Annotated in this window: 50 protein-coding genes (2 of these 50 only partly in view); 30 read left to right on the top strand and 20 right to left on the bottom strand. The window is 38.8% G+C overall.

What is annotated here, in order from left to right; genetic code table 11:
- Together FCR2A7T_RS05990 and FCR2A7T_RS05985 are read left to right on the top strand one after the other, a co-directional pair.
- Positions 1-934, top strand: the 3' portion of a protein-coding gene (locus FCR2A7T_RS05990) for a mannose-1-phosphate guanylyltransferase (protein WP_023570388.1). The gene continues 131 nt to the left of window position 1, outside the view; only the last 934 of its 1,065 coding nucleotides appear in the window; the start codon falls outside the window, past its left edge; the stop codon is at positions 932-934.
- A 5-nt stretch (positions 935-939) separates the two neighbouring features.
- Positions 940-4,440 carry a gliding motility-associated C-terminal domain-containing protein gene (locus tag FCR2A7T_RS05985; RefSeq protein ID WP_023570387.1) on the top strand — a complete coding sequence of 1,167 codons (3,501 nt, stop codon included), beginning with the start codon at positions 940-942 and terminating at the stop codon, positions 4,438-4,440.
- 39 nt (positions 4,441-4,479) lie between these two features.
- On the opposite strand, the gene FCR2A7T_RS05980 is transcribed toward FCR2A7T_RS05985, so the two are convergent.
- The 3 genes from FCR2A7T_RS05980 to FCR2A7T_RS05970 all read right to left on the bottom strand — a co-directional run bounded on the left by FCR2A7T_RS05980 (position 4,480) and on the right by FCR2A7T_RS05970 (position 7,062).
- Positions 4,480-5,250 (bottom strand): ABC transporter ATP-binding protein, encoded by a 771-nt coding sequence (locus tag FCR2A7T_RS05980; protein WP_023570386.1) that lies wholly within the window; start codon positions 5,248-5,250, stop codon positions 4,480-4,482.
- 1 nt (position 5,251) lies between these two features.
- Complete coding sequence (locus FCR2A7T_RS05975; protein ID WP_035117447.1) at positions 5,252-5,995, bottom strand: MlaE family ABC transporter permease; 744 nt, start codon at positions 5,993-5,995, stop codon at positions 5,252-5,254.
- A 215-nt stretch (positions 5,996-6,210) separates the two neighbouring features.
- Entirely contained in the window at positions 6,211-7,062 is an 852-nt protein-coding gene (locus FCR2A7T_RS05970) for a glycosyltransferase (RefSeq protein ID WP_023570384.1), read from the bottom strand.
- Positions 7,063-7,268: 206 nt separating this feature from the next.
- Here FCR2A7T_RS05970 and FCR2A7T_RS14745 point away from each other — a divergent pair, with 206 nt between their 5' ends.
- The 4 genes from FCR2A7T_RS14745 to FCR2A7T_RS05950 all read left to right on the top strand — a co-directional run bounded on the left by FCR2A7T_RS14745 (position 7,269) and on the right by FCR2A7T_RS05950 (position 11,816).
- Positions 7,269-8,792, top strand: coding sequence for a hypothetical protein (locus FCR2A7T_RS14745; RefSeq protein WP_023570383.1), 1,524 nt, complete (start codon positions 7,269-7,271; stop codon positions 8,790-8,792).
- Complete coding sequence (locus tag FCR2A7T_RS05960) at positions 8,782-9,384, top strand: gliding motility-associated C-terminal domain-containing protein (protein ID WP_035117445.1); 603 nt, start codon at positions 8,782-8,784, stop codon at positions 9,382-9,384. The genes FCR2A7T_RS14745 and FCR2A7T_RS05960 overlap by 11 nt, the downstream gene beginning before the upstream one ends.
- 90 nt (positions 9,385-9,474) lie before the next feature.
- On the top strand, positions 9,475-10,350 hold the full coding sequence (locus tag FCR2A7T_RS05955; protein WP_023570382.1) for a glycosyltransferase family 2 protein: 876 nt from the start codon (positions 9,475-9,477) through the stop codon (positions 10,348-10,350).
- Positions 10,350-11,816 carry a polysaccharide biosynthesis C-terminal domain-containing protein gene (locus FCR2A7T_RS05950; RefSeq protein WP_035117444.1) on the top strand — a complete coding sequence of 489 codons (1,467 nt, stop codon included), beginning with the start codon at positions 10,350-10,352 and terminating at the stop codon, positions 11,814-11,816. Before FCR2A7T_RS05955 ends, FCR2A7T_RS05950 begins: the two co-directional genes overlap by 1 nt.
- Here FCR2A7T_RS05950 and FCR2A7T_RS05945 read toward each other — a convergent pair.
- Positions 11,813-12,871, bottom strand: coding sequence for a 3-oxoacyl-ACP synthase III family protein (locus FCR2A7T_RS05945; protein WP_023570380.1), 1,059 nt, complete (start codon positions 12,869-12,871; stop codon positions 11,813-11,815). The genes FCR2A7T_RS05950 and FCR2A7T_RS05945 overlap by 4 nt on opposite strands.
- A 223-nt stretch (positions 12,872-13,094) precedes the next feature.
- On the bottom strand, positions 13,095-15,944 hold the full coding sequence (gene gcvP / locus FCR2A7T_RS05940) for an aminomethyl-transferring glycine dehydrogenase (protein WP_023570378.1): 2,850 nt from the start codon (positions 15,942-15,944) through the stop codon (positions 13,095-13,097).
- A gap of 188 nt (positions 15,945-16,132) precedes the next feature.
- On the opposite strand from gcvP, the gene FCR2A7T_RS05935 reads away from it, so the two are divergent.
- Positions 16,133-16,948: a hypothetical protein gene (locus FCR2A7T_RS05935; protein WP_023570377.1), complete on the top strand. Its 816-nt coding sequence runs from the start codon at positions 16,133-16,135 to the stop codon at positions 16,946-16,948.
- On the opposite strand, the gene FCR2A7T_RS05930 is transcribed toward FCR2A7T_RS05935, so the two are convergent.
- The 9 genes from FCR2A7T_RS05930 to FCR2A7T_RS05890 all read right to left on the bottom strand — a co-directional run bounded on the left by FCR2A7T_RS05930 (position 16,928) and on the right by FCR2A7T_RS05890 (position 25,095).
- Complete coding sequence (locus tag FCR2A7T_RS05930; protein WP_035117442.1) at positions 16,928-17,383, bottom strand: SRPBCC family protein; 456 nt, start codon at positions 17,381-17,383, stop codon at positions 16,928-16,930. The genes FCR2A7T_RS05935 and FCR2A7T_RS05930 overlap by 21 nt on opposite strands.
- The gene (locus FCR2A7T_RS05925) at positions 17,380-18,288 is read right to left on the bottom strand and encodes a TIGR01777 family oxidoreductase (RefSeq protein ID WP_023570375.1); all 909 of its coding nucleotides are present in this window, start codon (positions 18,286-18,288) and stop codon (positions 17,380-17,382) included. The genes FCR2A7T_RS05930 and FCR2A7T_RS05925 overlap by 4 nt, the downstream gene beginning before the upstream one ends.
- A gap of 3 nt (positions 18,289-18,291) precedes the next feature.
- A complete protein-coding gene (locus tag FCR2A7T_RS05920; RefSeq protein ID WP_035117440.1) occupies positions 18,292-19,113 on the bottom strand; it encodes a DCC1-like thiol-disulfide oxidoreductase family protein in 822 nt (273 codons plus the stop codon).
- On the bottom strand, positions 19,110-19,823 hold the full coding sequence (locus FCR2A7T_RS05915) for a YqjF family protein (RefSeq protein WP_023570374.1): 714 nt from the start codon (positions 19,821-19,823) through the stop codon (positions 19,110-19,112). The genes FCR2A7T_RS05920 and FCR2A7T_RS05915 overlap by 4 nt, the downstream gene beginning before the upstream one ends.
- Before the next feature lie 72 nt (positions 19,824-19,895).
- A complete protein-coding gene (locus tag FCR2A7T_RS05910) occupies positions 19,896-20,399 on the bottom strand; it encodes a GbsR/MarR family transcriptional regulator (RefSeq protein ID WP_023570373.1) in 504 nt (167 codons plus the stop codon).
- Between the two features lie 101 nt (positions 20,400-20,500).
- Positions 20,501-22,528, bottom strand: coding sequence for a M3 family metallopeptidase (locus tag FCR2A7T_RS05905; protein ID WP_023570372.1), 2,028 nt, complete (start codon positions 22,526-22,528; stop codon positions 20,501-20,503).
- A 202-nt stretch (positions 22,529-22,730) separates the two neighbouring features.
- A complete protein-coding gene (gene purE / locus FCR2A7T_RS05900; RefSeq protein ID WP_023570371.1) occupies positions 22,731-23,216 on the bottom strand; it encodes a 5-(carboxyamino)imidazole ribonucleotide mutase in 486 nt (161 codons plus the stop codon).
- A gap of 131 nt (positions 23,217-23,347) precedes the next feature.
- On the bottom strand, positions 23,348-24,505 hold the full coding sequence (locus FCR2A7T_RS05895) for a 5-(carboxyamino)imidazole ribonucleotide synthase (protein ID WP_023570370.1): 1,158 nt from the start codon (positions 24,503-24,505) through the stop codon (positions 23,348-23,350).
- Between the two features lie 56 nt (positions 24,506-24,561).
- The gene (locus FCR2A7T_RS05890) at positions 24,562-25,095 is read right to left on the bottom strand and encodes a hypothetical protein (RefSeq protein WP_023570369.1); all 534 of its coding nucleotides are present in this window, start codon (positions 25,093-25,095) and stop codon (positions 24,562-24,564) included.
- 119 nt (positions 25,096-25,214) lie between these two features.
- Between FCR2A7T_RS05890 and FCR2A7T_RS05885 the strand changes: the two genes are divergently transcribed.
- The 5 genes from FCR2A7T_RS05885 to FCR2A7T_RS05865 all read left to right on the top strand — a co-directional run bounded on the left by FCR2A7T_RS05885 (position 25,215) and on the right by FCR2A7T_RS05865 (position 31,046).
- Positions 25,215-25,748: a phosphoribosyltransferase gene (locus FCR2A7T_RS05885; protein ID WP_023570368.1), complete on the top strand. Its 534-nt coding sequence runs from the start codon at positions 25,215-25,217 to the stop codon at positions 25,746-25,748.
- A 34-nt stretch (positions 25,749-25,782) separates the two neighbouring features.
- Positions 25,783-26,355: an adenylate kinase gene (locus FCR2A7T_RS05880; protein ID WP_023570367.1), complete on the top strand. Its 573-nt coding sequence runs from the start codon at positions 25,783-25,785 to the stop codon at positions 26,353-26,355.
- Positions 26,356-26,420: 65 nt separating this feature from the next.
- A complete protein-coding gene (locus FCR2A7T_RS05875; protein WP_035117438.1) occupies positions 26,421-27,653 on the top strand; it encodes a hemolysin family protein in 1,233 nt (410 codons plus the stop codon).
- An 84-nt stretch (positions 27,654-27,737) separates the two neighbouring features.
- Entirely contained in the window at positions 27,738-28,748 is a 1,011-nt protein-coding gene (gene obgE, locus FCR2A7T_RS05870) for a GTPase ObgE (RefSeq protein WP_023570365.1), read from the top strand.
- A gap of 147 nt (positions 28,749-28,895) precedes the next feature.
- Positions 28,896-31,046 (top strand): S46 family peptidase, encoded by a 2,151-nt coding sequence (locus tag FCR2A7T_RS05865; protein WP_023570364.1) that lies wholly within the window; start codon positions 28,896-28,898, stop codon positions 31,044-31,046.
- A 234-nt stretch (positions 31,047-31,280) separates the two neighbouring features.
- Here the strand turns inward: FCR2A7T_RS05865 and FCR2A7T_RS05860 are convergent, their stop codons facing one another.
- The gene (locus FCR2A7T_RS05860; RefSeq protein WP_023570363.1) at positions 31,281-32,363 is read right to left on the bottom strand and encodes a carboxypeptidase-like regulatory domain-containing protein; all 1,083 of its coding nucleotides are present in this window, start codon (positions 32,361-32,363) and stop codon (positions 31,281-31,283) included.
- Positions 32,364-32,366: 3 nt separating this feature from the next.
- Complete coding sequence (locus FCR2A7T_RS14740) at positions 32,367-38,894, bottom strand: alpha-2-macroglobulin family protein (protein WP_131473110.1); 6,528 nt, start codon at positions 38,892-38,894, stop codon at positions 32,367-32,369.
- A 97-nt stretch (positions 38,895-38,991) separates the two neighbouring features.
- On the opposite strand from FCR2A7T_RS14740, the gene FCR2A7T_RS05850 reads away from it, so the two are divergent.
- Both FCR2A7T_RS05850 and FCR2A7T_RS05845 read left to right on the top strand, forming a co-directional pair.
- Complete coding sequence (locus FCR2A7T_RS05850; protein ID WP_023570361.1) at positions 38,992-39,681, top strand: tetratricopeptide repeat protein; 690 nt, start codon at positions 38,992-38,994, stop codon at positions 39,679-39,681.
- A gap of 62 nt (positions 39,682-39,743) precedes the next feature.
- The gene (locus tag FCR2A7T_RS05845) at positions 39,744-41,099 is read left to right on the top strand and encodes a UDP-N-acetylmuramate--L-alanine ligase (RefSeq protein ID WP_023570360.1); all 1,356 of its coding nucleotides are present in this window, start codon (positions 39,744-39,746) and stop codon (positions 41,097-41,099) included.
- Positions 41,100-41,221: 122 nt separating this feature from the next.
- Here FCR2A7T_RS05845 and FCR2A7T_RS05840 read toward each other — a convergent pair whose 3' ends face one another.
- Positions 41,222-41,809 (bottom strand): DUF1287 domain-containing protein, encoded by a 588-nt coding sequence (locus tag FCR2A7T_RS05840; RefSeq protein ID WP_023570359.1) that lies wholly within the window; start codon positions 41,807-41,809, stop codon positions 41,222-41,224.
- A 51-nt stretch (positions 41,810-41,860) separates the two neighbouring features.
- Here FCR2A7T_RS05840 and radC point away from each other — a divergent pair, with 51 nt between their 5' ends.
- The 8 genes from radC to FCR2A7T_RS15190 all read left to right on the top strand — a co-directional run bounded on the left by radC (position 41,861) and on the right by FCR2A7T_RS15190 (position 47,646).
- Positions 41,861-42,553: a RadC family protein gene (gene radC, locus FCR2A7T_RS05835; RefSeq protein WP_023570358.1), complete on the top strand. Its 693-nt coding sequence runs from the start codon at positions 41,861-41,863 to the stop codon at positions 42,551-42,553.
- A gap of 97 nt (positions 42,554-42,650) precedes the next feature.
- Positions 42,651-43,157: a hypothetical protein gene (locus FCR2A7T_RS05830; RefSeq protein WP_035117436.1), complete on the top strand. Its 507-nt coding sequence runs from the start codon at positions 42,651-42,653 to the stop codon at positions 43,155-43,157.
- Positions 43,158-43,180: 23 nt separating this feature from the next.
- Complete coding sequence (locus FCR2A7T_RS05825; RefSeq protein ID WP_131473111.1) at positions 43,181-43,711, top strand: hypothetical protein; 531 nt, start codon at positions 43,181-43,183, stop codon at positions 43,709-43,711.
- Positions 43,712-43,874: 163 nt separating this feature from the next.
- The gene (locus FCR2A7T_RS05820; RefSeq protein WP_035117434.1) at positions 43,875-44,504 is read left to right on the top strand and encodes an ABC transporter ATP-binding protein; all 630 of its coding nucleotides are present in this window, start codon (positions 43,875-43,877) and stop codon (positions 44,502-44,504) included.
- The gene (locus FCR2A7T_RS05815; protein WP_035117432.1) at positions 44,501-45,715 is read left to right on the top strand and encodes an ABC transporter permease; all 1,215 of its coding nucleotides are present in this window, start codon (positions 44,501-44,503) and stop codon (positions 45,713-45,715) included. The genes FCR2A7T_RS05820 and FCR2A7T_RS05815 overlap by 4 nt, the downstream gene beginning before the upstream one ends.
- Positions 45,708-46,253: a hypothetical protein gene (locus FCR2A7T_RS05810; protein ID WP_240471510.1), complete on the top strand. Its 546-nt coding sequence runs from the start codon at positions 45,708-45,710 to the stop codon at positions 46,251-46,253. The genes FCR2A7T_RS05815 and FCR2A7T_RS05810 overlap by 8 nt, the downstream gene beginning before the upstream one ends.
- A gap of 3 nt (positions 46,254-46,256) precedes the next feature.
- The gene (locus FCR2A7T_RS05805) at positions 46,257-46,946 is read left to right on the top strand and encodes a YjjG family noncanonical pyrimidine nucleotidase (protein WP_023570353.1); all 690 of its coding nucleotides are present in this window, start codon (positions 46,257-46,259) and stop codon (positions 46,944-46,946) included.
- Between the two features lies 1 nt (position 46,947).
- Entirely contained in the window at positions 46,948-47,646 is a 699-nt protein-coding gene (locus FCR2A7T_RS15190) for a hypothetical protein (protein WP_023570352.1), read from the top strand.
- A gap of 12 nt (positions 47,647-47,658) precedes the next feature.
- Here the strand turns inward: FCR2A7T_RS15190 and FCR2A7T_RS05795 are convergent, their stop codons facing one another.
- Entirely contained in the window at positions 47,659-48,936 is a 1,278-nt protein-coding gene (locus FCR2A7T_RS05795) for a replication-associated recombination protein A (protein WP_023570351.1), read from the bottom strand.
- Between the two features lie 220 nt (positions 48,937-49,156).
- On the opposite strand from FCR2A7T_RS05795, the gene FCR2A7T_RS05790 reads away from it, so the two are divergent.
- Complete coding sequence (locus tag FCR2A7T_RS05790; RefSeq protein ID WP_023570350.1) at positions 49,157-49,954, top strand: rhomboid family intramembrane serine protease; 798 nt, start codon at positions 49,157-49,159, stop codon at positions 49,952-49,954.
- A gap of 91 nt (positions 49,955-50,045) precedes the next feature.
- Here the strand turns inward: FCR2A7T_RS05790 and rlmB are convergent, their stop codons facing one another.
- Together rlmB and FCR2A7T_RS05780 are read right to left on the bottom strand one after the other, a co-directional pair.
- Positions 50,046-50,780, bottom strand: coding sequence for a 23S rRNA (guanosine(2251)-2'-O)-methyltransferase RlmB (gene rlmB, locus FCR2A7T_RS05785; protein WP_023570349.1), 735 nt, complete (start codon positions 50,778-50,780; stop codon positions 50,046-50,048).
- Between the two features lie 110 nt (positions 50,781-50,890).
- Positions 50,891-52,555 carry an outer membrane protein gene (locus FCR2A7T_RS05780; RefSeq protein WP_023570348.1) on the bottom strand — a complete coding sequence of 555 codons (1,665 nt, stop codon included), beginning with the start codon at positions 52,553-52,555 and terminating at the stop codon, positions 50,891-50,893.
- Positions 52,556-52,736: 181 nt separating this feature from the next.
- On the opposite strand from FCR2A7T_RS05780, the gene rpsL reads away from it, so the two are divergent.
- The 7 genes from rpsL to rplW form a co-directional block, all read left to right on the top strand.
- Positions 52,737-53,120, top strand: a complete 384-nt coding sequence (gene rpsL, locus FCR2A7T_RS05775) for a 30S ribosomal protein S12 (protein WP_007136570.1) — start codon at positions 52,737-52,739, stop codon at positions 53,118-53,120.
- A 24-nt stretch (positions 53,121-53,144) separates the two neighbouring features.
- The gene (gene rpsG / locus FCR2A7T_RS05770) at positions 53,145-53,621 is read left to right on the top strand and encodes a 30S ribosomal protein S7 (RefSeq protein WP_023570347.1); all 477 of its coding nucleotides are present in this window, start codon (positions 53,145-53,147) and stop codon (positions 53,619-53,621) included.
- Positions 53,622-53,631: 10 nt separating this feature from the next.
- Positions 53,632-55,788 carry an elongation factor G gene (fusA, locus tag FCR2A7T_RS05765; RefSeq protein ID WP_023570346.1) on the top strand — a complete coding sequence of 719 codons (2,157 nt, stop codon included), beginning with the start codon at positions 53,632-53,634 and terminating at the stop codon, positions 55,786-55,788.
- 11 nt (positions 55,789-55,799) lie between these two features.
- The gene (gene rpsJ, locus FCR2A7T_RS05760) at positions 55,800-56,105 is read left to right on the top strand and encodes a 30S ribosomal protein S10 (RefSeq protein WP_023579610.1); all 306 of its coding nucleotides are present in this window, start codon (positions 55,800-55,802) and stop codon (positions 56,103-56,105) included.
- Between the two features lie 110 nt (positions 56,106-56,215).
- Complete coding sequence (gene rplC, locus FCR2A7T_RS05755; protein ID WP_035117428.1) at positions 56,216-56,833, top strand: 50S ribosomal protein L3; 618 nt, start codon at positions 56,216-56,218, stop codon at positions 56,831-56,833.
- Complete coding sequence (gene rplD / locus FCR2A7T_RS05750) at positions 56,833-57,462, top strand: 50S ribosomal protein L4 (RefSeq protein ID WP_035117565.1); 630 nt, start codon at positions 56,833-56,835, stop codon at positions 57,460-57,462. The genes rplC and rplD overlap by 1 nt, the downstream gene beginning before the upstream one ends.
- 6 nt (positions 57,463-57,468) lie before the next feature.
- On the top strand, positions 57,469-57,671 hold the 5' portion of the coding sequence (gene rplW, locus FCR2A7T_RS05745; protein WP_023570342.1) for a 50S ribosomal protein L23. The gene runs 88 nt beyond the window's last position; only the first 203 of its 291 coding nucleotides appear in the window; its start codon is at positions 57,469-57,471; the stop codon falls past the right edge of the window.

Raw genomic sequence — 57,671 nt, 5'->3', positions numbered from 1 at the left:
CTTCAGTCGTTTGTCGCAATTGATTCCGAAAGAAAATATTCTGATTCTGACGCATGAAAGTTATAACGACTTAATATTGCAACAGCTTCCTCAGGTAAAACAGGAACAGATTGTTTTAGAACCCGCTATGCGAAACACTGCTCCGTGTATTTTGTATGCTTCTCTGAAGATCAAAAAGCAAAACCCCGACGCCGTTATGGTGGTGGCGCCAAGCGACCACTGGATTGAAGATGAGGTACAGTTTGTAGCAAACCTTCAGCGCGCTTTTGATATGTGTGAACGTGAAGAAACGCTCATGACTTTGGGAATTTTGCCGACATTTCCCAATACAGGTTACGGTTATATTGAATACGATAAATTGGATACCCGTCCGATAAAAAAAGTAGTTCAGTTTCGTGAAAAACCCGATTATGCTACGGCTAGAAAATTTATTCAAAGCCGTAACTACCTTTGGAATGCCGGGATTTTTATTTGGAGCGTAAAATCGATATTAAAATCGTTTGAACATTTTCAGCCGGCCATGTTTGCCCACTTTATGGATGGTTATGAAGCCTACAATACTGATAAGGAAGCGCTTTTTATAAAAGAGAATTATCCGAAAGCTGAAAACATATCCATCGATTATGCCGTAATGGAAAAAGCACAGAATGTTTTTGTGTTGCCTGCCACTTTTGACTGGAACGATTTAGGGACTTGGGGATCGTTATACGATAAATTACCAAAAGACGAACAAGATAATGCAGTGGTAAACGCAACCGTTATACTGGAAAACGCATCTAATAATATAATTCGTACAGAAGGTAAGAAATTGGTTGTGATTGACGGCCTTCAGGATTTTATTATAGTTGATAAAAATGATGTTCTGCTGATTTACCCGAAAGGGAAGGAACAGGATATTAAACGAATCACCACCATGGCCAATGAAATAAAATAAATTGTATGCACAAAGCCCTTATATCGTTTTTGTTTCTCTTGTTTTCAACTGTTTCGTTTGGACAATTGGCAAATTTTTCACTACAGGTTGTTGCAACAAACGAAACCTGTAGCGGTAATGGGACGCTTACTTTTACAGTTTCCAATAGCACACCGGGCGCAACCATTGTTTATACGATATACCGGCTACCGGATGTAATTACTCCAATTAGCATAACCAGTGCCAATAGTTTTACGGGTCTTGTTGCCGGGAATTACAGGGTGGTAGCAACACAATCTTTAGGAGCTTTGTCAAACTCCCAACAACAAGATGCATTAATTTTAAATCAGATTTCTCCGATTCAATACAGTCTTACCCGACAAGATGTATTGTGCGGAAACGATGGTAAGATTTTTGTAAATCTAACCCAGGGAACACCTGTTGGATATGAAATTATTTCTGGTCCTATGATTAGGCCTTTGCAAACTTCAACTGTTTTTACCGGATTGACCATTGGAACGTATCAGGTGCGTGTTTTTGATTCATGTGGGGATGGAATTGTAAAAGATATTACTATATCACAGCCCTCGCGGCCAAATGTTATAATTGGCAGGCTTTCTGAAGATGGTTTTACCTGTAGTACCATTCAAGTCGGAATTGAAATTCTTAGCGGTACTACTGATTTTCAAAATATAATTGCATATCCGCTTACTGTTGAATGTACAGTTCACCCGCCGACAGGTCCTTCAGTTGTTGTAACACAAAATTATTCCATCGGAAATTTACTTTCGGAATCATTACTGATGCAGATTCCTTTTTTTTATGATCAGCTGTATACGTACGATTTGAAAATTACAGATGCATGCGGGAACGTTTACCAACAAAATAATAATGAAATCGAGATTCATTTGGCATTAGCGGTGTCGGAAACGATGGAGTCTTGCGTAAAAAAAATTGTGGTAAGTCCTGCAAATTTTGTTGCTCCGTTCACAGTAAACTTTTTATCGGCTCCGGCCGGATTTAATCCAACAGCCTATAACAGTGCCCATCCCGGACCGTTTAATGAAGGCCAGGAATATTTTAACTTGACCACACCTTATCCGGATGGTACTTATTCGATTCAGGTTACGGATGCCTGCGGTAGATCAATAATTAATAATTATACAACTCAGGAGATTCCTCTGGATTTTGCAGTTTTTGAAATTGATGATGCCTGCGTTCGAAAGATACTTGTACAAACCGGAGTAAATGTAGCTTTTACAGTTGAGTTTTTATCGGCCCCCGTTGGTTTTAATCCTTTGGTTTTTAATCCTTTACATCCAGGTCCTTTTTCAGGCCGTGCAGAATATTATAACTTGTCGGTACCTTACCCACAAGGAACCTATGTGGTTAAAATTACGGATGAATGCGGAAGAACAGCAACCAGGACTTTAATTACAAATCCGTTTACGGGTTCTGCCTTAAATAAATTTTTTCTTCCAGGTTGTGAAATAGGGGAAGGGTCAGTACTGATGAGCACTAATGAAATGTATCAAAGTGTCAGGATAACTGCCGCACCATCCGGATTTTCTCATGCGTTGCCTTATGATGTGAGCCAGAATATTAAATTCGATACACATTTTTTTTCAATGAACTCACTGCCAGCAGGAACCTATACTTTCAGTTCAACAGACACCTGTAATCATTCACGTACGGATACTGTTACCATTACAGGATATCAGGTTTATTCCAATGTGGTTACAGTTACGCAGCATTGCAGTTCTTTTGATGTTTTTTTAAATTTTGATTCAAATTCATTTTCAAGTAATCTTTGGCTTCAGAGGTATGATCCGGTAAATAACACTTGGGGGCATCCGCAAACTGGATATTCGAGCGGAACAATGTTCTCTCCTTTAAATGCCATGTTGTTAAGCAATCATACAAATAATGTTAATTTGAATTTCATGGGTAGATTCCGAGTAGTAAATACCTTTTCTGTCTTTGGTAATGGAGAAAACCCAAATGTGGAATGTCAAAATGTTCTTCGTGAATTTGAGTATTCCTCGGGGCCTAAAATAAGGAATTTATACAGTTACTCGTGTTCCAATAATCTGTTTGACGTTATTGTTGATGCTATTGGTGCCGAGCCGTTGCAATATAGGATTACCACTCGAAACGGGCAGCCTTTTATAGTGAATAATGCTAATTCGTCTGTCTTTATGGGCTTGCAGCCTGGAGTTTACAATTTTCAGATTGAAGATGCCTGCGGAAATATTTTAAATCGGATTTATGATATCAGTTCACCGGTTAGTTTTTCAATTAGGACAGACAATCTGTGCGAAGGTCAGACCGGAAATTTAATTGTTCCGTATTTTTCCTTTTTAAATTATGAATGGTGGAAAGATAATATTACCACAGCAATTCTTAGTACAACCAATGTTTTGTCATTGCCCAATTTTAATATGGCATCAGATGCTGGAGTGTATCATGTACGAATAACAAATCCGGGAAACCCCAATTCGTGTTTGAATACGGTGTTGGATTTTACAGTTTCAAACCAGCTCAATACGCCAAGAGCAGGTACTGGAAACAACGTGAATCTTTGTGGGGCTCAGGGAACAATTAACCTCTTCGGTTTTTTAAGCGGAACCTACGATACTATCGGGACATGGGAAGAAACCTCTTCGAGTGGTATGCTGATCAATCATTTGTGGAATGCTTCAGGAATTGTTTCGGGAGTTTATACGTTTAAATACAGTGTTAACGGTTTGTGTGGTAATACTGCTGAAGCGATTGTACAGATTGGAGTCAATCCTATTCCTCAAACTCCTATTGCTACTGGTGATAATGCGCTTTGTGAGGGGGATTCCCTTCATCTTTCTGCTTCCGATATTCCGGGAGTTACTTATCAATGGACCGGACCAAACGGATTCAGTTCAGACAATCAAAATCCGGTATTGGATAATGTCACAGTTTCTGCTCAAGGTACCTATACCGTTGCAGTAACTCAAAATGGATGTGTGTCCGAAACTGATAGTGTTGAGGTTGTGGTAGATAAATTGCCTTATTTTTCCGTGAAAGATAACTGTCAGAACAATTTGACTTATCTGACTGCCACTGTGTTGGATTTGAATTCAAATTCGTTGACTTATACATGGACTTATCCGGACGGAACCGTTCAGAATGCAAACCCTATTAATGTAACCGGAACCGTAACCGGATTGTACACGTTAACCGTAACTACTGCCAACGGTTGTTCCGTTACCAATATTTTTCCTCTTGCCTGTACCAATTGTGGTATTCCGAAAGGCGTTTCTCCAAATAATGACGGCCTGAACGATACTTTTGATTTGTCTTGTTTAAGCGGAATCACCAATGTGAAAATTTTCAACAGGTATGGCGTAAATGTTTTTGAAAAAGAGAATTATGTAGACGATTGGACCGGTAAAGATTATAATGGGAATCTGCTTCCCGCTGCCACTTATTATTATGTCGTGAAATTCGACTCTGGCGATGTGAAAACCGGTTGGGTGTATCTGAATTATTAGACTATAAAAAAAACGGAGTCACTTTGGACTCCGTTTTTTTTATAATTTATCCGCTCTGTTCTGCGCTTTTCGTACTTTTTTGAATAATTCTGAAGAATATACAAAGTCCACAATCGCTTCGTTATCGGTTTTGAAGATTTCTTTTTTAGTGCCTTCCCACGCCAATACTCCTTCTTTCAGGAAAATGATTTTCTCTCCAATTTCCATTACCGAGTTCATGTCGTGGGTGTTAACTACGGTTGTAATGTTGTATTCCTGTGTGATTTCCTGAATCAGATTGTCGATTACCACGGCCGTTTTCGGATCCAGACCGGAATTGGGTTCATCACAAAATAAATATTTCGGATTGTTTACAATCGCGCGCGCAATGGCCACGCGTTTCTGCATTCCTCCGGAAATTTCAGAGGGTTTTTTGGTGTGCGCATTAATCAGTTTCACTCGGTCGATTACAAAATCAACACGCTCCTTAATTTCTCTGGTCGATTTATCACTGAACATTTTTAATGGAAAGCCAATGTTTTCTTCCACCGTCATCGAATCAAACAGCGCACTTCCCTGGAATACCATTCCGATTTCCGTACGAAGGGTGCGTTTGTCATCGGCACTCATTTCAGAGTAAACACGGCCGTCGAAAGAAATAGTTCCTGCGTCAACACTGTGTATTCCGAGTAAACTTTTAAGCAAAACCGTCTTTCCGGAGCCACTCTGACCGATAATCAGGTTGGTTTTTCCGGTTTCAAAAGTGGTCGTAATTCCTTTTAAAACTTTCTGTTCTCCAAAGGATTTTTCTACATTTTTTACCTCAATCATCTTATTTGCTTAACAGTAATTGTGTTAAAATATAATTCACCAAAATAATCGCTACCGATGTCCAAACGAACGAAGTTGTACTTGCTTTTCCTACTTCCAACGCACCGCCTTTCATAAAATAGCCGTGAAAAGAAGGAATCGTGGCCAATAAAAAGGCAAAACACACGGTTTTGATAAAAGCATACGTAATATGAAACGGAATGAATTCCACTTGTAATCCGGTTTGAAATTCGGTACTGGTGGCAAATCCTCCGTAAACTCCGGCAATCCATCCGCCTAAAATCCCTAAAAACATGCTAAGACCAATTACGAAAGGATACAACATCATCGCCACAATTTTTGGAAACACCAAATAGTTCAACGAGTTTACCCCCATTACCTCCAATGCGTCGATTTGCTCCGTAACCCGCATGGTTCCAATACTTGAAGTGATAAATGATCCCACTTTTCCGGCCATGATAATGGAAATAAAAGTAGGGGCAAACTCAAGAATCACCGATTGACGGGTAGCAAAACCAATCAAATATTTAGGAATTAACGGGTTGGTTAGGTTTAACGCCGTCTGAATCGCCACAACCCCGCCCACGAAGAAGGAAATGAAAGCCACAATTCCTAAGGAACCAATGACCAAATCGTCGATTTCCTTCATGATGAGCTGTTTCATCATCGACCATTTGGTGGGTTTGTTGAAGACTTCTTTCAACATCAAAAAGTATTTTCCTATCTGGGATAAATATCGAATCATAGTATACTGAAAATAATGGCTAAAATAGTAAGAAGTTACGAGTTTTGGGGTATCAGGTTAGAGTTTTTGTTCTCTTGAGTGTGTCGAAAGAAGGGCGTGTCCTTTCAGGTCGGGCTATCCGCTGTATCTTTTTCGGTAGCTTCGAGAGCCTCAGCCACCGAAAAAGGATGCCGCTCCTATCCCTCACGCAACTTTTCGTGTAATAACAAATGTTGTTATTTAAACAATTTTTCTTTCATCTTTTTCCAACGGTAGTTTCGGATAAACTTCGCCTGTTCTTGGGTAACCAAAAGCGGTTGATGCTCCGATTTCGCTTTCCAGAATCCTTTCAGGTAATCCAAAAACAAAAGCGGTTTTCCTTTGCGCATCGCCAGTTTTAAGGAAGCGATTGCCGTGATGATAAAACCATAACCCAACCTGTAAAACGCTTCCCCCTGTTTGTAACGGGACGCTTTGTTGTAATTCGCTCCGGTAGGTTTTAAGTGTTTTACTTGCAAATGTGCATCGGTTACGACTTTCCAATCGTAGAATTTGCACAACAATTCGTCCACCGTGTCCCAACCCATAGCGGGTTGAAGTCCGCCAATTTGTTCAAAGCAAGCTTTTCGGTAGGCTTTGAAAGCACCTCGGATGTGATCTTTATCGGTTAGATTTTCTAAAATCCACTCGCTGTTTTTCTCAATGTAAGCAAAACCACCAGCCATTCCGATTCGTTCATCACTTTTAAAATGTTTGACAATCGTTTCAAAGTAATTCTTCGGAAAAATCAAATCAGCATCGGCTTTTACAAGGATATCGTAGTTTTCATCTATCGTTTCCAATCCTTTCTGAAAGGCCTGAATCACTTTGCTTCCCGGCAAATGAATCGCCTCCGAGTTTTTGTTTACCAAGGAAATCCATGGGTGTTTTTCGGCGAAATCAGTAACAATGGTGGCTGTTTGATCCGTAGAATTGTCATTCACCACTACCACTTTGGCGGGTAAAACCGTTTGGGAAATCAACGATTGTAACGTTACGCCAATAAAAGCAGCTTCGTTGTGGGCGGGAATTATAATGTAATAACGCATTTCAATTGAAGGATTGTCTGCAAATTTAAGGATTTAATCATGACTTTTAACAATTGTATTAATGTTGGGGTGCAGATGATAACTTCCTTGTTTTTAGGAGTAAAGTGATCTGAAAGTACTTTTTGAAATGGATTTTACAATCGTTGTAAAGCATGAAAAAGCGGTCTTTTGAGTTTAATGTCGTATTATTGCAAAAAAAAAATATAATGCGATATTTCTTCTTAATTACGCTGTTTTCCGTGTCTGCTTATTCCCAGGTTCCTTTTCCTTTCAATGCCAGTTCCGCCGGTGCGGGTAGGGCTGAAAGGTTAGCCAGTTTTACGGTTTCGGGTGCTGGAAATGATAGGGTTGAAATAACCAACGATACTGATTTTGACGGACAGTTTGCACCAACGCTATGGTCGTACCGGGATACCGATAACAGACAGGTTTTCAGTATCAAATCTTCCATTCCGGGAACGCTAGATAATGGTACTGCGCCGATAATGTTGTTTGCGACATCCATCAATAATTCGCCGCAATTTAACGCGCCGGGAACAGGCGATTTTCCTTGGGGTAATGCCGGAACGGCTTTGAATATAGTAAACCGCCCTTTGTTTCAATGGCGCAACAATTCCTTGAGAATCATGACCATGATTCCGAACGGAAATGTGGGTATCGGAACGATAGCGCCGACCGCACGTTTGCACAACAATGGTTCCGTAAGGTTTGAAAATCTTGGCACTCCCGCCAGTCCGAATCCGAGTTTTATTCTGGGAACCGATGCGATAGGAAATGTGTTTCAATACAATACTTCGCTGTTTTCAGGCACGGCTGATGCTGATTGGTTAAAACCGAATGGCACGGTTGCGATGTCCATAAACGATGATATTTATACCAACGGAAGGGTGGGTATCAACGCTCAAAACCCAACGGCAAATTTCCACCTGAACGGAACGGCCCGATTCGAAAATCTTGCCAATGCAACGAATCCGAATTTTCTTTTGGGAACGGATGCTAACGGGAATATGTTTGAATACGATCCGACTTCCTTAACCGGAACTTCTGATGCCGACTGGTTAAAACCCGACGGATCCATTCCGAATTCGATAAACGACAATATTTACACCAACGGAATGGTCGGGATTAACGTTCAGAATCCAACTGCAAATCTGCATTCCAATGGGTCTTTGCGTTTCGAAAATCTTGTAAATGCCACCAATCCAAATTATATTTTAGGAACGGATGCCAATGGAAATGTTTCGGAATACGATCCGACTTCCTTAGCCGGAGCTTCAGATGCCGATTGGTTAAAACCGGACGGAACTTTGGCAATGTCCATAAATGACAATATTTATACCAATGGTAAAGTCGGAATCGGAGTGAGTACTTTTCCAACTCTTGTGGGAACGGAAGACGTGAGTTTTTACAACCTGTATGTTAAAGGCGGTTTGCTGACCGAAGAAGTTCGGGTGGCTTTAACGTCGGATTGGGCGGATTATGTATTTAAAAAAGATTACAAGTTGCCTACATTGAAAGACGTTGAAAAACACATCAACGACAAAGGACATTTGAAAGATATTCCAAGTGCCAAAGAAGTGAAAGACAACGGTATAGAGCTTGGTGAAATGAACAAACTCCTTTTGCAGAAAGTGGAAGAACTGACTTTGTACATTATCGATTTGAATAAAAAAGTGGACGCGCAGCAAAAACAAATTGAAACATTGGTAAAATCAAAAAATGAAGAATAGTTTCCTTTTTTTGCTGTTTCTTTTACTCTGTAACAGTGTTGCTGCTTCTGTGTCGTTTCCTCGCGAAACCAGACTTGTTTCCGAATCCGATACGATTCCGTTGAGCTATAAATTCAATAATTGTTTGGCATACATCCAGTTGGACCAACCAGAGGTGAATCCTGTTTACCTGTATTGGGCTTCCAATCGCATAATGGTACAGAATAATTATAGAGTTCCCGTAAATTACAATATTACAATGAAAGCGGGAAATGTTATCGTTTTAAAACCCAATACTAAAGTCGTAACCGGTTCAAATTATTTGGCAAGAATTGAGCCTTGCGACAGACAATGCGAGATAGAGATTCCAAAAGGGATTTCGCCAAACGGAGACGGTTTAAATGATGATTTCGATCTGTCATTAATTTGTCCGGTTAAATCGGTCAAAATTTTCAACCGTTACGGAGTGATGCTTTTTGAAGGCGAGTCGTATAAAAAAGAATGGCACGGACAGGATGCCAATAATAACATCTTGCCCAGTGCAACTTATTTTTACCGGGTAGATTTCGAAGACGGTCAGATAAAAACAGGCTGGATTTATCTGAACAGGTAGTAGAAGTCCGGAGAATACAAAAGTTAGCCGTTTTTTTAAATTGAAGCTAATGGAATTGTACTATTTTTACAGCTTCTAATGTAGTTTGTTTTGAAGAAAGTCAGTGTTGTCATAGTTACTTATAATGGGGTGAAATGGATTGAAAAGTGTATCAAGTCGCTTTTACAGTCCAATTATCCGGTTGATATTGTAGTAGTGGATAACGATTCAAACGATGCTACGCTTGCCGTGTTGGAACAATTTCCGCAACTTCATCTGATTACATCCGATTCGAATTTAGGTTTTGGGAAAGCCAATAATATAGGAATCGAATATGCGCTGAAGAACGAGGCCGATTATGTTTTCCTGCTCAATCAGGATACATGGGTTTTTGATAATTCAATAGAAGAACTGGTTAAAACCGCCGAAAGGAATCCCGAGTTCGGAATTGTGAGTCCGATGCACTTTTCGGGTGATGAAGTAACCTTGGATGAGAATTTCAAAACCTATTTCGGAAAAAAAACAGCGGAGTTAAAAGAACAAAACGTTGTTGTGGTTCCTTTTGTAAATGCTGCGGCTTGGTTGGTTTCCAGAGGTTGTTTGGAGAAAGTGGGAGGGTTCGAACCGCTTTTCGGACATTATGGCGAAGACCGTAATTATTGCAATCGGGTTTTATTTCATAACTTTAAAATTGCCATAACCGAAAAATCAAAAATCTGTCACGACCGGCAAATTGTAAGGGGTTTTAAAAAAGACCTTGTCCAGTCGAAATACAAACTGCTTTCGGAAGTTCTGGATGTTAACGATTCACTTTTAACGAGTTATTGTAAAGGATTGAAATCGGTGTTTGGTTTGCCGAAATATTTTGGTAAATTTTATCCGGCGATGAAGGTTTTCGAATTGTTTTTCGGTTTAATGATGTATTATTGGGAGCTTGTTTTTTCGATTGGTAAAATTTCAAAAGCAAGAGCCAAAGCCAGACAATAATGGAAAAAAAGGCCCGTTTTAAACAAGTTTTTCTCTTTACCATAATTAATTATGTGGGTATTCTCATTGGGATTTTCTCCACACTTTTTATATATCCTGAGAATAAAGAATTTCTGGGAATCATCCGTTACATCGAATCCATTTCGCAGATTTTATTTCCGATTATGGTTTTGGGCGCCTCGCATGCACTGATCAATTTTTATCCGGCACTGAATGAGGAAAACAAAAACCGACTCTTCAATTACAGTGTTTTTTCCGTAGGACTGCTCAGTGTGGCGACTTTCGTGGTGCTTTTGCTGGCGTCTCCTTTTTTCAATTGGGGCAATTTACAGTATTTCTATTTCGCATTCCCTATCGCTGTGGCTTTGGCTTTTGTCGAACTTTTTAAACGTCAGGCCACCAATCTTGAGAAACTGGCCGTGCCAACCCTCTTTGAAAAGATAATTCCGAAAATAGCCCTACCGGTTGTTTTTGTACTGTTGCTTCATAAAAGCTCGTCGGTTAATGTGTCTATCGGGTACTATATTATTTCGTATGTTCTGATGTTTGTCCTGATTGCGGCATATCTTTTCAGAAATTATAAGTTCAGATTCAACTTTGATTTCAAGCCGCTTTATGCCGAACTTTCCCGAAAAGAATATTTTCGTTATAGCTTGTATTCCTTTGCCGGAAGTTTCGGTTCGTTTTTTGCGTTTCGAATCGATTCGTTAATGATTCCCGAATTCCTTTCTTTCGATGCCAACGGAACATTTAACATCGGGGTTACTCTGGCATCTGCTTTGGCTATTCCGGCAACAGGTGTTTTTGCGTTGTATGCGCCAATAATTTCCAATTATCTGAAAACGGATAATTTGAAGGAGCTGAATGTGAAATACATTGAAGTGGCGAAAATGCTTTTTTGTATCGGAGCTTTGCTTTACAGCTGTATTTTTCTGGGGATTCACTTTTTGTTCGAACTGTTACCTACCTATGAAAGTTTGGCGCCTTCCATCCCGATTATCCTCATTTTAGGTTTCAATGTGTTGATTAATATGGCTACCGGGTTCAATTCGGAAATTATTTCCTATTCGAAATATTACCGGTTCAACCTCATTTCCATTTTCGTACTCATCATTTTGAATGTGGGACTGAACCTGTTTTTCCTGAAGTGTACCGATTTGGGAATTGTGGGTGTAGCCTATTCCTCTTTAATTTCCATGAGTATTTTTAATGCGGCAAAACTGTTGTTTATTTACCGGACGTTTAAGTTGTTTCCGTTCGATTACGGTTTTCTTAAACTTGCGCTGTTATTTTTATTCACAGGCGTGGTGGTTTACTTTTTACCCGATGCCCCAAACAAACTGCTGACGCTTTTCTATAAAGTAAGTCTAAATGCAGCAGTAAATGTTTTCCTGATCTACAAACTCAAACTCGTGTATCAGGTTACTTTTTGGGTGAATAAAGCACTGACTTGGTTTAAGCGTTAACAGCGGTAAACAAACGCATTGATATTCATTCCCGCACCCACCGAAGCGAATAGTATCACGTCGCCTTCATGCAATTCCTGATTTTCAATTTTACCTTTCAGAATCAAATCGTAAAGCGTAGGGATGGTAGCCACACTACTGTTTCCGAGTTTTTTAATGTTCATCGGCATCACGTTTTCGGGAGCTGTTTGCTTGTATAGTTTGTAAAAACGCTGTACAATAGCTTCGTCCATCTTTTCATTCGCCTGATGAATCAGTATTTTTTTAAGATCCGAAATCGGAATGCCACTATTTTCCAAACAGGCTTTCATGGCAAGCGGAACATTTGTTAATGCAAATTCGTAGATTTTTCTGCCATACATTTTCAGGTATCTGACATCGGGATTATGGTCGACGTTATAGGATTTCCCGAAGAACAGGAATTTGCTTTCCTCATACGTAAAGGAAGCGGTTTCATGGGCTAAAAATCCACCTTCGCCATCGGTCAGTTCAAGAACCGTAGCACCGGCTCCATCCGAATAAATCATACTGTCCCTGTCGTGCACGTCTACCACTCTGGAGAGGGTTTCGGCGCCAATCACCAAGCATTTTTTTGCCATTCCAGCTTTAATAAACGCCTGTGCCTGAATCATGCCTTCAATCCAGCCCGGGCAGCCGAACATCACATCATAACCCACGCATTTTGGGTTTTTTATTCTCAGTTTGTGTTTTACTCTTGCCGCAATACTCGGTACTGTGTCGGATTGGATGGCACCGTGTTTTACATCGCCAAAATTGTGTGCGACTATAATATAATCTAATGTTTCGGGATCAATTTTCGAGTCTTCAATGGCCTTTTCACCGGCAAAAAAAGCAATGTCGGAAGTGGTTAAGTTGTCTTCAACATAACGACGCTCTTCAATTCCGGTAATATCCTTGAATTTTTCAGCTATAACCTCATTTGGAACGGCATAGGTAGAGCCGTCTTCATTTAGGAACTGATGTCTTGCAAAATCGGTATTTGTAACAATTTGGGGTGGGATATAACATCCTGAACCCGTTATTTTTATAGCCATGACGTAGGTTTCAATACTACTAAGTTAGTCATTCTAAATCGTGATAAATTCAAAAAAGATAAATTCAGCTGTATTTTTATGAAAACGTTACGGGAATGTCAATAAAATTATAAAATGTATTTTTATTTTCTAATTTGATGCGAATAATGTATTTGTATTTTGCGAAAAAAATAACCCTTCCGTTTCCGAAAGGGTTGTTTGTTTTTACGTAGTGCATCTGAATTTAACTTTCAATATACGCTTCAATCGGTGCACAAGAACAAACTAAGTTTCTGTCACCGTAAGCATCATCAATACGTCTAACGCTTGGCCAGAATTTATTGTCGGCAATATATTCCAACGGATACGCTGCTTTCTCTCTTGAATAAGGGAAATCCCAACGCTCGGCAGTTAGCATTGCTAAAGTGTGTGGTGCATTGTGAAGTACCGTATTGTGGTCGTCAGCTGTAGAATCTTCAATTTCTTTTCTGATCGAAATTAAGGCGTCACAGAAGCGGTCAATTTCCGCTAAATCTTCTGATTCTGTCGGTTCTATCATTAAAGTTCCGGCTACCGGGAAAGAAACCGTTGGCGCATGGAAACCGTAATCCATTAAACGTTTTGCGATATCACCTACTTCTACTCCTTTTTGTTTGAATTCACGACAATCCAAAATCATTTCATGCGCGGCACGGCCCATTTCACCTGAATATAAAATAGGGTAATGTCCTTCAAAACGCGCTTTCATGTAGTTGGCATTTAAAATAGCATGCTCGGTGGAAGAACGTAAGCCTTCAGCACCTAACATACAGATGTAACCATAAGAAATTAAACATACCAAAGCCGAACCATAAGGCGCTGCGGAAATAGCAGTAATTGCCTGATCGCCACCAGTTGCTACAACCGGGTTTGAAGGTAAGAACGGTACTAATTTTTCGTTTACACAAATTGGTCCAACACCTGGTCCACCACCACCGTGGGGGATCGCGAACGTTTTGTGTAAGTTCAGGTGACAAACGTCTGCACCAATAGTCGCCGGATTGGTCAATCCAACCTGTGCATTCATGTTCGCACCATCCATGTATACTAATCCGCCATTATCGTGGATTAATTGCGTAATTTCAATAATAGAGGATTCGTAAACGCCGTGCGTAGAAGGGTAGGTTACCATCAAACACGATAAATTATCTTTGTTTTCGATCGCTCTTGCTCTTAAATCTTCTACGTCGATGTTTCCTTCCGGAGTGGTTTTGGTCACGATGATTTTCATACCCGCCATCGCTGCCGAAGCCGGATTTGTTCCGTGTGCCGAAGAAGGAATCAAACACACATTTCTGTGGTGATCGCCTCTCGATTGGTGATACGCACGAATGGCCATTAAACCGGCGTATTCTCCTTGTGCTCCCGAATTCGGTTGTAAGGATGTGCCTTGGAAACCGGTTACCACATTCAGCTGCTCTTCTAGTTTTTTAAGCATTGTTAAATAACCAGCTGCCTGATCTGCCGGAGCAAACGGGTGAATGCTGTTCCAGTTTGGCATGGATAACGGTAGCATTTCTGCTGCTGCGTTCAGTTTCATCGTACAAGAACCCAATGAAATCATCGAGTGGTTTAAGGATAAATCTTTACGCTCTAATCTTTTGATATAACGCATCAATTGGCTTTCCGAATGATGGTTGTTGAATACTTCGTGTTGTAAGAACGATGAGGTACGGATTGATTTTTCTGAAAGTTGTACTTCTGAAGCCAATTCCGAAACATGTACTGCAGATTTTCCGGCAGCTTCCGCGAAAATGGCAACGATAGTATTGATGTCGGAAAGCGAAGTTGTTTCGTTGAAAGAGATCGATACGCTTTCGTTGTTAGGATAGAAGAAGTTTACTTCGTTTTTCTCCGCGATTGCTCTTACTTTAGCAGCATCGGCTTTCACTAAAATAGTGTCAAAGAAAGAAGAATTCACTTGATTTACACCGATGATGGATAAGGCTTTCGCAGCCGTAACTGCCGAAGCATGTACTTTATCCGCAATATACTGTAGCCCTTTTGGTCCGTGGTACACTGCATACATACCAGCCATAACCGCTAACAATACCTGAGCAGTACAGATGTTAGAAGTTGCTTTTTCGCGTTTGATGTGTTGTTCACGAGTACCTAATGCCATACGTAGCGCGCGGTTTCCGTTTGCGTCGATGGAAACACCAATGATACGACCCGGCATCGAACGTTTGTATTCTTCTTTAGTAGCAAAGTAAGCGGCGTGAGGTCCACCAAATCCCATCGGAATTCCGAATCGTTGCGTAGTACCCACCACCACAGCAGCACCCATTTCTCCCGGAGACGTTAATTTCACTAAGGATAAAATGTCGGCAGCCACCGCTACTTTAATTTCTTTTGATTTTGCCGTGTGGATGAAACCTGCGTAATCATAAACTTGTCCGTATTTGCCCGGATATTGTAAAATCGCTCCGAAGAAATCTTCTGAAAAATCAAAAGTTTCGTGATTGCCAACCACTAATTCGATACCCAGTGGCGTGGAACGCGTTTGTAGTACCGAAAGTGTTTGTGGTAAAATTTCTTCCGAAACGAAGAATTTATTGGTATTGTTTTTCTTTTGGTCGCGGGTTCTTACATCGAATAATAACGCAATAGCTTCTGCAGCTGCGGTTCCTTCATCAAGAAGGGATGCGTTGGCAATTTCCATTCCGGTTAATTCGATAACAGTAGTCTGGAAGTTCAGTAAAGCCTCTAAACGACCTTGTGCAATTTCCGCCTGATACGGAGTATACGCTGTGTACCATCCAGGGTTTTCGAAAATATTTCTCTGGATTACCGGAGGAACAATCGCCGGGTGATACCCTAAACCGATATACGATTTGAATACTTTATTTTTTGCGCCCAACTGACTTACGTGAGTTAAATACTCATATTCGGTCATGGCAGGGTCTAATTGTAAGTCTTGTTTTAAACGGATTCCATCGGGAAAAGTTTCATAAAGAAGTTGCGTCATGTCCTTTACACCAATGGTTTTGAACATGTGTTGCAGGTCGGATTCTCTCGGCCCGATGTGTCTTAAAGCAAATGCATCTGTTTTCATCAGTTATCTATACTGTTTGTTTAAGCGTTTGGGGGATTGTAAGTACCTCAAACAAAGTTTTGAGTTGTGTTTTAACGAGAACAAAAATAATTATTAATATCCTAATATTCTTGTTTTTTAACGTCAATTTTATGCAGAATTGTTAACCGAAAATCAGACTTATTAACAGATTGCTTACTTTTGTAAGTATGCAATTACTCAAGCGAATAATCGGCTTTTATATCAACGGAAGTATTCATGTAGCTTTGGCGGTTTATGCCTTGGTGCGCATGACGTTTCATTTCTTTCATATTGCGTACGATGAGCCAATGGCTTTGTTTGCTTTTTTTGGTACGATTGTGGGCTATAATTTCGTAAAATACGATGAGTTGGCGCGTGCCAAAAAGGTAACGTGGAGCAATCAATTACGTGCGATTGTGGGGTTGAGTGTGGTTTCTTTTCTGGCCACCGCTTATTATTTTTTTCATCTTGAGCGAAACACTCAATTGGTAGCGGTCGGTTTTCTGGCGTTAACAATGTTGTATACGTTGCCGGTTTTTCCGAAGATTGGCAATGCCCGCAATTGGGCCGGTGTAAAAATCTATATTGTAGCGTTTTGCTGGGCCGGAATAACGCTGTTTTTGCCGATAATCAATGCCGATTTACCGCTTTCGCACGATGTATGGCTGAAGTTTTGTCAACGGTTTTTACTGGTGATTATCCTGATTCTGATTTTTGAAATCATCGATCTCAAAAATGATGATTTGTCACTTCAAACGGTACCGCAAAAGCTGGGTGTGCGGAAAACAAAAATCCTCAATTTGTTTTTACTCATTCCGTTTTACGGTCTGGAATTTTTGAAATCCGATTTTCAGCTTGTGCAGCTTTGGATAAATTTGGTTTTAGTGCTAACCATTGCACTTTTTACGATTTTCGCCAGTCCGAAGCGTTCCGACTATTACACGTCTTTTTGGGTGGAAAGTATTCCGGTTTTCTGGTGGATTTTAGTGGTGTTTTTCGGCTGAAACTTTAATGAAAGCATTTCGTTTTTGAAGCAATCGGGTCAAGTAATTTTTTAGTATCCATCGGTTGAAAAGCCTGCCTAAAATCCCAAACGAAATTTCGTAATGAACTTCGTCTGTCATAATCGTCCGTCCGTTTTCTTCACGGAAAAAATGGCTGTGTTGAAACGATTTAAAGTGTCCCTGAAGCATTTCATCCGTAAAAGAATTGTAAAACGACATTTCAGTGATTTTACTTTGATGCGTGAGAGGAAAGCCAAAATGTTTTCCCTTGAACGTTACGGTTTCGTCCAGTTCAATTAATCCGGAGGTCTTCCCTGCGATAGCTTTTTCACCAGAATCTTTCATGGATTCCTGATGGAGATTGATATTCCGACTCAAATCGAAAACTGTTCTTTTATCGGCATTTATTTCGGTAACGAGTTTAATAGTAATCATTTTTGCAATAGATTTTGGAACGTTTTGTTGAGGTCGGCATAGTTAAATTCAAATCCGTTTTCCTGCAATCGTTTCGGAATTACATTTCTGCTTTTTAAGACCAATTCGGTTTCCGTACCGATCACATTGGCGCCAAATTCGAGCATTTTTTTACTGATGGGTGTGCCAAACGGAATTTTCATTTCTTTTCGGAGCGCTTTCATAAAATCTTTGTTCTGAATGGGTGAAGGCGAAACGATGTTGATGCAACCCGTGATTTCCTTTTCAATGATAAAATCTAATGCCCGTGCAAAATCGTGTTCATGAATCCAACTGATGAACTGGTTGCCTTTTCCCTGTTTACCGCCGAAACCGAGTTTGGTCAGGTTTTTTATCGGCAGAAAAGCGCCGCCTTTTTTTCCTAAAACAATTGAAGTTCGTAACGCAGTTTTTAATGTTTTCGGGGTTTCGGTTTCAAAAAATGCCTGCTCCCAATTTTTGGCAATGTTCATGGAAAAATCGTCGCCAATTTCACCGTGGTATTCGTCCATTTGAAGGTCTTCGGAATGGCGGTAAATTGTGGATGTAGATGCGTTCAGCCAATGTTTCGGCGGATTTTTACATTGTAAAACGGCCTGATTTAAAATTCGAGTACTGTCAATTCGGGAAGCGAGAATTTCGGCTTTGTTTTCCTCGTTGTAACGGCAATCGACTGATTTTCCGGCAAGGTTGATCAGTACATCGGTATTTTCGAGTTCGCTTTCCCAACCGGTCATCGTTTTGGCATCCCAATGAATGAATTTGATGTTGTTTTTCAGTTTTGATTTTCCTCTGGTCAGAATGATTATGTTTTCGTGTTTAGCTTCGAAATAGCGGGTTAGGACTTGGCCTAAAAAACCGGTTCCCGCGGCGATGATGATTTTCATTACTTAAAGATTTAAAATTAATAAGAGTGCGATAATGCGGTATACAATCCAAGTCGTGGTTAGCCATTTTGGCAATTCCAATAAGGTAACTCTTCTGAAATGTTCCCGAAACATTACTAAAACAGTTGTTCCGAACCAAAGTAGCACAACAGTTTCGCTTATTTTAAAAAATGAATTGGCAATGATTATCGGCAATAATAATAAGGAGCCGAAAAGCGAAACGGTCATCAGGTTTCCAATATAATTGAGAATGGTTTTGCAATCGAATCGTATTAAAAATGCACTTTGAAAAATGATTTGCCCTGTAGCTAACAAAAGTTCGCGCGTAAGACTTCCGTTTGGCAGTTGCGGAATCATTTTAGAACACGCATTAAGAATCAGTGTCGTTACTACAATTGAAAACAAGAGGTATAAAAAGCGGTATTTGTAATTGAATGAGGGTTCGCATTTTAAGGTGGTGTTCTTGTGTAACGGACCGGGAATAATGACTTTTCGGTTGTAAGAAATGAACGCGTAGAGTTTTCTCAAAAAGAAATGAACCGGTTTTATTTTTCCGATAGTTGCAATAAGAGGGAAGGAGTTGCCCAATACTTTCAGCAGACTGTCGATGCCGTAAATAACCGTTTTGTTTTGGGTGTCGATTAAAGCGATTTCGTTCGCAGCTCTTTCTGTGTCGATAAAATGGGCTTCCTCTGTTGTGATTTTCGTAAAAGGTTTTTTCCCATTTTCATCTAAAATTCCTGTTTTTACAAAAGCTGAGGTATAGGCCTGACAAAGCGGACAGTCTTCATCGTACAGCAAAGTTTGATTTTCAAGCGTTTTCATAATGCAATTTTTCGTTTGTTTTCCACTGAAATTTCAGAACCTTCCGCCAAATACACTGAGGTTGGCTCTAGCAGATTTAAGAAAGCGAAATCACTTCCGTATACTTTTTCAAAATCAATGGTAATTTCATGGTTTTTGATGAGGTACTGGTTCCATTTCGGATGTTTTACTTCATATTCATACGTAGTAGTTTCGTTGTATTTGGTGTAACCGAAATAATGTTCGGTGATGAATTCGGCTTCCGTTCCCGTTTCGATTGGCGTTGAAAAATCATAGGCTTTTACTTCGATGGTGTTGGTCGTGTTTTGATGGCGCCACTGATAACCAATCGTACGTATTTCAGCCTGTAATTCATTCTTATGATTCATCGCTAAAGTTTCATAGTTTTCTTTGTAAAAAGTATTGGCTACAAAAGTAATGGCGTATTTCGGAACAATTTCCTTGATGAAAACCACGCCGCGTTTCCATTGCCCGTTTTCAAAACGTTTGACGTAAAAACGAAGGTTCACTTCTTCAAAATCAGTGTGTTTCGGAATTCGGAATCCTAATACTTTGGTGTCTTTGAATAGAAAGCCTACCAGACTCACGTAGCAGTTACCGTTCCAGTAATCCAATTCGGTTCCTGTCGGAAGGTATTTTTCCAGCTGTTTCGGATTGATGACATAATTTGCCAGAATCAGATTTTTCCATTGTGCGGTTAAGAAACTCATGATTTTATAATTTATTGTTAATTTTAAACTTTCAGAAAAAAATGAAAGTTTGTGTTAAATTTTTTTATGCTGTTATTTCATAATCTTGATTACCAATTTGGTCAGCCAGTTGTCTTTGTATTCGGTGATTTTGTCCAGCACATTGTCGGCTTTCAAAACGAAATCGTAGAGTTTTGTGGTTTGTTCCACGAAGTGTTTTTCTTCCGCCGTGGCGTTGGCTTCAATAGATGAAACTTCTTTTAGTACTTTGAGTGCCGGCTTGATTTCGCGTTTACTGCGTTCTCTTGAAATTTTCACGGCCAATTCGTCCAAATCTTTTTCTGCGGTAAAAAACTCGCGGCGTTCACCGGCTTTGTATTCTTTGTACACAATGCCCCAATCCATTAAAGCTCTTAGGTTCATGCTGGCATTTCCTCTGGAAATCTGTAGTTCTTCCATTATATCTTCCATAGAAACCGGTTCGCTGGAAACCATCAGTAAGGCATGAATCTGCGCCATGGTTTTGTTGATGCCCCATTGGGAACCTAACGCACCCCAGGTTTGAACGAACTTGTTTTTTGCTTCTTTGAATTCCATACCTCAAAGATATGTATAAGTTTTTAAACTTTCAAAAAAAAATGAAAGTTTATTTTAAAAGAAAACCGAAGCGACAAACTCCGGTTTCTATATTCTAAATTTTAAATTAACCCCGCACGTTTCAATAACGCTTCCGGTTTTGGTTCCTGACCTCTGAATTTTTTATACAACGTCATCGGTTGATCGGTGCCGCCCTGAGACAGTACGAAATTTTTAAATTTATCGGCCACTTCTTTATTGAAGATCCCTTTTTCCTGAAAATAGGCGAAGGCATCGGCATCCAAGACTTCTGCCCATTTGTAACTGTAGTAGCCTGATGAATAGCCGCCCTGGAAAATATGGGAGAACGAAACACTCATGCAATTTTCGGCGACGTCGGGATATAAAGCCGTATCGTCCATCGTTGTTTTTTCGAAGACTTTTACATCGGTGATTCCGCTCGGATTGTTGCTGTGGAACGCCATGTCCAATAAGCCGAAACTCAATTGGCGTAACGTAGCCATGCCTTCTAAAAAGTTAGCACTTTCTTTGATTTTATCGACATATTCCTGCGGAATGATTTCGCCGGTTTCGTAATGGTGTGCAAACAACGCCAATGCTTCCGGTTCGTAGCACCAGTTTTCCATTACCTGACTCGGTAATTCCACAAAATCCCAATATACGGATGTTCCGGATAAACTCGGATAAGTGGTATTGGCTAACATGCCGTGCAATGCGTGTCCGAATTCATGGAAAAGTGTTGTCACTTCATTAAAGGTCAGCAAAGACGGTTTAGTTTCAGTTGGTTTGGTGAAATTACAAACGATGGATACGTGCGGTCTTTCGTTTACACCTTCTTTTACATATTGTGGTTTGAAGGACGTCATCCAGGCGCCGTTACGTTTTCCTTTTCTCGGGAAGAAATCGGAATAGAAAATGGCAACCAGATTTCCATCGGCATCCGAAACTTCAAACGTATGCACGTCTTCGTGGTATTTGTCGATGTCGAAAACTTCGGTAAAGGTCAATCCGAAAAGTTTGTTGGCAATCGTAAAAGCACCGTTTTGAACATTTTGCAATTTGAAATACGGCTTCAGTTTTTCATCGTCCAGATTAAATAATTCCTGTTTCAGTTTTTCCGAATAATAGGAACCGTCCCATTTTTGCAGTTGGTCAATACCGTCCAGTTTTTTAGCGAATAGCGTCAGTTGTTGAAATTCTCTTTCGGCTGCCGGTTTCGCTTTTATCAGTAAATCATTCAAAAATGATTTTACTTTCTCCGGATTTTGCGCCATACGTTCTTCCAAAACAAAATGAGCATGGGTGGCATAGCCTAGTAAATTAGCACGTTCATGACGCAGATTGGCAATTTTTAAAACATTCTGCTGGTTGTCGAATTCGTTGTTCTGAAACGCTTTTTTACCATAAGCAATGGAAAGTGTTTTTCGGAGTTCACGATTTTCGGCGTAGGTAACAAACGGCAGGTAACTCGGAACATCCAAAGTAAAAATCCAGCCTTCTTTATTGTGACTTTTCGCTAATGAACGCGCGCCTTCGATAACACCTTCCGGTAAACCTTTTAGGTCGTCTTCGTTGGTAAGGTGTAATTCGTAAGCATTGGTTTCGGCCAGCACGTTTTCACCGAAAGTTAGTTTTAGTTTGGCTAATTCGGTGTCGATTTCACGCAAACGAGTTTTTTTGTCGTCGGTTAAAAGCGCTCCGTTTCGAGAGAAGTTTTTGAATTTTTTATCCAAAAGCATTGCCTGTTCCGTAGAAAGATTCAGGCTGTCTTTTTGTTCGTAAACCGTTTTTATTTTTTCGAATAAAGCGGTGTTTAGCGTAATATCGTTGCTTAATTCAGTTAGCATCGGAGAAACTTCCTGCGCGATTTTCTGCATTTCGTCACTGGTTTCTGCCGAATTTAAATTGAAAAAAATACTGGTAATTCTGTCCAATATTTGTCCGCTGAACTCCAAGGCTTCGATTGTATTTTCGAAAGTGGGTTTTTCCGGATTGGCCACAATAGCATCGATTTCAGTACGGGCCAATTGAATGCCTTCCGTGATTGCCGGAACAAAATCCTCGATTTTTATCTTTGAAAAAGGAGCGGTATTGTGCTTGGTTGAAAAATATTTAGTAAGAATATTCATTTTAGTATGTGTTTTGTCGATTTTATTTGCTGTATATCGAAAGGAATTATATATTTGACGAGTAAAATTCTGATAACGAATTTAATACCGCCTTTTTTGACCCAAAAAAGATTGAAAATAAACACCGGCTAATTTTAACCCATTAGTCTGTGGACCCCTGAAAAAGCGCTAGCCACAAGCGCTTTTTCTATTTTTGTGAAGGTTACTTCTTTAGGTTTTCCGCCGCAGTAAGTACCGCTTGTTTCAGTCCTTCTTTATAGGCAATCATTTTATCCAAAACGACTTTATCGCTACTTCCAATGATTTGAGCGGCTAAAATTCCGGCATTTTTCGCGCCGTTAAGAGCAACGGTCGCTACAGGAACCCCACCCGGCATCTGCAGGATGGATAAAACGCTGTCCCAGCCGTCAATGGAGTTGCTCGATTTAACAGGAACACCGATTACGGGAAGCGGACTCATAGACGCTACCATCCCCGGAAGATGCGCTGCGCCACCGGCACCGGCAATAATTACTGAAATTCCTCTTTTGTGGGCATTCTGACTGAAATCAAACAGTTTTTCCGGCGTTCGATGCGCTGAAACGATGTCTACTTCGGTTTCGATGCCGAAATTTTTTAAGATGTCGATGGCTTCCTGCATTACCGGCATATCGGAAACGCTGCCCATTACAATAGCTACTTTACTCATAGGTGTATGTTTGGTTGTTCGTCCTTCAAAAAGCTCAGGATGACAATTGTTATTTGCTTATTTGGTTTTACAATTTCTGTACTCTGAATTCGGCATCCGACATTATCTTACGCCTTCTATCTGAATACTAATTATTGAACACTGATCACTCGAATACTGTTCTTAACTTCTTCGGCAATTTTTCGGGCTTCAGTCATGTTTTCGTTTACGATGGTCACGTGCCCCATTTTTCTGAACGGACGGGTTTCTCTTTTTCCGTAGATGTGCGGCGTTACACCTTCAATGGCCATAATTTTTTCGATGTTTTCATACACAACAGGTCCTGAAAAACCTTCGGCGCCTACCAAATTTACCATAATTCCGGCAACTTTACTGTTTGTATTTCCTAAAGGTAAATCTAATATCGCCCGGATGTGTTGTTCGAATTGAGAAGTGTAACTCGCTTCAATCGAATAATGTCCGGAATTGTGAGGACGCGGTGCCACTTCATTTACCAAGATTTCATCGTTTTCGGTTTGAAACATTTCAACGGCCAGTAAGCCCACATGATTGAACGCTTCCGATACTTGTAAAGCTACTTTTTGCGCTTTTTCTGCAACAACTTCACTGATACGCGCCGGGCAAATCACGTATTCCACCTGATTGGCTTCCGGATGAAATTCCATTTCCACCACAGGATAGGTTTTGATTTCGCCGGAAACGCTTCGGGAAACAATAACTGCCAATTCGTTTTTGAAAGGCACCATTTGTTCGGCGATGCATTCTACTTCGGGTAGATCGATTAAATCTAAAGTGGAGCGAACGATTTTTACGCCATTTCCGTCGTAACCGAATTGTGCACATTTCCAAACGAAGGGAAATTCTAATTCGTCTTTTTCCAACGATTGTTTCAAATCATTCAGTCCTGTAAAACGCTGGTGCGCTGATGTTGGAATGCCATTTTCCACATAAAAATCTTTCTGACGGCCTTTGTTCTGAATCATTCGAAGGGTTTTTGGCGACGGATAGACTTTCAATCCTTCTGTTTCCAAAGCGTCCAAAGCATTCAGATTTACGTTTTCGATTTCGATGGTTAAAACATCCACCATTTTTCCGAATTGGTAAACAGTGTCATAATCCATAAGGCTTCCCAGAAAAAATTTTGTGGCACCAAACTGGCAAGGTGCTTCTTTGCTGGAGTCTAAAACGTAAGTTTGAATGTCGAATTTGCGGGTTTCGGTAAGGAGCATTTTCCCTAATTGGCCTCCGCCAAGAATTCCTAATTTAAAATCGGAAGAAAAATAATTCATCGTGTTGTTGTTTGCGCAAAGATAGGTAACAATTTGAGGATATGAAAATTTCGAAATTATTTGATTTTTCTTAAAATTTCTCTTGCTGCTGCTTTGTATCCTGCCGATTGATTGGCGTAATCCCGACTAACAATTTCCTTGACTTCATCTGCAATCCAAGGTTCTTTTTTGCCAAAATGATACAGGGTTTTCATGGCATATACTTTGCAGGCCACCCGTTCGTCCCGAATCAACCAGTCCAGGCAAATTTCTGTTAGTTTTTCCTGTTGCGATTCCGAAAGTTTTATTTTATCGGAAGTGCCCAGAAAATAAGCCACACGCGATATGCCTCGAATTGCCGAATCGTTTTTGTATTCTGAAATTGTCTGACAGATTGTATCAATGAAAGGAAAAAGCATTTCGGTTTGATGTTCGGCCAGCATTTCGATAATCCAAACGTCTTTATGGTGGTGTTTATTGTTAAGATCAGTGCCGAAAGCAATCAGTTCTTCCAGGAGTTCCGGTTGTTGGAGGACAAGATCCCGCATTCGGTTTCGATTTTCGGTACTGGCGTTGATTTTGCTGAGTTGATCGGTGAACGTTGAATTCATTGCTGATTTTATTAATGCAACTAAAGTAGGTTAAAAAGCCGGATTAGCAATTCATAACTTTTAATTCATAACTCATATCTAAAAATAATTATCTTTGCCAATTATTCTATAAGTTAACGATGGAAATTCAACTTCACGACAAAAAATTTGTTCCTTTTATCTCTGCAGAAGAACTGGACTTTGCTATTTCAAGTATGGCACAACAGGTTGCCAAGGATATGGGGAATGAAATCCCTGTATTTATAGGTGTTTTAAACGGCTCTTTTATGGTGGTTTCGGATTTTATGAAACATTACAAGAAACCTTGCGAAGTAAGCTTTATCAAGATGGCTTCCTATGAAGGTATGGAAACGACTCATGAAGTGAAACAACTTATCGGACTGAACCAGGATTTAACCGGAAGAACCGTAATTGTGATAGAAGATATTGTGGATACCGGAAATACAATTGTAGAATTGCACCAATTGTTTGCTGATAAAAACCTAAAAGCGCTAAAATACGCCACCTTGTTTTTAAAACCTGAGGCTTACAAAAAAGACATCAAAATTGATTATATTGGTATCGAAATTGAAAACAAATTCATCGTTGGTTTCGGATTGGATTACGATGGTTTGGGACGAAATTTATCGGAAGTATATCAGTTAAAAGGATAATTTACAACATAACTACAAACAACAATTTTTTAAAATGATCAACATTGTTTTGTTCGGGAAACCGGGCGCAGGTAAAGGAACACAAGCAGAATTTTTAAAAGAAAAATACAACTTAACACACCTTTCTACCGGTGATATTTTTCGTTACAACATGAAAAATGATACCGCATTAGGAAGGGAAGCAAAAGGTTATATCGATAACGGGGATTTAGTGCCGGATAGTGTAACTATTAAAATGTTGCAGGATGAGGTAGATAAAAATTTGGATTCAAAAGGATTTTTATTCGACGGTTTTCCAAGAACATTGGCTCAGGCAGATGCTTTGGATGCTTTCCTGAAAACCAAAAACTGGGAAGTCACGGCAACGATTGCTTTAGAGGCGGATGATAATATTCTGGTACAGCGTATTTTGGAAAGAGGAAAAACTTCCGGAAGAATTGACGATCAGGATGAAGAAAAAATCCGTAACCGTTATGAAGAATATAATGAAAAAACAGCTCCTTTAATGAATTATTATAAGGACCAGAATAAGTTTTATGCCGTAAACGGTATTGGGTCTATTGCTGAAATAACAGAGCGTTTAAGCGCTGTAATAGACAAGTTGTAACGTAAAACACAAACATGGAAATACTCATAATTTTCTTTTTGATAGTACTGAACGGAGTTTTCTCCATGTCGGAAATCGCATTGATTTCGGCCAGAAAGAATCGTTTGGAATCCGCAGCAAAAAAAGGAAATACCAGTGCGAAAGCGGCCTTGGATTTAGCCAATTCGCCTAATAAATTTTTGTCCACAGTACAAATCGGGATTACCTTAATCGGAATCTTAACCGGTATTTACAGTGGTGAAAAAGTTACTGACAACGTACAGCTTTTTTTAGAAGGTTTTGAAACCTTAAAGCCCTATTCTCAAAGTTTGGCTGTTGGAATTGTTGTAGTGGTTTTGACTTATTTTTCTTTGGTAATCGGAGAATTATTGCCAAAACGAATCGGTCTAAATTACCCGGAATCCATTGCGAAAGCGGTGGCGGTACCCATGAAAGCGGTTTCAATCATTACCATGCCGTTTATCTGGTTGTTAACCACCTCGACGGATTTTGTGCTGGATGTTTTCAAAATTAAACCTACAGCCGACGGAAAAGTAACGGAAGAGGAAATCAAAGCCATCATTAAAGAAGGAACCGAAGGCGGAGAAGTACAGGAAATCGAGCAGGACATCGTGGAACGCGTATTCCATATCGGTGACCGAAAAGTAAATTCCTTAATGACACATCGAAAATCGGTGATGTACTTATCTTTAGAAGATAATGTTGAGGAACTAAAAGAGAAGGTGTTGGAAGAATTGCATTCGGTTTACCCGGTTTGCGACGACAACCTCGATAATGTAGTAGGAGTAGTATTGCTCAAAGATTTGTTTTTGAGTTTCGAGAAAAAAGGAAATTTCGATTTAAGAACAATTGCTAAAGAGCCGGTATATTTTATTGAACACACTTCGGCGTACAAAGCCTTGGAAAATTTTAAGAAAACCAAGGTGCATTATGCTTTGGTAACCGACGAATACGGTGTGGTTCAGGGTATTATTACCTTAAATGATATTCTGGAAGCCTTGGTAGGCGATGCGGCCGATTTTTATGAAGAAGAATTCCAGTTAATCGCCCGCGAAGACGGCACTTGGTTGGTAGACGGACATTATTCGCTACACGACTTCCTGACGTTCTTCGATATGGATGATCTGATTAATGATTATGATGTTACCACAGTTAGTGGTTTGATAATGACCGAGTTGTCGTATATTCCAAAGGTGGGCGAAATCCTCGTTTGGAACAAAATGGAATTGGAAGTTATCGATATGGACGGCGTAAAAATCGATAAGGTTTTAGTGCGCCAATTGAAAGATATAAATTAAATAGTATTCAGTGTTCAGTGAGCAGTTGGCAGTTTTTAACGCTGAACACTGAACACCGAACGCTGAATACTGAATACTGAAACAATGACAGAGGGGAATTTTGTAGACTACGTAAAAATATATGTAGCTTCCGGAAAAGGAGGTAAAGGGTCTACGCATTTGCATAGGGAAAAATTTATTGAAAAAGGTGGTCCGGACGGTGGTGACGGTGGTCGCGGCGGACACGTATATCTGGTTGGAAACAAAGGATTGTGGACGTTGTTCCACTTAAAATTCGCACGTCACATTAAAGCCGGTCACGGGGGAGATGGAGGAAGTGCCAGAAGTACGGGTGCCGATGGAGAAGATAAATACATTGAGGTGCCTCTTGGAACAGTAGTTCGCGATAAGGAAACTGATGAAGTGCTTTTTGAAATTACGGAACATGGCGAAAAACGCATCCTTGTAAAAGGAGGAAAAGGTGGATTGGGAAACTGGCATTTCAGGAGTTCCACCAATCAAACGCCACGCTATTCACAACCGGGATTGCCATCCGAAGAGATGGATGTTATCTTAGAGTTGAAAGTATTGGCTGATGTTGGTTTGGTAGGATTTCCAAATGCGGGAAAATCGACGTTATTGTCGGTATTGACTTCCGCAAAACCAAAAATTGCCGATTATCCGTTTACAACACTAAAACCGAATTTGGGAATTGTCGCTTACCGTGATTTCCAATCGTTTGTAATTGCGGATATTCCCGGAATTATCGAAGGTGCGGCTGAAGGTAAAGGATTAGGACATTACTTTTTGCGTCACATCGAACGAAATTCGACTTTATTGTTTTTGGTACCAGCCGATGCGCCGGACATTAAAAAAGAATACGATATTCTTTTGGATGAACTTCGTCGTTACAATCCGGAAATGTTGGATAAAGACCGTTTGGTGGTAATTTCAAAATCCGACATGCTTGACGACGAACTGAAAGCCGAAATGAAAAAACAGTTGGATAAAGATTTCAAAGGAATCCCATATATGTTTATTTCCTCAGTGGCTCAACAAGGGCTGACCGAATTAAAAGATAAACTTTGGCAGATGCTGAATGTGGAAACAGAATAAAACTAAAGGTGTTCGAATGAGCACCTTTTTTATTTCTAGGAAAGAATCAATTGTTAAAATTTTCTTAACAATAAATATTTATAAACCATTATTTTCAGCCAATTACCAAAAAAAAGTATCTTCGCATCACTAAAAATATTAACTATTATGAAAAAATTACTTTTATCCTTAATCGCTCTGATTACGCTTGTACCTGCAAGTGTGAAAGCCGATGAAGGAATGTGGTTTTTAATGTTCATCGAGCGTTTGAACCACAGAGATATGCAGAAAATGGGATTGCAGCTTACAGCTGAAGAAATTTACAGCATCAACCATCACAGTTTAAAAGACGCTATCGTTCAGTTTAACGGAGGGTGTACTGCTGAGATGATTTCAAAAGACGGATTGGTATTAACAAACCACCACTGTGGATACGATGCCATCGCTGAATTGTCATCAGCAGAGAAAAACTACTTAAAAGACGGTTATTGGGCGGCTTCTAAAAAAGACGAAATGAAACCTTCAAGTTTGTATGTTCGTTTCTTCGTACGTATGGATGATGTTTCAAAACGTATTTTAGCGGTAGTAAACGATAAAATGACTGAGGCTGAGCGTGAAAAAGCGATCAATGCTGAAATCGCAAAAATCGAAAAAGAAAACAACGAAGGCGGAAAATATACCGTTTCTGTTCGTTCGTTCTTCCAAGGAAACGAATACTACTATTTCGTTTACCAGGATTATAAAGATGTACGTTTAGTAGGAACACCTCCTGAAAGTTTAGGAAAATTTGGTGGTGACACTGATAACTGGGAATGGCCACGTCATACCGCAGATTTCTCAATGTTCCGTGTGTACGCTGATGCGAACGGAAATCCTGCAGACTATTCGCCAAACAACGTTCCCTTACAACCAAAACACTACTTACCGGTAAACATCGGTGGTGTTAAAGAAAACGATTTCGCTATGATTTTAGGATATCCGGGTAGAACAAACCGTTGGATGCCGGCTTCAGGAATCGATCAGAACGTCAAATTTGCTTACCCTGCTTGGGTTGAAGGTTCTAAAACCGGAATGGATGCCATGAAAAAATACATGGACCAAAGCGAAGCTTTAAATTTAGTATACGCTTCTAAATATGCAGGAGTAGCTAATTACTGGAAAAACCGTCAGGGAATGATTGACGCATTAACCAAATTTGGTACTGCTAAAACAAAAGCGGCTCAGGAAGCTAAATTTAACAAATGGGCTAACAAAGCTGAAAACAAAGCAAAATACGGAAACGTAGTGGCTACCATCAATAACTACTACAAGTTAACGAATGAAAAATCACGTCACGATAACTACCTGACAACATTATTCAGAACCAGTGCTTACGGAACCATTTCAAGAAGTTTAGGAAAACAATTGGAAACTTATGCTAAGTCGGATGCTGCAAAACGCACGCAAATGGCTCCTGCAATTCTTGAAATGACAGAAGAATTCTTCAAAGAAGTACACATTCCTGCTGAAAAAGACATCTTAGCGGCTGAATTGAAATTATACGCTACTAAATCTACAGGATACGCAATTGCACCAGCGGTGGCTGAATTGGCAAAAGCAAACAACAACGATTTCTCCAAATATGTAAATGCGGCTTTCGATTTGAGTATCTTATCGTCAAAAGAAAGAATCAAAGCGTTCTTGGAAGTGCCAAACGAAGCGTTAATCGCAAACGATCCATTGGTGAAATTGTCTGCTGATTTGGTAGCACATTTCGGTTCAAAATCAGATGAAATCGCAAAAGCACAAAACGACTTCGGAGCTGCTTACCGCAAATTGGTAGAAGGTTTACGTGAGTCTAAAATCGGAACTATCAAATATCCGGATGCGAACTCAACCTTGCGTTTGACTTACGGAAAAGTACGTTCATTGCCTGCCGACAAGCGTAATGATGCTGTAGTTAACAACTATACTACTTTAGCAGGTCAGGTGAAAAAATACAAAAAAGGCGATCAGGAATTTGATTTACCGGCACGTGTTTTAGAAATGAACAAAAACAAAGATTTCGGTCGTTATGCCGACAAAGACGGTTCATTACACGTGAATTTCTTAACGGATAACGATATTACAGGAGGTAACTCAGGTTCTCCGGTATTAAACGGAAAAGGGGAGTTAATCGGTTTGGCTTTCGACGGAAACATCGAAGCGATGGCTGGTGACGTAATCTTCGACAACAAATTACAAAGAACTATCAACTGTGATATTCGTTACGTATTGTGGGTAATTGAGAACTTCTCAAATGCGAAACACATTGTAGACGAAATGACTATTGTGAAATAATTCAGGTTTTCCTGAAAATTATAATCCGGATGCAGCAATGTGTCCGGATTTTTTTTATGGTTTTATTTTAGTTTAGGAGCGGAATGGCTCGGGCATTTTTTGATTTCCCTGTTCCTGCTTTCCATTGCAATCTGTCATTGCGAGCTTGCGAGGCAATCTCACAACAACAGGATTTACACTGCAATCAGGGCTAGTGAAGAAATGTTTTTTGTATTTGGGTGTTTTTCGGAAAGGTTATTCAGTAATAATCGGATCTGGTTGATAATCAAACGGTAGCATTTCTCCCATTTTCTGCCAACCCATATAGCCATAATTTGCTAATGTATCTGGATCCGCATAATTACCGTTAGTGTAGATTTCGATTGGTTTGTCAACCAGTAATTTCAATTGTGAGCATTGTAGCTTTTTATGCTCTTCCGAAGGATGGTGCACTGAAAGAAAATCAGTGAAATACAAATATTTTTTATTGTCTCTTTCAAAAACCAATTGATGCACCATACAGTCGTTCGTCTCATAAATATCCTTGTATTCCACCGGTATATGAGGAGTTTTTTCCCTTTTAAATTTTCGCACAGTAAACCCTTCTTTTTCCATTGTACCGTCGTATAGACTACGTATGAAATGCATGGTAGAACCCTTGTAGCATTTTAATCGCGTTTGAGCTGTTTTTTTGGGGTCAAGTTTTTTTTCTGCGACAATATCTTTAAAGAAGGGATATCCGAAGTACGTTGTGAGCTGTTCATTTTTCTCTTGCGAAGTGACTTTGTTTTCAAAGTAGACCAATTCATAGGAAATCTGATAACCGGTTTTTTTGTTAATCATTTGAATGGGTTCATCAGCCGAAACGATAAGTAAGGTATTGTCAGAATTCATATCAAACTGAAGCACTTCCGGATTCAGGATTTTTGTGTTTTCGGCAATTGTTCCAAAACCGATGAACCCCCGATTGAAAATTGCCATGTATTTGGCGCGATCTTTTGCAGAGATTTTCCGGATAACCACCTCTTTTAGAGTATTGATTATCGGAGTAAGTAAGATAATATTGGATTTGGTAGCGTCGGAAAGGGAAGCGGCCGGAACGAGTACGGTTTCATAACCTACATAACTGATGATAACCTCATTTTGGTTTTCAGACAGCGTAAAAGAAAAAGAGCCTTTATCGTCCGTGGAACCGCCGTTCGTGGTATTAGGCGCAAAAATGGAAGCGCCCTGAAGTGGTTCTTTCGTTTCTTTGTCTCTTACAATTCCGGAAATCTTGATTTGAGAAAAGGCTAAAGTTGCAAAAAGCAAAGCAGTAATCAGAATCGTTTTTTTCATTCGCTATTCTTTTACAGAAACTCTTATTCCTTTACTGTGACTTGTGAATTCCGGTGCATACATACTCTGTATCGTTGTAATTCCATTGGAAAAATCGCCTTTGTTGTTTACACGTACATCGTATTCTAAAACATAGGATCCTTTGTTAATGCTGTCGAAGAAGAAATGCGTAGCCATGTCTTTGGTACTCATATAATAGCCTAAACCGCTTTTCCATTGGTATTCAGAAAGGACATTTACCGGTTCAAAAGCTGCTGCCCGCATGTCTTTCAAATGAACAAATTCCATCGATTCTTTTGCCGTTATGATAAGGCGAACTGTGACCAAATCACCTATTTTAAGCGGTTTTTTATTGGTAATTCGTTGTAATTGCTCCCCATTGGCCCTGTTTTTCTTTAGGTATAATTCTTTCGACGTCGATAAAGTAGTTTCCGAATTGGCTTTAATTTTATCCAAATCTTCAAAATATTGCCAATACAGTCCGCCATATCCCGGAACGCCCGATTTGTTTTGGATTGAAAGTTCTGCCATTTCTTTTTTGATTTCATCTGCTTTCCAGTTCATTTTGAAGTATCCGGTTTCAGCTTCTTTTTCGGTTTCCGACAATTTTTTGGTGATAATTTTTTCATCGCCTATTTTTATGACGGTGTTGTCCTTTATGGAGAGCCAATCATTGCCTTGCATTAATAAAGCGTAAATGGCTTCGGTTGTAGCTTTTGTGGTTGGCCAGTTTTTATTTTGTTTGTTTTTTAATAACCAGACTTTCATAGCATCTACCGATTGAGTGTCATTGTTAATTTCAGCGAAAGCTTCAATCAGCAACGCTTGGGTTTCAATCGGTGCCTGGTACCAATACCAGCCGGATTTGTTTTCAATCCAATACATACCCCAATCGTCATTGTTGGAAGCGGTTTCTTTAAGGCTTTCTATGATTTTTTTTGCGGTAGCGTTTTCGCCAAATCGGTCTAAAGTCAAAGCTGCCATGCCTTTTTCGTATAAAGAGTAATTTAGCCAGTTTTCGGTTATATTGTCAAGGTATGCTTTTGTTGTTTTCTTGAGTTCATCAGTAAGCGGATTGCTGTCCAGATAAAAACTTCGTGTATACAAATAATGTAAATCAGAATACGGATTGGCCAAATGTAGTTTTTCTTTTTCTTTCAAAACGGCTGTTCTGCGTTTGTGTGCTTCTATGAATTTTTTGTCCATAAAAGCAACGCCTTTTTCTGTTATTCCTTTGAAATTATCCTTGTGTTCGGTATTGATTTTCATCTTAGACAAATGACCAAAACCAGCCAAAATATGTCGGGTAATATATTCACTTTCATCGGAACCGTCAAACCAGGCAAAACCTCCGGAGCTCTTTTGTTTTTGCTTTAATTTGGTTAAGGTATTTTCCAATGACTGTTTCATTTTGTTCATATCAAATAGCAAAGCCCAGTTCTTCTTTCTTTCTTCTTCCGATTGTGCATCGCGAATCCAAGGGGTTTCCGCTAGAATGGTCGATTTTAATTCGTCATTTTGTTCCAGTTTGGAAATGGATTTTCCATCTTTGCTCCAAGTATTGAAAACAGCGGCTATTTTCGGGTTGCTGTTGATGATTTCTGAGGCAAGTACATTGGCATAGTACCGGGCAAAAGTTTGTTCGCTGCACTCGTGTTCATATTCCATAAGATACGGTAATGACTGTAAGGCCAGCCATGTCGGATTGGAAGTGTATTCCAGAGTAATAAGATGATTTCGAAGAGTGGTTGAGGCGTTGTTTTTCAGATTCTCCAATACATATTCTTTTTTAGTGCCTCCGCGAACCCATAGCGGTATACTTTCCGTAACCAGCATGTTATTAGTTAATACCGGTAAGATGTTTTCTTCACCATCGCTAAAAGCACCGGATTTTGCCAAAACTTTATATTGAATGCCCTGTAAGCCTTCTGGAATGACAATTCTCCAGGTTACAACGGTATTTCCTCTGGCCGGAATAGTGAAGTTTTTAATGTTGTCAGTATTCAGGACTTTCGCATCAATCGTTTCCATTGAGGCTGCATCAAAAAGTTGTAAGACAGTAATTCCGGGTTTTGCTTCATAAGTCATATTAGCTATTTTTGCCGAAACGAAAACGGTATCTTTTTCACGAAAAAAACGAGGAAAGTTTGGAGTAACCATCAAATCTTTTTGAGTAACCACCGTGTTTTCAAAATATCCGGAAGCGGCTCTTTTATCATGCGCCAAAAGTCTTACTTTCCATTGTGTAAGCGCTTCGGGAGACGTAAATGAAAACTTGACCTTTCCGTCTTTATCCGTTTTTAGGTGCGGGAAGAAGAAAGCGGTTTCGTTTAGGTTTTTTCTTGCTTGAACGTGTGTTACTTCCTGAAGGGATTTTTTGGTGGTAATAATCAGTACGCCATTCGCACCTTGTTCACCATAAAGGGCAGCTCCTTGTGCTCCTTTTAGAACCGTTGTTGAAAGTAACTCGGATGCACCGATTTTGGTTAAAGCTTCCGCATCGCTTATCACGCCATCAATGACCACTAATGCCTGATTGTTTCCGGTTATGGATCTATTGCCTCTGAGGACTATTCTGGTATTTCCATTTACACCGTTAGCAGGGGTTATCTGTAAACCTTCTACTTTGCCTGCCAACGATTGTATAATATTAGTATTTCCTGCCTGTGTAAGTTCTTTTGATGCATAAACAGTATTTGAAGCAGTTACTTCATCCTGTCGTTTTTTAATACCGACAGCAGTCACAACAACATTTTCAAGCGTCATGCTTTCGGCGGACATTGCTACATTATGAACTTTTGAATTAATTTTTAAATGAACCTCCTTCATCCCGATAAAGGAAAACACAAGTTCTTCTCCTTGTATCGCGTTAATAGAATAGAAACCATCAATGTCGGTTTGGGTTCCTCTCATTGTTCCTTTCACAACAACTGCTACACCAGGTAGCGGCAGGCCACCTTCCGTTACGATTCCTGAAATTGATTTTGAGTTAGCAGGAACTTTAACTTTGCCGGTTTGCATTAGTTTTTCATATTGCCTTTTCGAATAATAATCGTTAGCATTTGAAAAGTTAAAACCAAACCAAATAAGATTGGTTTCGTTTTCTTCAATTTCGCGATAATAATAGGCGTTAGGGAATCTCAAAGTGTTGTAAATCATTCCGAAACCAAGTGGTGTTTTAAAATTTCCCTGACTGATATAATCATTTTGGAAGTCTAAATTTTTCCAATTTTTTTTGGTGAACTGGTCTAGAGAACTGTCGTACATTGATGCTAAGACTTCTACTTCATTTAACTTACCTCCGTGTATTTTGAAAGACCAGTTTTCGTTGCTTCCGGGTTCGATTTTATTTCGAAGACTTTCGGTTTCAAATGAGAGTTTTGATTTTTCGTCTAAAAAAAATATTGTTAGTTGTTTTTTTTCGGCTACGTTTTCAAAAATGGTCTGGAATTGCAGGTTTATACCGTTTTTAAATTCTTTTTTTATTGGAATTTGAAGGAAAGCTGTGCGGTCCTTTAATTGAATTTCACTGGAATGGTATTCAATCCCTTTGTAAAAAGCATTGGAGGAGAGGTATAAATCAGCGGAAGCAGAAGTAATTTCCAGTTTAACAAAACCATCTTTTTTAGGATTCAAGTTTACTTGTTTTACGGTAAATAGTTCGTCTGATTGTTTGTTTTTATCTCTTTTTTGAAACAATTTAAAGGAAGCCGTGCTCTGTATCGGATTGCCAAGAGAATCTTTCGCCGAAAAAATAACTTTATAATTGCCCGTTTTCCAGTAGGTGAGGAAGTCTAAAGCAATGCTTTTGTCTTTTTCGGTATCTACAGCTTTGGTAAAGAGGAGTTTCTCTTTTGGAGAAGTATCCGTTTCGTTTTTTTCATGTGGAAATAATTGCTCGAATTCACTGTCGGAAATCGTTTTGATTTCTGGTTTTGGCCATGTTCTTTTTTTCCATTTATTATTGATTGGAGAAAGGGCGTAAAACTGGATTTGCCCTTTAACCGGGACAAATTCGTGATTTAAATTTTTACTGCCGATTTCCAAATTTGATTTTTTGTCTGTTTCAATTAAGTATGGAATATTGGTCTGTAAACTCAGCGAATGATAGCCCACTTTAACGGCTGTTTGATTGTTTCGGGTTTCACCATTGATATCCGTTATGGATACATCAACATTGTAATTAAAAACAGGTAAGGATTCTTTGTTAGATTCATAACTCGGTTCGGCAATAAATTCGATACTGAAATTCCCTTCGGCATCTGTTTTTGTCTCTCCTTCTTTAAGCATTTCAGCTTCGTTGTTGTATGAATATCTGTAATTTGAATAAGTGTTTCGGGTAATCTTATATGTTACTTTTGAGTCGGAAACAGGGCTTCCGGCAAAAGCTTTTGCCTTTCCTTTAACCGTAACGTTTTGGTCAACGGTGTAGGTCTTTTTAATAGGGTTGAAGGTAATCTCAAACTTCGGACGTTTGTATTCTTCCACCTTAAAACTGATTTCCGAGTCATCGTATTGATTGTCCCAAAATGGATGTTCTTCCTCTTTTTTATCATAGATTACATCTTTTTCAGGGGCGTCTGGTTCTTCAGCAGTAATTGAGTACTCTCCGGTAAGACCTGTTTTTGGTAATAAAAATTCACCGGAAAAGGAGCCGAATTCGTTTGTTCTGACTTCAATTTCTTTGATTTCACTATTGTTGGCGTCTTCAAGCAATAGGTTTATGGTTAAATTGGGGACAACTTCTGTTTGGCCGTCTTTTTGCCAAAATGCAATTCCTTTATAGTATACCGTTTGTCCCGGCCTGTAAATGGCTCGGTCAAGATAAAATGCTATTTTCGGATCTCTTATTTTTTTGTCACCATTATCACTGTTATAAGCAAATTGACCGATGTATTCTCTGTTAATGTACAAAGAATCATTGTCTTTGCTGATGGTAATCGGATTTCTGAAGTAGTAGTCTTTTTTTGAAAATTTCACATCCGCTTTCCCCATTTCGTCGGTGTGTAAAATATAATCATCAAATGCTATTTTTACATGTTCTATGGGAATTCCTGTTTTTCTGTCCAATGCCTGGAAATAAATACGATTTTGTTTGGTGTGGCTTAATAATGTTAAATTGCTTACAGTAAGTGTTTCATAATCAAAAACTTTTGTTTTTAGGGAGTCGTTTTTTTGTTCACTTTCCATGTAAATCAAGTAATGCCCGATTTCCAACTGTGGCACAACCACTTCCGTCGAATATTGGAAATGATTTTTTTTGTCTTCTAACTTATAGGTAACTTTTTTTACCGGCAAACGGTTTTTTATAAGGAGATTGACGATGCTGTCTTTTTTTTGATTGGGGTAGTCTTCATCAATTAAAAGATGTTGTTTTATTTTGTAAAACGACAGGGTTACATTATCAACATTTTTATAAGAAATATATGCTCTGGTGTTTTCCTTGTTGTAACTGTTTTTTAGCAGTTGCAGGTTGATTTCTTTTTTAAGGATATTATTTTTGGCATTTGCAGCTTTTTTATAGATTTCCGATCGACTTAAATTTAAAATGCTGTCGTAAGTTGTAACAGCGAGTACGTTATAATCCGGGAATTTATCCTTGGAAGCTTCACTTTGGTATATTCTTGCTTTCTCATACAGTACTTTCTGCAGAACTTCATTGTATAAATGCTTGTTTTGGAAGTCAGACAATACTTTTAGAAAGTAATCCTTATCCTGAAATAATGAATTTCTACAAAATAACAGCCTGTTAAGCTGATGTTCCTGTTTGTTTTTGGAGGTTGCTTCAAGTTTTTGATGTAAATTGAAAACACGTCTTAAATTAAGGTCTTTTATGAAGTCAAATGACGATGTTGTAAAATCGGCCGAAGTATCGAAAAATATATTTTTTTTGCTTTCATAGTCATGTGCATTAATGAGGTCATGATTAATTTGCGTTTTGTAATAAGCGATTGCCTCGAAAGTGAGAAATTCGTATAAAGACACATCTTTAAAGTCTTCATATTTTATGAAACTGAAAATCAATTCGTAGTTTAGCAGCGGAGTCTGCTCCAATATTTTTTGGTTGGCAATTGATTTTTCATAAGCATTTTTTATTTCAGTCTCTAAAATGGTAAGGGGCCATGTTCTGAAATCGGAATCGTAGGTGCTGTCAATCGCTGTACGCCTACTGATTTCAAAACTGTTTTTGTTTCTATGACTTTCAAGACATTTGGCATATATATAGTGCAGAAGTGCTTGTGAAGGAATGCTTGTTTCTTTGATTTCTTTTCTCAGATTGGTTATGATTTTTGTCTGAGCCTCTTCTTCTAAAACCTGAATAAATTTAGAAGTGTAGAAAAAAGTTTTTATTATTTCAGCTTCATTACCTTTTCGTTTTGCTTTACTGTAGATTTTCTGAACCTCTTCGTTAGCGGATTTTGTTTTTCCTTCTTTTTCGAGTTCAACAACTTTTTCCCATTTTCCATCGAAATTTTGCGCAAATTGATTTAACGAGAAAAGCAAACAGATAATTAAAACGACTTTTTTCATTTTTTTTAATTTGTCAGCAATATACTGCAATATTTAATTTCTCTGAATATTGTTTAAAAGTTAAAAGGATTTTATTTCATTTCCTTATTTTTGAAGCATGAAGCAACTTCTTCTTTTTTTATTATTTCCGATACTGCTCTGGTCGCAATCCGATTTTGAGAAAGCACAAAAGCTATTCGAACAGAAAAAGTATGCCTCAGCCAAACCGTTGTTTGAAAGTCTGCTTCGGCAAAAACCAAACGATTTCAAAATAACGGAATACCTTGGGGATATCGCCGGTCATCAAAAACAGTGGGATGTTGCCATCGACTATTATAAAAAATTAAAAACAAGGTTTCCAAAGCATGCAGATTACTATTACAAGTACGGAGGCGCTATGGGAATGAAAGCCAAGGAAGTCAGTAAATTACAGGCAATCGGAATGATTGATGATATTGAAACGGCTTTTGAAACGGCAGCAAAACTCGATACCAAACATGTGGAAACCCGCTGGGCACTCGTTATATTGTACGTTGAATTACCCGGAATTGTGGGAGGCAGTGAAGCCAAGGCTCAGCAATATGCGGATGAACTGTTACAGCTTTCCAAAGTCGATGGTTATTTGGCAAAAGGCTATATCGACGTTTATTTTAAACGCTATCCCAAAGCCGAAATAAATTATAAGAAAGCCCATGAAATTGGTAATTCAAAAACCACTTTCGAAAAACTTTATGATTTATATTTGAACAAGATTAAAGACCGTCAAAAAGCGGAAGATTTTAAAAAAGAATATCAAAAAATAGGGTAGAAGCTGAATTTAGAAGTTGTGACCGACTTTCGACTTTAGCTTTCAACTTTCGATCAATACATATGAGAACACATTTTATCGCCATTGGCGGTGCAGCGATGCACAATTTAGCACTTGCATTACACAGTAAAGGATATAAAGTCACCGGTAGTGACGATGCTATTTTTGAACCTTCAAAATCAAGATTAGAGAAAAAAGGTTTGTTACCTGCAGCATTTGGTTGGTTTCCTGAAAAAATAACTTCGGATATTGAAGCGATTATCCTTGGAATGCATGCCAAAGCCGACAATCCCGAATTGCTGAAAGCCCAGGAATTGGGATTGAAAATATACTCGTATCCCGAATTTTTATACGAACAATCCAAAAATAAAACCCGCGTAGTCATTGGCGGTTCGCACGGAAAAACAACCATTACTTCGATGATTTTACACGTGATGCATTATCACGGTATTGAAGTGGATTACATGGTTGGAGCTCAATTGGAAGGTTTTGATACGATGGTGCATTTAACCGAAGAAAACGATTTTATCGTATTGGAAGGCGACGAATACCTGTCTTCTCCAATGGACCGTCGACCGAAATTTCATTTGTATCAGCCTAATATCGCGTTAATCAGCGGAATTGCCTGGGATCATATCAATGTGTTTCCGACGTATGAGAATTATGTAGAGCAATTCGAAATTTTCATTCAGAAAATAACTAACGGTGGAATCTTAGTTTATAACGAAAACGATCCGGAAGTAAAACGTGTAGCCGAAGCCGCAACCAATCCGATTCGTAAAATGGCTTATCATACGCCAGATTATACGGTGGAAAATGGTGTGACATTATTAGAAACCCCTGAAGGTCCTATGCCGATTGAAGTTTTCGGTGCCCACAACCTAAATAATTTAGCCGGAGCCAAATGGATTTGCCAAAATATGGGGGTTGATGAAGCGGATTTTTATGAAGCAATTGCCAGTTTCAAAGGCGCTTCCAAACGCTTGGAGAAAATAGCCGAAAGCAAAACGAAAGTAGCTTACAAAGATTTCGCACACTCACCAAGTAAAGTGGCTGCGACGACTAAAGCGGTAAAAGAACAATATCCGAACCGCACTTTAGTGGCATGTCTGGAACTGCACACCTACAGCAGTTTAAACGCTGCGTTTTTAAAAGAATACGAAGGTGCTTTAGATAATGCCGATGTAGCCGTAGTGTTCTATTCGCCCGATGCAGTTAAAATAAAACAGCTGGAGGAAGTAACGTACGAGCAAATCGCACAATCTTTCAAACGCGATGATTTGATTATTTACACGAATCCGGCCGATTTTAAAAACTATTTGTTCGGCCTTGATTTGGAGAACTCTGCTTTGTTATTGATGAGTTCCGGAAATTACGGCGGTTTGAATTTTGATGAAGTGAAAGGGTTGATTAGTTAATTTGAAAAATGGATATTGGTTAACCGTTTTGTCATTCCGACGGAGGAGGAATCTCCTTTTCCAGACCAAGTATTATGAGATTTCTCCCGTTGGTCGAAATGACAGAGCGCTACGAAGCAAATTCATTTTCCATAATAAAAATGCCCTACAATAGTATAGTCGAAAAGACAGTCTTCTAAAACCTGTCCGGCACCCACATTATGAACAATCATCGGGCGTTTTCCGTCCGGTGATTTTTTATTTGTAATAATTCCGATATGAGGTAATTTATCATTAATCATCCAGGTAACCAATTCACCGGTTTTATACTCTTTGGGATTGTCTGAGATTTTGAGTTTTTGTCCTTTTCGTCCGAAGAATACTTCTAAATTAGGAACACGTCTATGGTCAATATTAGTATCGGTCGTTTTTAATCCCCATTTTTTCAAATTCGGATACAATGAAAAGTTCGCTTTCATGTCTTCGTGTACTTCCTTCTGTAAATCGATGCCCAGTTTTCGGTAAGCACGAATCACAACATCAGTGCAAACTCCTTTGTTTTTAGGAACGTCACCATTCGGATATTTGATGGAAACATAAGCCGGATCATACATCACTTTATCTTTTGTTAACTGAAGAGCCGCATCAGACAGTTTTTGCTGAAAATGATTTTCTGTAGGATAAAAGCTAAAAAATAATACAGAAAGAATCAAAATGTAAACTACTTTCATTATTTTCGGTTTTTATTTATAACGCCAATAATCATTGTAAAAGTATACGCCATGGAACCAACCAATTTCGCCATAAAATATTGGGCAGAAGACGATAAGCCAAGAGAAAAACTAATGCTGAAAGGCAAATCCGTGTTGAGTGACGCCGAATTGATTGCCATACTGATTGGTTCCGGAAGTCGAAATGAAAGTGCGGTAGAATTGTCCAAACGAATCTTAATCAGCACTGATAACAATCTGAATACTTTAGGAAAATTATCATTAAAACAGTTGACGACTTTTAAAGGAATTGGAGAAGCCAAAGCGATTACCATTATAGCAGCTTTGGAATTGGGCAGACGACGAAGAGCGGAAGAAACATTGGAACTTAAGAAAATTACTTCCAGTAAAGCTGTTTTTGAAATTATGCAGCCCATTGTCGGCGAACTGCCTCATGAGGAGTTTTGGGTGTTGTATCTGAACAATTCCAACAAGGTAATTTATAAAACGCAAATCAGTAAAGGCGGCATTACCGGAACCGTTGTCGATATCCGTATTATTTTTAAAACCGCTTTAGAACACAATGCCACTTCGCTTGTGTTGTGCCATAATCATCCGTCAGGTGTTTTGCAGGCGAGCGAAGCCGACAAACAGATTACCCGAAAACTCAAAGAAGCCGGAAAACAATTGGATATTTTGGTGTTAGACCATGTGATTGTAACGGAGAAAAGTTATTTCAGTTTTGCCGATGAAGGAATTTTGTAATATTTTTCATATTTTATTTGTGTAAGATTTTTATTATATTTTAATTTGTCGTGGTTAACCAATTCAATTATTTAAACTTAAAAAATCTAAAAAAAAAATGAAAAAAATTTTATTTATTGCTGTAACGGCATTTTTTTTCTCTTGTAGTAATGATTCTGGTTTCGAATCAAAAATAGATACTTTGAATTTATCCGATGTTACATCCAAAAGATTACCATGTCCGCCTGGGACATCTGAATCATGGAGTTATGATTTCGATTATGTAGCTCTTCACCGAGCTTCAACGGATTGTACTAGTAGGTTTTCGTTTTGTATACATGGGGAGTGGGTGAGAGATTGTCTGCCGTATTTTAACGGAAAAGTATCGAATTATGATGCTGTTACAAATAAAGTTTCTGTTGTAGCTGTTGTGCTTGATGATAATAGGTTGGAATTACATTTTCCTATTGAAATAATGTCTTTGCCAACATTTTCAAAAAATGATTTCGATACTTTTGGATTCGATAGTGATTACAAAATTGATGATGAAGTAATTATTAAGACAGGAGAATATTTGCCAAAATATACTAAGGAAGAAATAATAGTAACAGTTGATTTATTATGATAAAATGCAAATCTTTTTTTTTATTGTCACTACTACTTGTTGTAGGGTTGCATTCTTGTAAAACAATTTCTTCTTTATTTTACAGTGCTAATACTCAAGATAAATTTCCATCGAAAGAAATATATATTGAAAAACTTTTCTCGAAAAAATATCCGAAAGAGAAAGTCGTGTTTTTAAGTGATATAGAGTTGAGTTCGGTTGGTGATGATATTCTTGATAAAAGACTCTCAACATATTACGGGATAGTGAATGGCGACAGTTTTGTAAGTGCTGACCAATTAACGGTTAAAAGTTGCCAGGGACAGATTGCGAGGCTTTATCGTCAATTTAAAGAAAAAGATGAAAGAATTGTAATGAATGATACTTCAGATGTAGAAGTTTTAAAGAGTCTGAAATTAGATTCAAATAAGCACACCATTATTTTTTTATATTCTTATAAATTAGGCAGATTGTCAAAAAGCAAAATTGATAGTGTAATTGAACAATTGCAAAAGGAAGATGATTTTGATTACAGAATTATTTCCCTTGACAATCAAGATATATTAGTGAGATAGATGAGAATGGGTAGTCAATAGGCTACCCATTTTTAAGATATCTAATTATTGATTGTAAAATAGGTTGAAATCTAAAAGAGACGTTAATTATGATAGGGTTTCAGATAAAATGATGAAGTTTAAAACTGATTTTTAGTATCTTTCGCAACTTAATTGATTTAAGGTGATAAGCACAAAAAAAATTACGTTTTCATACGGGAAATCAACCGAATTTTCTTTTCCGGATATTCTTTGTAAGGAAGGCGAAACGCTTTTGGTTACGGGTAACTCCGGAGTTGGGAAAACAACTTTGTTGCATTTGCTCGGAGGATTGTTACGTCCTAAATCGGGAGAAATTTCAATCGACAATACTGCCATTAATTTTTTTTCGGAACGAAAGCTCGATCAATTTAGAGGCAAAAATATCGGATTGGTATTGCAGCAATCGCATTTCGTGGAAGCCTTTACGGTTTTAGAAAACGTTGCGCTGGCTTCCTGGCTTGCTTCCGGTGAACAGAAAATACAAAAAGCAAAACAACTTTTGGAACATTTGGATTTGGGAGAACAGTTGTGCAAACTTCCATCGCAACTCAGTATCGGACAGCAACAACGCGTTTCCATTGCAAGAGCATTGATTAACGAACCGAAATTGCTTTTAGCAGACGAACCCACATCAAGTTTAGACGACGAGAACACCTTTAAAGTGGCTAATCTGTTAGAAAATTTAGCCAAAGAATTCAACACCGCTTTGGTAATCGTAACTCACGATTCGCGTTTGAAAGAACGGTTTCCTAATCAAATTTCACTTTCATGATAGCAAAACTAGCCTGGCGAAATACATGGTTTAAGCCGTTAAATACTGTTTTGAGTGTCATTTTACTTATGGCCAGTGTTGCGATTATTACCGTTTTGATTTTATTGCAAAAACAATTTGAAGAACAGTTTTCAAGCAATGCCGATGATATTGATTTGGTTCTGGGTGCGCAGGGAAGTCCGTTACAGTTGGTATTGTCTTCTGTTTATCAAGTCGATGCTCCTCCTGGTAATATCGATTATGCCGAAGCGAAAACCTGGATGCAAAATCCGTTTGTAAAAACAGCGATTCCTTTGGCTTTTGGGGATAATTATCTCGGATTTAAAATTGTGGGTACCACCCCGACTTATTTAGATAAATTCAATGCCAAAATAGTGACCGGAAAAGTTTTTAGCAATAATTTCGAGGTTGTATTGGGAGCTGCTATTGCGGAAAAACTGAATATGAAAGTCGGCGATACTTTTTTAGGATCACACGGGGACGCCAAAGAAGGCGAAAAGCACGAGGAAGCCGCTTACAAAGTTGTGGGAATTGCTTCCAAAACCGGTAAAGTAATAGACAATCTGATTCTGTCGAATGTTCAGAGCGTTTGGGCGATGCACGATACCCACGAACATGAGGAAGGGGAAGAACATCATGCGGCAGCGCTCAATTCCGAAGAAGGAAAAGAAATTACCGCGGTGTTGTTGAAATTTAGAAACAAAATGGGAATTGTGCTTTGGCCAAGGCTCATTGCGCAGAATACCAAAATGCAGGCCGCATCGCCCGCTATTGAAATCAACCGTCTCTTCACTCTTTTTGGGATAGGACTTGAGGCTTTAACCTATTTGGCTTATGGTATTATGCTGATTTCGGGAATCAGTATTTTTATAGCACTGTTCAATACGTTGAAAGAACGGAAATATGAATTTGCGCTCTTGCGTGTTAATGGAGCTTCGCGTTTTCAGTTGTTGCAATTGATTCTCATTGAAAGTTTGGTTTTGTGTGTAATCGGGTTCTTTTTTGGAACGGTTCTTGGTAGAATAGCGTTGATTTTTATTTCCAAATCCTCCGACGAAGAATTCAAAATGGCATTCAATCCGTTGGAGTTTGTTTGGGAAAAAGAAGGGGTTTTATTTTTAATAACTATATTCGTGGGCGTTTTGGCTGCTGTAATTCCTGCGGTCAAAGCCTATAAGTTGAACATTTCAAAAGTTTTGGCAAATGCATAAAAAACAAATTGCAATTATCGTGTTAATCGCCGTGGTTTTCGCCATGGAAAGTTTTTATTCCCCGAAGGAAAAGAAACTAAAAACAGATAATTTAAAAGAAAGTGAAATTCAGAAAGCCGGTTTTTCTTTGGAGTTTAAAAAAGAACCTGTTGTGGTCAATCCGGATACGCTAACCTGGAAATTGCTAGGGGAAATCAAATTTTTGAAGAAACAGGATAAAACCTATGGTGAAGTTCAGTTTCCTGTCATCAATACGAAACTGAAGCAAATGCAAAAAAAACGTATCGTAATGAGCGGATTCATTGTTCCGATTGATAATAAAAGTTATGCGCTGAGTAAAAACGTATTTGCGTCGTGTTTTTTCTGCGGTAAATCAGGGCCGGAAACCATTATGGGAATCAAATTCAGAGGCGGTAACCCGAAATTAAGAACCGATCAGTATGTGACTTTAGAAGGGACTTTCCGATATAATGATAATAATGTAGACGACTGGATTTATCATATCGAAGATGCGGTTATAGTGAAAGGAGGAAAATAAGAAATGAAGTTTACCAATAAAACGGATATTTTTTTTGATTTAGATCATACGCTTTGGGATTTTGAACGCAATTCGGCGCTGACCTTCGAAAAAATTTTCAATTCGCACCATATTCAAGTCAGTCTGACCGAATTTCTCAAGCATTATGTTCCGGTAAATATGAAATACTGGGCTTTGTACCGTGAAGATAAAATCGATCAGGCTACCCTTCGTTACAAAAGATTAAAGGAGGTTTTCGATTTAGTGCCTTTTCAAGTGAGCGATGCCGATATTCATCTTATATCAGAAGAGTATATAAAATACCTGCCTACTTTTAATCATCTGTTTGATGGTGCTATAGAGGCTTTGGATTACCTGAAACCAAAGTACAATCTGCACATCATTACAAACGGATTTCAGGAAGTACAAAACGGAAAGCTGAAAAATGCCAAAATCGAACATTATTTTACTACGGTAACCAATTCGGAAATGGCAGGGGTTAAAAAACCAAATCCGAAAATTTTTGAATTTGCACTTCAGCTGGCTAAGGCTAAAAAAAGCAATAGCTTAATGGTGGGCGATAGTTTAGAGGCCGATATGGAAGGCGCTAAAAATATTGGGTTGGATGCTCTTTTTTTCAATGAAACCAAAACCGAGGAACCGCATAGTTTTCCTCAGATTTATCATCTTTCAGAATTAAAAAACATACTTTAAAATGAAAAAATATTTGTTACTGTTTGCCCTGTTGTTTTCATCGGTTGTTTTTTCACAAAATGTTACCGATTACAAATACATTATTGTTTCCTCTAAATTTAGTTTTTCAAAAGAGGTCAATAAATACAACCTGAATGCGTTAACAAAATCAGTTTTGGAAAAACAAGGGTATGAAGTCTATTACGACACCGATATTTTACCTCAGGATTTGGCTGAAAATCGATGTAAAGCGCTTTATGCTGATATGTTGGAAAACAACAATTTGCTTGTGACCAAAATTAAATTGCAATTGAAAGATTGTAAAAATCAGGTTGTTTATGTTTCGGGTGAAGGAACAAGTCGTGAAAAAGAGTATGCAAAAGCCTATGTTCAGGCATTTCGCGAAGTTGGAAAATCGCTTTCGGTTTTAAAAAGTAATCCAAAACAGGACATTTCCGAAAAAGAAATCGAAATGAAAATGGAAATGGAAAGTACTGTAGCCGCTACTGTGTTTTTTGCGCAACCTATTCCAAATGGTTTTCAATTAGTGGATACGACACCTAAGGTCGTGATGAAACTTTTTAAAACTTCGGCAAGCAATTTTTACATTGCTCAGAAAGATAGTCTGCAAGGCGTAGTGTTCAATAAAAACAATCAATGGTATTTTGAATATTACCAAAATGACAAGTTAGTATCAGAAAAAATGGAGATTAAATTTTAATCTCCATTTTTTTTAATAACCATATTTGTCTTCCCAGCGGTTTTTTAAAAACTGACGCAATTCGCGTTCTCGGGCATTATTTCCAGGATCATATAATTTTGTATTGGATAGTTCATCGGGTAAAAATTCCTGTTCGGCAAAATTGTTAGCGTAATCGTGCGCGTATTTGTATTCGTCCCCATACCCTAATTCTTTCATGAGTTTTGTAGGCGCATTGCGCAAATGTAGCGGCACCGGTAAATCGCCGGTTTGTTTTACGATTTGCTGTGCTTTTCCAATGGCCATGTAACTTGCATTACTCTTGGCAGAAGTTGCCAAATAAACCGCGCACTGACTCAAAATTATTCTGCTTTCCGGATAGCCGATGGTGGTTACGGCCTGAAAGGTATTGTTCGCCATAATTAAAGCCGTTGGGTTAGCGTTTCCGATATCTTCCGAAGCCAAAATCAACATTCTTCTGGCGATGAATTTCACGTCTTCGCCACCTTCAATCATTCGGGCCAGCCAATACACCGCACCATTCGGGTCGCTGCCGCGGATGGATTTTATAAACGCCGATACGATATCATAATGCTGTTCACCGGTTTTGTCGTACAACACCGTGTTTTTCTGCACCAATTGCATCACTTTTTCATTGGTGATTTCAATGGTTTCTGAATCGGAAGCATTCACAATCAATTCGAAAATGTTCAGCAGTTTTCGACCATCGCCCCCGGAAAGGCGTAACAAAGCTTCGGTTTCCTTGAGTTGGATGTCTTTCGTTTTAAGAATTACATCGGTTTCGATTGCCCTGTGCAGTAACGCTTCTAAATCGTCTTTTGAAAACGCATTCAGGATGTACACCTGACATCTTGACAATAAAGCGGGAATGACTTCAAAACTCGGATTCTCGGTTGTTGCACCAATTAGCGTTACCCATCCTTTTTCTACCGCTGCCAGTAAGGAATCCTGTTGCGATTTGCTGAAACGATGGATCTCGTCGATAAATAAAATAGGGTTTTTTGCCGTGAACAATCCGCCGCTTTGTTTGGCTTTGTCAATAACTTCACGAATGTCTTTCACGCCGGAGTTAATGGCGCTCAAAGTATAAAACGGCCGCTTGCTTTCCTGTGCCATAATCTGTGCCAGCGTGGTTTTTCCGGTTCCAGGAGGCCCCCATAAAATAAGAGATGGGATAATGCCACGGGCAATCTGATGGGTCAGTGAACCCTGTTCTCCCACTAAATGCGACTGACTGATGTATTCCGATAAATGCTGCGGACGAATGCGTTCGGCTAAAGGTGCTTCCATAGGTGTAAAAATACTATTTTTATGTGAAGCTAATCCAGCTCTACACTATATCTTTTTATCCAACAGAAAAAGTTGGATAAAAAGGATGCCGTTGCGATCTGGGCTATGGGAATTGTGGTAAAATGACGCCCTGTTTCTGATATTTGTCGTTAAGAAGTGACAAAACTTCATTAAATTGGTTTTGGATTTATTTTTGATAGCATTTCGTCAAATTCTACTTATGAAAGAAACCGATTTTAAATTTTCGACTTCCGTGATTGTCTGGCCGTTATTGTTTCTTTTGGCAATATGGGTGGTTTTTTGGTTTGAAATCCGTTTTAAGATGAGTTTGTATGATTTCGGAATTTATCCGAGAACGTTATCGGGGATGAAAGGGATTGTTTTCAGTCCGTTCCTGCATGGTGATTTGCAGCATATTTACAATAATTCCATTCCGATTTTTTTGTTGGTAATGGCTTTGCGCTATTTTTACCACGAACAGAGTCTGCAGGTTTTGGTTTTGGGTATTCTGATGTCGGGATTCGGCACATGGCTGATTGGGCGGGAAAGCATGCACATCGGCGCCAGTGGGTTGATTTACGTATTGGTGAGTTTTATGTTTTTTAAGGGAATGCAGTCGGGGTATTATCGTTTGGTGGCGTTGTCGCTCACGATTGTGGTGTTGTATGGTGGAACGGTGTGGTATCTTTTTCCGGGTCCGGAAGTGAATGTTTCCTGGGAAGGGCATTTGGCGGGATTCATCACCGGATTTTTATTGTCGTATTTTGTAAAAACGCAGGATTATCAGAAACCGATTAAATACGAGTGGGAACAACCTGACTTCGACCCGAGTCAGGATCCGTTTATGAAACATTTTGATGACAACGGGAATTTTGTACCCGCGCCCAAACCGGAACCAATTGCAGAACAGTTTTCGTATTTCATTTCCAATTTGCCGGTGGTGTATTTTATAACGGAGTCCAAAGAAGAAAATGGAACCCCAACTAGCCCCGATAGGACGGAAAGTTCCGAAACGTAGTGAAGGACTTGGAGGGATAGCGGGAAAGACGTCCATAAAAAAGCCCGAAACTTTCGCTTCGGACTTTTCTAATTCTTTTATTATTTCGAGATTAACTTCGCTGACGGATTGTTTCGTATAAAAACGCGCCACAAGCCACAGAAACATTCAGGGATCCGATTGTCCCAAACATTGGTAACTTCGCTTTTTCGTCAACGATTTTCAACACGGACGGATTCACACCGCGGTCTTCGCTTCCCATAATGATGGCAACGGGTTCGCTGAAATCGATATCGTAAATGTTTTGTTCTGTTTTTTCGGTGGCGGCCACGGTTTTGATTCCCGAACCCTGAAGGTAGAAAATCGCATCCTTAATATGATCCACTTTGCAAATCGGCACGTTGAAAACCGCTCCGGCAGAGGTTTTAACCGTGTCGCCGTTTACGGGAGCCGAACCTTGTTTTTGAACAATGATTCCGTCAACACCGGTACATTCGGCAGTTCTGATGATGGCGCCGAAATTACGGGCGTCGGACAATTGGTCTAAAATCAGGAACAATGGTTTTTTACCGCTTTCCATTACGCTTTCTACTAAAGTTTCCAGCGAAACGAAGGAAATAGGAGCAATGGTAGCCACGGCACCTTGGTGATTATTGGAGGTTAATCGGTTTAATTTTTCTACGGGAACATAGGAGAAATTGATGCTGTTTTTTTTCATCGTTTTCATCAAATCCTGCATCAAATCGCCTTGTGCGTCTTTCTGAATAAAAACTTTGTCAACTTCTTTTCCTGCGTTTATAGCCTCAATGATGGCTCTGATTCCGAATATTAGGTGTTCTTTTTCCATTTTGCAAAGATAATGTAAAGTTAGATTGTTAGATTGCCAGATTTTTGGATTTTTAGATTTATGTAGTGCTTTTCTAATAATCCAATAATCCAATGATTTAGAAATCCAATTTAAAAATTGGTTTTAAAGCTGATGTGAACTATCGAATTGGAAAGTTTTATGGCCTGCTCACCGGTACTTCCGTTGGCGTAAATTAAATTGAACAAGCCATTTTTAGTCAGCATTCCGAAGCCGAAACCGAGTCCGAGTAGATTGTCTTTTAAATTGGAGGATTTGTCCTGAAAATAGCCGTAATCGGTAATGGTGTGCACGTACATGCTGGGCGATAAAGTGTAGCGGTATTCGGCCATGATGCCGGAAAATAAACTCGCTTGCAAACTATTTTCACTGAAGCCCCGAATGGAATTGATGCCTCCGAAACGGTACAATTCATTAATGATGTAATTGTCGCTTTGCAGGTAAAAACTCTGATTTTTTACTGCGATGCTGTTTTTTTTGTTCAGATAGAAGTTATGATGAGCGTTGAGTTGGACGAAATACTGACTGTTGGTTTCGATTTTCGATTTTCGGTTTCCGATGCCGAATTTTAGAAACAGACTTGTTTTTTCCCGGAAAAGGAAATCATCGATATTGTAATCGGTGAACTCGTAGGAAGTTGTCCAAAACGAATTGGAATAACTGCTGATAAATGCATTGTTTGATTTTTGGATGTCGACCGATTCCGCGGACTGATACCCCAGATATACTTTGGAATTGTAACTGAAATAATAGCCGAGATTTAAATCGGTTGTCGTGTTTTGGAACGTACTGTCCTGTTTGAAAATTTTTAAATTCGCTTTGATGCCCAGCGGACTTTTGAAAATATAAGGCAGTTCTGCCCCGATGTTAAAGGTAGTTTGTTTCTTGCCGTCGCTTTTCCAATACAGATTTACTTTTTCTCCGGTGTTCAGGGCGTTGTTCAAAAGCAGGTCGAGATAACCGTTAAAACGGATGCCGGCATTTTCTTCGTTGGCAAAACCAATAAAACCATCGAATCGGTTGGCGCGCGTTTTTTCGAGATAGACATATACTTTTGTGCTGTCTTTGGTAAACAGGATTTCTGGATATTTGATTTGATTGACAAACGGAAGCGATTTGAAATTGCTGTTCAGTTGCTTAAGATTCTCCTGATTAAAAGCACGTTTTCGGTATTGTTTGGCAATGTTTCTACGGATGCCTTCCGGAAATTTGGTGTAGCCTACGATTACGATGTCGTTCAGGTTGCGTTTCTTTTCGGTTTTCAGTTTTAATGCTGCCGAAAAACGATTGCCATCTTTTTTATGATTTACCAATTGCAGTTCGCTTAGGGAATAGCCTTTTTGTTCCAGTTTGGCTAAATTGGAGTTCATGAAATTTTCTACCTGCGAAGTTTGGAGTTTTATCGTGTCGGAATTGAATTCAAGCAGTTTTTTTTCTTCTTCGGAAAGTGTACCTATATATATATGTATAAAGTTGGTTTGTTTTCCGACGGAATAATAAAAGACAAACGTGCTGTCGTTGACTTTCTTCTGATTTAGCAGTTGGCTTTCCAGATATCCTTTTTTAAAAAGCAATACTGAAAAATTATCGGTTTCTGCGAGTATGGATTTGGCGTTCTCGTGTTGTTTTTTGTATCCGATGCTGTCGATAATATTGGTCTCTTCAGATGAAATGCCTTCCAGTTTTAAATGCAGGTTTTGTGCTTTTGCGGAAAAGCAACAACTAAAAAGGAATAGTAAGGGAAAGAAATTTTTCAAAAGCCGGATTTGTTTCGGTAAAAATAACGTAAAAAACAGAAAAAAGTATCGTTAGGCGATGTGTTGATTAATGTAGTTGAAAATTAATGATTTATGGTTTGTTTTCTCGAAATTAATTTCTACATTTGCAACCCCGTAAAAAGCGGGAAATTTAAAAATAAGAAATTTTTAGTATTTAATTATGCCAACAATTCAACAATTAGTAAGAACAGGAAGAACTCAGATCACTAAGAAGAGTAAATCGGTTGCTTTAGATTCTTGTCCTCAAAGAAGAGGGGTTTGTACGCGTGTTTACACTACTACACCAAAAAAACCAAACTCGGCAATGCGTAAAGTTGCGCGTGTGCGTTTGACAAATGGTAACGAGGTAAATGCTTACATCCCAGGTGAAGGACACAATTTACAAGAGCACTCGATAGTATTAGTGCGAGGCGGAAGGGTAAAAGATTTACCAGGTGTTAGATATCATATCGTTCGTGGAGCGCTTGACACGTCAGGGGTTGCAGGAAGAACGCAAAGAAGATCTAAGTACGGTGCTAAACGCCCTAAAGAAGCTAAAAAGTAATTTAAAAACTTTTAAGAAAAAGACATGAGAAAAAGACAGGCCAAAAAAAGACCTCTTTTACCAGATCCAAGATTTAATGATCAATTGGTAACGCGTTTTGTAAACAACTTAATGTGGGATGGTAAAAAATCAACAGCTTTCAAAGTATTTTATGATGCAATTGACATCGTAGAAGCTAAAAAGCAAGATGCTGAAAAATCATCATTAGAAATCTGGAAAGATGCATTAACAAATGTTATGCCTCACGTAGAAGTTCGTTCCCGTCGTGTGGGTGGAGCTACATTCCAGATTCCAATGCAAATTCGTCCGGACAGAAAAATCTCTATGGCGATGAAATGGATGATTCTTTATGCAAGAAGAAGAAACGAAAAATCAATGGCAGGCAAATTGGCGTCTGAAATCTTAGCTGCGGCTAAAGAAGAGGGTGCTGCTGTTAAGAAAAGAATGGATACTCACAAAATGGCAGAAGCTAACAAAGCATTCTCTCACTTTAGATTTTAATTCATAAGAAATGGCTAGAGATTTAAAATACACAAGAAACATCGGGATTGCTGCTCACATTGATGCTGGTAAAACAACAACAACAGAGCGTATCTTGTTTTATACTGGAAAATCACACAAAATTGGTGAAGTACACGATGGTGCTGCAACAATGGACTGGATGGCACAAGAGCAAGAAAGAGGTATTACCATTACTTCTGCTGCTACAACTTGTGAGTGGAATTTCCCAACAGAGCAAGGCAAAGTATTGCCTGAATCTAAACCGTACCACTTTAATATTATCGATACCCCAGGACACGTTGACTTTACCGTAGAGGTAAACCGTTCGTTACGTGTATTGGATGGTTTGGTTTTCTTATTTTCTGCTGTTGATGGTGTTGAGCCTCAATCAGAAACTAACTGGAGACTTGCTGATCAATATAGAGTGCCTCGTATGGGATTCGTAAACAAAATGGACCGTCAGGGTTCTAACTTCTTGAACGTATGTCAGCAAGTTAGAGACATGTTAAAGTCTAATGCTGTTGCAATCACATTACCAATCGGTGAAGAAAATGACTTTAAAGGAGTAGTGGATTTAGTGAAAAATCAAGCTATCGTATGGCATGATGCTACACAAGGAGCTACTTTTGATATTGTTGACATCCCTGCTGATATGGTAGCGGAAGTTAAAGAATTCCGTTCTGCATTAATCGAAGCGGTTGCTGAGTATGATGAAAATCTACTTGACAAATACATGGAAGATGAAAACTCAATTACTGAGGAAGAAATCAACAATGCATTACGTGCTGCTACAATCGACATGGCAATCATTCCAATGATTTGTGGATCTTCTTTCAAAAACAAAGGAGTTCAGTTCATGTTAGATGCAGTTTGTAAATATTTACCATCTCCTTTGGATAAAGAAGGTATTCAAGGTATTCACCCTGATGATGCTGAATTATTAGAAGAAGATCAAACTAAAATTTTACGTCGTCCGGATGTAAAAGAGCCTTTCGCGGCTTTAGCGTTTAAAATTGCTACTGACCCTTATGTTGGTCGTTTAGCATTCTTCCGTGCTTACTCTGGACGTTTAGATGCAGGTTCTTATGTTTTGAACACTCGTTCTGGAAACAAAGAGCGTATCTCTCGTATTTACCAAATGCACGCGAACAAACAAAATCCAATCGAATATATTGAAGCTGGAGATATTGGAGCGGCTGTAGGATTTAAGGATATCAAAACTGGAGATACATTGTGTGATGAAAAAGCACCAATCATTCTTGAGTCAATGAAATTCCCTGATCCGGTAATTGGTATCGCGATTGAGCCTAAAACAAAAGCTGACGTAGATAAAATGGGTATGGCTTTAGCGAAATTGGCTGAAGAAGATCCTACGTTTACGGTTAGAACCGATGAGGCTTCAGGTCAAACGATTATCTCTGGTATGGGTGAGCTTCACTTGGATATCTTGGTAGATCGTATGAAGCGTGAATTCAAAGTTGAAGTAAACCAAGGTGAGCCTCAAGTGGAGTATAAAGAAGCTTTCACAAAAGCAGCACAACACAGAGAGACTTATAAAAAACAATCTGGTGGTCGTGGTAAATTCGGGGATATCGTTTTCCGTTTAGAGCCGGCTGATGAAGTGGATGGAAAACCAGCTGTAGGATTGCAATTCGTAAATGAAGTAAAAGGTGGAAACGTTCCTAAGGAATATATTCCAGCTGTTGAAAAAGGTTTCAAAGAAGCTATGAAAACAGGGCCTTTAGCCGGATATACTGTAGATAGTTTAAAAGTTACTTTGTTGGACGGATCTTTCCACCCTGTGGATTCTGATGCGCTTTCTTTTGAATTAGCAGCTAAAATGGGTTATAAAGAAGTAGCGAAAGCTGCAGGAGCTGTAATCCTTGAGCCAATCATGAAAATTGAAGTGATTACTCCAGAAGAAAATATGGGGGATATCGTAGGTGACTTAAACCGTCGTCGTGGTCAGGTAAATGATATGGGTGACAGAAATGGTGCTAAAACTATTAAGGCTAATGTGCCATTATCAGAAATGTTTGGGTATGTTACAACTTTAAGAACTTTATCTTCAGGTCGTGCGACTTCTACAATGGAATTCTCTCACTACGAGCAAACTCCATCTAACATTTCAGAAGAAGTAATCAAGAAAGCAAAAGGTAACGCTTAATTTTTAAGAAAATGAGTCAAAAAATCAGAATAAAATTAAAGTCTTACGATCACATGTTGGTTGATAAATCAGCTGAGAAGATTGTAAAAACTGTAAAAAGTACAGGTGCGGTAGTAACAGGACCAATTCCATTACCAACGCATAAAAAGATTTTCACTGTATTGCGTTCTCCGCACGTAAACAAAAAATCAAGAGAGCAATTTGAAGTGAGTTCATACAAGAGATTATTAGATATCTACTCATCTTCTTCAAAAACAATTGACGCTCTAATGAAATTAGAGTTGCCAAGTGGGGTAGAAGTAGAGATCAAAGTATAAGTATCACACTAAAAAGTAATTGGGCATTAAGTTTTGTTATTCAAAACTTAATGCCTACTTTTGCGCACTCTAAAAAAATATTTTAATTAGTAATTAATAATTAGTTTTATATGTCTGGGTTAATTGGAAAAAAAATCGGCATGACTAGTATCTTCGATGAGAACGGGAAAAACATTCCTTGTACTGTAATTGAAGCAGGTCCGTGTGTCGTTACCCAAGTCAGAACCAATGAGGTTGACGGGTATGAAGCGTTACAACTTGGTTTCGATGACAAAACAGAAAAACATGCTACTAAAGCTGACTTAGGTCACTTCAAGAAAGCCGGTACTTCTGCAAAAAAGAAAGTCGTTGAATTCCAGAATTATGTAACAGAACATAAGCTAGGTGATGTTATCACTGTAGAGCTTTTTGAAGAAGGGGAATTTGTAGATGTACAAGGTGTATCTAAAGGTAAAGGTTTCCAAGGGGTTGTTAAACGTCACGGTTTTGGTGGTGTTGGACAAGCTACTCATGGTCAGCACAACCGTTTAAGAGCGCCGGGTTCTGTTGGAGCTTCATCTTATCCGTCTAGAGTATTCAAAGGAATGCGTATGGCTGGAAGAATGGGAGGAGATAATGTAACAGTTCAAAACCTTAGAGTTTTAAAAGTAGTTGCTGAAAAGAACTTACTTGTTGTTAAAGGAGCGATTCCTGGATGCAAAAACTCTTACGTAATCATTCAGAAGTAATGGAAGTAAAAGTATTAGATATCAACGGAAAAGATACTGGGAGAAAAGTTCAACTTTCTGATTCAGTATTCGCAATTGAACCAAATAATCATGCGGTTTATCTTGATGTTAAACAATATTTAGCAAATCAAAGACAAGGTACTCACAAAGCTAAAGAAAGAGCTGAAGTTGCGGGAAGTACACGTAAGATTAAAAAACAAAAAGGAACGGGTACTGCTCGTGCAGGATCTGCTAAGAATCCTTTGTTTAAAGGTGGAGGTACAGTTTTTGGTCCAAGACCAAGAAGTTATTCTTTCAAATTGAACAAAACTTTAAAGAGATTAGCGCGTAAATCAGCTTTCTCAATGAAGATGAAAGAATCCAATTTAGTAGTTCTTGAAGACTTTACATTTGAAACTCCAAACACTAAAAATTTCATTAACGTATTGAAAGCTTTAGGGTTAGAAAACAAAAAATCTCTATTTGTGTTGGGTGATTCAAATAAAAATGTATATTTGTCATCTCGAAATTTAAAAGCGTCTAATGTTGTAACTACCTCTGAATTAAGTACTTACGCTATTTTAAATGCTAATAATTTGGTGCTTTTAGAGGGATCTTTAGAAGGAATTGAAGAAAATTTAAGCAAATAATAGGCCATGAGTATCATAATTAAACCTATCATTACTGAAAAAATTACCAAAGAGGGAGAAACTTTCAACCGCTTTGGTTTCGTTGTTGCTAAAAACGCAAACAAAATTCAAATCAAAAATGCTGTTGAAGCTGCTTTTGGTGTGAATGTAGTTGCTGTAAACACAATGAATTACAGAGCTGATAGATCGGTTAAATACACTAAGAGTGG

The organism is Flavobacterium cauense R2A-7 (genome assembly GCF_000498475.1).
Taxonomy (GTDB): domain Bacteria; phylum Bacteroidota; class Bacteroidia; order Flavobacteriales; family Flavobacteriaceae; genus Flavobacterium; species Flavobacterium cauense.
Note: the sequence above shows the minus strand (reverse complement) of the source record. Positions and strands in the feature narration are given on the sequence as shown.

What these genes read in the sequence shown, in the direction of transcription:
- FCR2A7T_RS05850 (WP_023570361.1), top strand. Translation starts at nt 38,992, where the DNA reads ATGAAGCAACTTCTTCTTTTTTTATTATTTCCGATACTGCTCTGGTCG.
- FCR2A7T_RS05880 (WP_023570367.1), top strand. Translation starts at nt 25,783, where the DNA reads ATGATCAACATTGTTTTGTTCGGGAAACCGGGCGCAGGTAAAGGAACA.
- FCR2A7T_RS05885 (WP_023570368.1), top strand. Translation starts at nt 25,215, where the DNA reads ATGGAAATTCAACTTCACGACAAAAAATTTGTTCCTTTTATCTCTGCA.
- FCR2A7T_RS05950 (WP_035117444.1), top strand. Translation starts at nt 10,350, where the DNA reads ATGGAAAAAAAGGCCCGTTTTAAACAAGTTTTTCTCTTTACCATAATT.
- FCR2A7T_RS05815 (WP_035117432.1), top strand. Translation starts at nt 44,501, where the DNA reads ATGATAGCAAAACTAGCCTGGCGAAATACATGGTTTAAGCCGTTAAAT.
- FCR2A7T_RS05935 (WP_023570377.1), top strand. Translation starts at nt 16,133, where the DNA reads ATGCAATTACTCAAGCGAATAATCGGCTTTTATATCAACGGAAGTATT.
- FCR2A7T_RS05875 (WP_035117438.1), top strand. Translation starts at nt 26,421, where the DNA reads ATGTCGGAAATCGCATTGATTTCGGCCAGAAAGAATCGTTTGGAATCC.
- obgE (WP_023570365.1), top strand. Translation starts at nt 27,738, where the DNA reads ATGACAGAGGGGAATTTTGTAGACTACGTAAAAATATATGTAGCTTCC.
- rpsL (WP_007136570.1), top strand. Translation starts at nt 52,737, where the DNA reads ATGCCAACAATTCAACAATTAGTAAGAACAGGAAGAACTCAGATCACT.
- FCR2A7T_RS15190 (WP_023570352.1), top strand. Translation starts at nt 46,948, where the DNA reads ATGAAAAAATATTTGTTACTGTTTGCCCTGTTGTTTTCATCGGTTGTT.
- FCR2A7T_RS05930 (WP_035117442.1), bottom strand. Translation starts at nt 17,383, where the DNA reads ATGATTACTATTAAACTCGTTACCGAAATAAATGCCGATAAAAGAACA.
- rplD (WP_035117565.1), top strand. Translation starts at nt 56,833, where the DNA reads ATGGAAGTAAAAGTATTAGATATCAACGGAAAAGATACTGGGAGAAAA.
- gcvP (WP_023570378.1), bottom strand. Translation starts at nt 15,944, where the DNA reads ATGAAAACAGATGCATTTGCTTTAAGACACATCGGGCCGAGAGAATCC.
- FCR2A7T_RS05910 (WP_023570373.1), bottom strand. Translation starts at nt 20,399, where the DNA reads ATGGAATTCAAAGAAGCAAAAAACAAGTTCGTTCAAACCTGGGGTGCG.
- FCR2A7T_RS05890 (WP_023570369.1), bottom strand. Translation starts at nt 25,095, where the DNA reads ATGAATTCAACGTTCACCGATCAACTCAGCAAAATCAACGCCAGTACC.
- FCR2A7T_RS05925 (WP_023570375.1), bottom strand. Translation starts at nt 18,288, where the DNA reads ATGAAAATCATCATCGCCGCGGGAACCGGTTTTTTAGGCCAAGTCCTA.
- FCR2A7T_RS05795 (WP_023570351.1), bottom strand. Translation starts at nt 48,936, where the DNA reads ATGGAAGCACCTTTAGCCGAACGCATTCGTCCGCAGCATTTATCGGAA.
- FCR2A7T_RS05985 (WP_023570387.1), top strand. Translation starts at nt 940, where the DNA reads ATGCACAAAGCCCTTATATCGTTTTTGTTTCTCTTGTTTTCAACTGTT.
- FCR2A7T_RS05945 (WP_023570380.1), bottom strand. Translation starts at nt 12,871, where the DNA reads ATGGCTATAAAAATAACGGGTTCAGGATGTTATATCCCACCCCAAATT.
- FCR2A7T_RS05915 (WP_023570374.1), bottom strand. Translation starts at nt 19,823, where the DNA reads ATGAGTTTCTTAACCGCACAATGGAAAAATCTGATTCTGGCAAATTAT.
- FCR2A7T_RS05865 (WP_023570364.1), top strand. Translation starts at nt 28,896, where the DNA reads ATGAAAAAATTACTTTTATCCTTAATCGCTCTGATTACGCTTGTACCT.
- FCR2A7T_RS05790 (WP_023570350.1), top strand. Translation starts at nt 49,157, where the DNA reads ATGAAAGAAACCGATTTTAAATTTTCGACTTCCGTGATTGTCTGGCCG.
- FCR2A7T_RS05895 (WP_023570370.1), bottom strand. Translation starts at nt 24,505, where the DNA reads ATGAATTATTTTTCTTCCGATTTTAAATTAGGAATTCTTGGCGGAGGC.
- fusA (WP_023570346.1), top strand. Translation starts at nt 53,632, where the DNA reads ATGGCTAGAGATTTAAAATACACAAGAAACATCGGGATTGCTGCTCAC.
- rlmB (WP_023570349.1), bottom strand. Translation starts at nt 50,780, where the DNA reads ATGGAAAAAGAACACCTAATATTCGGAATCAGAGCCATCATTGAGGCT.
- FCR2A7T_RS05805 (WP_023570353.1), top strand. Translation starts at nt 46,257, where the DNA reads ATGAAGTTTACCAATAAAACGGATATTTTTTTTGATTTAGATCATACG.
- FCR2A7T_RS05980 (WP_023570386.1), bottom strand. Translation starts at nt 5,250, where the DNA reads ATGATTGAGGTAAAAAATGTAGAAAAATCCTTTGGAGAACAGAAAGTT.
- FCR2A7T_RS05975 (WP_035117447.1), bottom strand. Translation starts at nt 5,995, where the DNA reads ATGATTCGATATTTATCCCAGATAGGAAAATACTTTTTGATGTTGAAA.
- FCR2A7T_RS05845 (WP_023570360.1), top strand. Translation starts at nt 39,744, where the DNA reads ATGAGAACACATTTTATCGCCATTGGCGGTGCAGCGATGCACAATTTA.
- radC (WP_023570358.1), top strand. Translation starts at nt 41,861, where the DNA reads ATGGAACCAACCAATTTCGCCATAAAATATTGGGCAGAAGACGATAAG.
- FCR2A7T_RS05970 (WP_023570384.1), bottom strand. Translation starts at nt 7,062, where the DNA reads ATGCGTTATTACATTATAATTCCCGCCCACAACGAAGCTGCTTTTATT.
- FCR2A7T_RS14740 (WP_131473110.1), bottom strand. Translation starts at nt 38,894, where the DNA reads ATGAAAAAAGTCGTTTTAATTATCTGTTTGCTTTTCTCGTTAAATCAA.
- FCR2A7T_RS14745 (WP_023570383.1), top strand. Translation starts at nt 7,269, where the DNA reads ATGCGATATTTCTTCTTAATTACGCTGTTTTCCGTGTCTGCTTATTCC.
- FCR2A7T_RS05830 (WP_035117436.1), top strand. Translation starts at nt 42,651, where the DNA reads ATGAAAAAAATTTTATTTATTGCTGTAACGGCATTTTTTTTCTCTTGT.
- FCR2A7T_RS05860 (WP_023570363.1), bottom strand. Translation starts at nt 32,363, where the DNA reads ATGAAAAAAACGATTCTGATTACTGCTTTGCTTTTTGCAACTTTAGCC.
- purE (WP_023570371.1), bottom strand. Translation starts at nt 23,216, where the DNA reads ATGAGTAAAGTAGCTATTGTAATGGGCAGCGTTTCCGATATGCCGGTA.
- FCR2A7T_RS05840 (WP_023570359.1), bottom strand. Translation starts at nt 41,809, where the DNA reads ATGAAAGTAGTTTACATTTTGATTCTTTCTGTATTATTTTTTAGCTTT.
- FCR2A7T_RS05960 (WP_035117445.1), top strand. Translation starts at nt 8,782, where the DNA reads ATGAAGAATAGTTTCCTTTTTTTGCTGTTTCTTTTACTCTGTAACAGT.
- rpsG (WP_023570347.1), top strand. Translation starts at nt 53,145, where the DNA reads ATGAGAAAAAGACAGGCCAAAAAAAGACCTCTTTTACCAGATCCAAGA.
- FCR2A7T_RS05905 (WP_023570372.1), bottom strand. Translation starts at nt 22,528, where the DNA reads ATGAATATTCTTACTAAATATTTTTCAACCAAGCACAATACCGCTCCT.
- FCR2A7T_RS05810 (WP_240471510.1), top strand. Translation starts at nt 45,708, where the DNA reads ATGCATAAAAAACAAATTGCAATTATCGTGTTAATCGCCGTGGTTTTC.
- FCR2A7T_RS05920 (WP_035117440.1), bottom strand. Translation starts at nt 19,113, where the DNA reads ATGAAAACGCTTGAAAATCAAACTTTGCTGTACGATGAAGACTGTCCG.
- rplC (WP_035117428.1), top strand. Translation starts at nt 56,216, where the DNA reads ATGTCTGGGTTAATTGGAAAAAAAATCGGCATGACTAGTATCTTCGAT.
- rpsJ (WP_023579610.1), top strand. Translation starts at nt 55,800, where the DNA reads ATGAGTCAAAAAATCAGAATAAAATTAAAGTCTTACGATCACATGTTG.